Consider the following 43736-nt stretch of genomic DNA (forward strand, 5'->3'; position numbering starts at 1 on the left):
CGCCCGAATTCGCGGCCATCCATGGTCTCGGCGGCCATCCCTGGTCTCGACGAGCGTCGTCCGTCTGGTGCTGCAGCTCGAGACGGGGGATGCAGGCCAAGACGGGGGACGACGGCGAAGACGGTGGACGGAGGGTCGCACGCCGGGGGAGTCAGGACAGGCGGGTCAGGACAGGCGGGTCAGGGCAGGCGGGTCAGGGCAGGCGGGTCAGGACAGGCGGGTCAGGGCAGGCGGGTCAGGGCAGGCGGGTCAGGGCAGGCGGGTCAGGGCAGGCGGGTCAGGACAGGACAGGCGGGCTGGGGGCAGGACGTGCGAGCGCCCGACCCCGCGTGGGGCCGGGCGCTCCCGGCATACGGCCGAGGCCTGAGGTCAGTGCATGCCACCCGGCGCGGGCTCGACGAGCTCGACCAGCACGCCACCGGCGTCCTTGGGGTGGATGAAGTTGATGCGCGACCCCGCCGTCCCGCGCTTGGGCTCGGGGTAGAGCAGGCGCAGGCCGCGCTCCTTCAGCGTCGCGCACACGTCGTCGATGGACTCGACGCGGTAGGCCATCTGCTGCATGCCGACGCCGGACTTGTCGATGAACTTGGCGATCGTGCTCTGCTCGTTGAGGGGGGCGAGCAGCTGGATGTGGGAGGTCGAGTCGCCGACCGCCATCATCGCCTCGGCGACGCCCTGCTCCTCGTTGACCTCGCGGTGGGCCATCGTCATGCCGTACTTCGTCTCGTAGAACTCGATGGCCTCGTCGAGGTCGCGGACCGCGATGCCGACGTGGTCGATGTGCGTGAACAGTCCCTGCAGCGTGTTGTCAGCCATGCCTCCAGCCTAGGACCGGGGGTCTGCGGCCACTCACCCGGGGGCCGACCGGCGGCGCGGTATGACGAGGCTCACGTCCCCGCACGACGCGACGCCCGTCACCCTCCGCAGGGCGGGGCGCCGGCACCTGGATAAGGTGGGCGGGCACGAGCCTGACCCACCACCGCTGCTGGAGGCCTCTTCAATGTCCGCAACTGCCAGTCCGTCCGTCATCGTGGCCGGCGCCCGGACCCCGATGGGCCGGCTCATGGGCTCCCTCAAGGGGTTCTCCGGGGCCGACCTCGGCGCCGTCGCCATCAAGGGTGCGCTCGACAAGTCCGGCGTGGCTCCCGACCAGGTCGAGTACGTCATCATGGGCCAGGTCCTCGGTGCCGGCGTCGGTCAGATCCCCGCCCGCCAGGCCGCCGTCAAGGCCGGCATCCCGATGAGCGTCCCCGCCGTGACGGTCAACAAGGTGTGCCTGTCCGGGCTCGACGCGATCGCCCTGGCCGACCAGCTGATCCGCGCGGGGGAGTTCGACGTGATCGTGGCCGGCGGCCAGGAGTCGATGACCAACGCGCCTCACCTGCTCGCCAAGTCGCGCGACGGCTTCAAGTACGGCGACGCCACCCTGGCCGACTCGATGGTGGTCGACGGCCTGTGGGACGTCTTCACCGAGCAGCCGATGGGCCTGCTGACCGAGGCGGAGAACTCCGGCGACCTGGCGGTGTCCCGCGAGGAGCAGGACGCGTTCGCCGCGCGCTCGCACCAGCTGGCCGCGGCCGCGTGGGAGGCCGGTCGGTATGACGAAGAGGTCGTGCCCGTCACGATCCCGCAGCGCAAGGGCGACCCGATCGAGTTCCGCACCGACGAGGGCGTGCGCGGCGACACGACGACGGAGTCCCTCGGCAAGCTGCGTCCGGCCTTCACCAAGGACGGCACGATCACCGCCGGCACGGCCTCGCAGATCTCCGACGGCGCCGCCGCCGTGGTCGTCATGAGCAAGGCCAAGGCCGAGGAGCTCGGCCTCACCTGGATCGCCGAGATCGGCGCGCACGGCAACGTCGCCGGCCCCGACTCGTCCCTGCAGCAGCAGCCCGCCAACGCGATCGCCGCCGCCTGCCGCAAGGAGGGCATCGCCCCCACCGACCTCGACCTGATCGAGATCAACGAGGCCTTCGCGGCCGTGGGGATCGCCTCGACGCGCGAGCTCGGCGTGGACGCCGACAAGGTCAACGTCGACGGCGGCGCGATCGCGCTCGGCCACCCGCTCGGCATGTCCGGCGCCCGCATCGTGCTGCACCTCGCCCTGGAGCTGGGACGCCGCGGCGGCGGCACCGGCGTGGCCGCGCTGTGCGGTGGCGGCGGCCAGGGTGACGCGCTGATCATCAAGGTCGCCCAGTAGTCGCCCAGTAGCAGACCCGCCGGGGGCAGAGGCATCGACCGGCCTTCGCACCGCAGGCTGATGCCTTCGCCCCCGGTAGGTACGACCACGCCGCTCGCCAGCACGAGCGGCGCACCACGCAGGAGGAGCTGACAACCGTGTCCCGCCAGGTCGACATCCCGTCCCTCGTCGAGCAGGCCCGCGCCGGCCGCCCCCGCGCGGTCGCCCGCCTCATCTCGATGGTGGAGGACGCCCATCCGGCGCTGCGCGAGGTGATGGCGGCGCTCGCGCCCCACACCGGGCACGCCCACGTCATCGGGATCACCGGCTCCCCGGGCGTCGGCAAGTCGACCTCCACCAACGCGCTCGTCACCGCGCTGCGCCAGCGGGACCTGCGCGTCGGGGTCCTCGCCGTGGACCCGTCGTCGCCGTTCTCCGGCGGCGCGCTCCTCGGCGACCGCATCCGCATGGCCGACCACGTGCTCGACCCGCAGGTCTACATCCGCTCGATGGCCTCCCGCGGTCACCTCGGCGGCCTGTCCTGGACCACGCCGCAGGCGTTGCGGGTCCTCGACGCCGCGGGCTGCGACGTGATCCTCGTCGAGACCGTCGGCGTCGGGCAGAGCGAGGTCGAGGTCGTGGGGCTGGCCGACACGACGATCGTCCTGCTGGCGCCGGGGATGGGCGACGGCATCCAGGCCGCCAAGGCCGGGATCCTCGAGATCGGCGACGTCTTCGTGGTCAACAAGGCCGACCGCGACGGCGCCGACAACACCGTGCGCGACATCCGCCACATGATCTCGCTCGGCGACCGCACCGAGGCCGGGCTGTGGCGGCCACCGGTCATCAAGACCGTCGCCCACAAGCACGAGGGCGTCGATGAGGTCGTCGAGGCGCTCGACAAGCACGTCGCGTGGATGACCGACAAGGGCGTCCTGCGCCAGCGACGCCTCAAGCGGGCGACCGACGAGATCGAGTCGATCGTCATCAAGGGCCTGCGCGAGCGCATGGGTGACCTGCGTGGCGACCACGGCATGGAGGCCCTGGCCGCGGCCGTGGTCGACGGCCTGAGCGACCCCTACGCCGCGGCCGACCAAGTCATCGGCGACCTGACGTGACGTGACCTGGCCCGAGCCGATCGGCCACAGCCGACCGGGGTCGGACGGGTTCTCGTCCGAGGTCACCAGCAGTTTCGTTGTGCCGTATGCCGATCCACGGGCCCCCCGTCACGATGTCCGATTCGTCACGCGATGCCCACCCGCGGTTGCGTACAGTGGTGAGGTGCCCTTCACCCTCGCCCACCCCGCTCTGGTGCTGCCGCTGCGCCGCAGCGGCCTGCCGCTGACCGCGCTGGTGGCCGGATCGCTGTCTCCCGACGTGCCGCTCTACGTCCCCGGCGGGTTGCTGGGCAGCCGTGACGAGGGGCACTCGTGGACGCACACCTGGTTCGGTCTCGCGGTGTTCGACCTGCCCGTCGGCATCCTGATGGTCGTCGCCTGGACCTACCTGCTCGCCGAGCCGCTGCGTGACGCCGCCCCCGACGCCCTGCGGGACCGGCTGCGCCGCCGCCGCGCCCTCCCTCGCTCCGCGTGGTGGTCGGTCCCGCTCGCGGTGCTGCTCGCCAACCTGGGTCACCTGGGCTGGGACCAGTTCACGCACGAGCCGAGCTGGACGACGACGCGGGTGCCCTTCCTCAACCAGGTCGTCGCGGGCATCCCGGTGGCTCGTTGGCTCATGTATGCCTTCTCCGTCCTCGGCCTGGTCGCGATCGCGTGGGTGATGTGGCGCGAGCTGCGGGACCGGCGGGTGCATCGCACGCCCCGGCTGCGACCCGACCTGGCCCCGTGGATCGTGCGCGCCCCCGTCATCGTCGCGGCGGCGCTCGCGGTCCGCACGATGATCACGGTGGGCCCCTACATGGGGACCCACGCCTTGCTCTACTACATGCTCACGTCAGGCATCGCGGCGGGTGCCGCGGTCCTGCTGGTGCTCTGCGTCGTGTGGCAGCTCGTGGCGCCGGTGGACGGGCCGGACGGGTCGGGCCGGCCCGACGCCATCGTCCCAGCCGACGACCGCAGCATCGACCGCGCCCACGAACGCACCCCCGACCAGGCGCGCTGAGGCCTCGCCCTAGGATCGAGGCATGCTCTTCGCCTTCTCGATCGCTCCCGCCACCGCCGCCGACGAGACCGGCTCGGTCTCCGACGCGGTCGCCGACGTCATCGCGGTGGTCCGCGACTCTGGCCTGTCCCATCGCACGGACGCGATGTTCACCACGATCGAGGGCGAGTGGGACGAGTGCATGGCGGTGATCAAGCGCGCGTGCGACGCCTGCGCCGAGCGCAGCCCCCGCGTCAGCCTCGTCCTCAAGGCCGACCTGCGCCCGGGCCGGACGGGCGAGCTCGACGGCAAGCTGGAGCGCCTCGAGGCCAAGCTCGCCGACCGCCCCTCGTGATCGCCGAGCCCGAGCAGCTGGCTGACGCGTTCGTCGAGGCCTGGAACGACCACGACCCCGACGCCCTGGCAGACCTGTTCACCGCCGACGCGGACTTCGTCAACGTCGTGGGGCTGTGGTGGCGCGACCGGGCGGGGATCAGGGGAGCGCACGCCTACGGCTTCCAGCGGATCTTCGGGCAGAGCCGTATGACGCTCCGCCGTCGTCGCGTCCGCCGCCTCGGCGAGGTCGCCGTGGTCGTGGCGCAGTGGTCGCTGACCGGTCAGCTCTCGCCGGCGGGGGAGCCGGCCGGCGAGCGTCGCGGCGTGCTGACCCTCGTCGGACGCCGCGGCCAGGACGGGTGGCGCGCCGTCAGCGCCCACAACACCGACACGGTCCCCGGCGTGGAGACGCACGTCGCGGGGGACGGCGGGCTCGACCCGACCGACTACCGTGAGCCGCGCGAGGGAGGGCGACGATGACCGACATCCTCGTGGTGCTGGCGCTGCTCGTCGGCCTGACCGTGCTCGCGACGCTCGTCCTGTCCTGGCGGCGGCACCGCTCCCACCTGCCCGAGGGGCTCGTCGCGGTGGGGGTGCTCGCGGTGGTGGCGGGCATGCTCGGCTGGGGAGCCTGGATCACCAGCCACGACGTGGACTCCTCCGTCGTGGCCGTGCAGGGCGGCGACCGGTGCCGCGTGACCTGGGTGGACCCCACGGACGCCACGCTCCGGGAGACGGACGTCGACTGCTCGGCCGACGACGACACGCCGCTGGGCCCCTCGGACGACCTTCGGATCAAGGCGCACACCGGCCTGCTGACGGGCACGGCGGTGTCGCACGAGGGGCCGACGACCTACGGCCTGCGGTTCTGGGTGCCGGGCCTCGGCACGGCGCTCGCCCTCGTCGGCCTCGTCCTGGTGCAGCGCCGCGCGAGGGGCTGACCCCGCCGAACGCCGGGCGCCGCGGCATACGGCCCTCTATCCTGCCCAGGTGACCGCCCCCCTCAACCTGCCGTTCGACCCGATCGCCCGCGCCGAGAGCTCGTGGCGCGAACGCTGGGGCGAGGCCGCGCCGTCCCGGCAGATGGCGACGGCCACGAGCCTGCTGCGGGTTGCGCAGATGCTCACGACGGCCTTCGACCAGGCGTGCGCGCAGCACGGGCTGACCTTCGCGCGCTACGAGGCGCTGGTGCTGCTGACCTTCGGCCGCGACAGCGGGCTGCCGATGAGCGTCATCGGGGAACGGCTCATGGTCCACCCGACCAGCGCCACGAGCATCGTCCAGCGGCTCGAGGCACAGGGATTCGTGCAGCGGGTGCCCAACCCGGCGGACGGTCGCGGCACGCTCGCCCAGATCACCGACGAGGGCCGCGCGGTGATGGAGGCGGCGACGCAGGACCTGCACGAGCTGGACTTCGGGCTGGACGTGCTGACGACGCACGAGCACGAGCAGCTGTTCGCCCTGCTGCGGCGGGTGCGCGTGGCTGGTGGCGACTTCACCTCGTGAGACCTCGGGCTTCGAGAGGAGCCCGAGGCGCCTGACGCGATCCACGACGCCAGCATGGTGACATTTACTAGGACGTCCTAGTAAATTGGGGCCCATGACCATCCAGGAGACCCAGCGCAGCGCCTCCGCCGCACCCGCCGCCGACTCGCCCGAGCGTCGCCGCGACGGGCGTCGCCGGTGGCAGGAGCGGTACGACGAGGCCGTGGCCAAGGGCCGCATCCGCACCGCCGACTTCACCACCCTGTCCGGCGTCGAGGTCGACCCGGTCTACGGCCCCACCGACGAGCAGGCCGCCGCCGACGAGCGCATGGACCGCATCGGCTGGCCCGGCGAGTTCCCCTACACCCGAGGGCTGCACGCGACGGGCTACCGCGGGCGCAGCTGGACGATCCGCCAGTTCGCCGGGTTCGGCAACGCGGTGCAGACCAACGAGCGCTACAAGATGATCCTGGCGCGCGGCGGCGGTGGCCTCTCGGTCGCCTTCGACATGCCGACCCTCATGGGCCGCGACTCCGACGACCCGATGAGCCTCGGCGAGGTCGGCCACTGCGGCGTCGCCATCGACTCGGCGTCCGACATGGACGTCCTGTTCAGCGACATCCCCATGGGCGACACCACCACCTCGATGACGGTCTCCGGGCCCGCCGTCCCGGTCTTCTGCATGTACCTCGTGGCCGCCGAGCGCCAGGGCGTCGACATCTCGACCCTCAACGGCACGCTGCAGACGGACATCTTCAAGGAGTACATCGCGCAGAAGGAGTGGCTGTTCGCCCCCGAGCCGCACCTGCGCCTCATCGGCGACCTGATGGCCTACTGCGACGAGAACATCAAGGCCTACAAGCCGCTCTCGGTCTCCGGCTACCACATCCGCGAGGCCGGCTCCACGGCCGCGCAGGAGCTCGCGTTCACCCTCGCCGACGGCTTCGGCTACGTCGAGCTCGGCCTCTCGCGAGGCCTGGACATCAACTCGTTCGCCCCGGGCCTGTCCTTCTTCTTCGACTCCCACGTCGACTTCTTCGAGGAGATCGCCAAGTTCCGCGCGGCCCGCCGCATCTGGGCGCGCTGGATGCGCGACGTCTACGGCGCCACCTCCGACAAGGCGATGCAGCTGCGCTTCCACACGCAGACGGCCGGGGTGTCCCTCACCGCCCAGCAGCCCTACAACAACGTCGTGCGCACCGCCGTCGAGGCGCTCGCCGCGGTCCTGGGCGGCACCAACTCGCTGCACACCAACGCGCTCGACGAGACCCTCGCCCTCCCGACCGAGCAGTCCGCGGAGATCGCGCTGCGCACACAGCAGGTGCTCATGGAGGAGACCGGCATCACCAATGTCGCCGACCCGCTGGGCGGTTCGTGGTACGTCGAGGCCCTGACCGACACGATCGAGGCCGAGGCGGAGGCGATCTTCACCCGCATCCTGTCGATGGGCAAGGTCCCGGTCGAGTCCTCCGACAAGGCCAGGCTGGCCGAGGTCGTCCGCGACAACGTCGGCGTCGCCGAGGGCGGTCTGTGGCCGATGACGTCCGGCATCCTGCGCGGCATCGAGGAGGGCTGGTTCATGTCCGAGATCGGGGACGCGGCCTTCACGCACCAGCTGGCGCTCGAGTCGGGCCAGAAGCGCATCGTCGGCGTCAACTGCCTCACCGAGTCGGTCAGCTCCGAGCTCGACATCCTGCGCGTCTCGCACGAGGTGGAGCGCGAGCAGGTGGCCGCGCTCGGCCAGCGTCGCGCGGGGCGCAACGAGGAGATCGCGGCCGACGCCGTCCGGCGGATGGTCGAGGTGTCCCGCACCTCGGACAACATGATCCCGGCGATGCTCGACGCGGTCCGCGCCGAGGCGACGCTGGGCGAGATCTGCGACGCGCTGCGCGACGAGTGGGGCATCTACCGCGAGCCTGCTCGCTTCTGATCCCGCTCGTGCCGGATCGAGCGCGGCGTCCGGTTACCCGGCAGCGGACCGGGTGCGACACAATGCCCGTATGACGTCGCAGCCGTTCTCCAACGCCGCCGCTCGTGGTGCGGTCGACCTGTCCGGACTCAGCCAGCAGCCCGCCGGCGCCCCCGCCCAGGGTGGGGGCGCCCGCCAGGGCTCCCCGGTCGTGGTGGAGGCCACCGAGGCCACGATCCAGCAGATCATGCAGCAGTCGGTCAGCGTGCCGTCCGTGCTGCTCGTGTGGAGCGCCACCCGGGGCGGCCAGGAGGTCGTCGCCGACTTCGCCGCCGTCGCCGAGGCCAGCGGTGATCGGTTCGTGCTCGCGACGGTCGACGTCGACAGCAACCCCGGCCTCGCGCAGGCGCTGCAGGTGCAGCAGATCCCCATGGCGGTCGGCCTGCTCCAGGGCCAGCCCGTGCCGCTGTTCGTCGGCAGCCAGCCCAAGGCCGTCATCCAGCAGTACGTCGACGAGCTGCTCAAGGTCGCCGTCGCCAACGGCATCACCGGCCGGGTCGACGTGGGGGAGCAGGCCGACCCCGACGCCGAGGTCCCGATGTCGCCGGAGCACGAGGAGGCCTTCACCGCCCTCGAGCGCGGTGACTTCGAGGGCGCCCGGGCGGCATACGACAAGGCCCTGGCCAAGGACCCCCAGGACCGCGACGCCCAGGTGGGCAAGGCCCAGGTCGACCTGCTCGAGCGCACCACCGGTGTCGACCTGCAGGCCGCCCGCCAGGCCGCGGCCGACGACCCGTCCGACGTGGGCGCGCAGCTGCTCGTGGCCGACCTCGACGTCATGGGCGGGCACGTGGAGGACGCCTTCCTGCGGCTCGTCGACCTGGTGCGCACGCTGGCCGGCGACGACCGCGAGACGGTCCGCCTGCACCTGATCACCCTCTTCGACGTCGTGGGCAACGACGACCCGCGCGTCAAGAAGGGCCGCACGTCCCTCATGTCCGCCCTCTTCTGACCTACCTCAGGTAGGCACGTCCGCCGGGGTTGGCACCCCAGGTCGATGTGACTACCTCAGGTAGATCCGCCCACGACGTCCCCGACACACCCAGGAGCGCCGATGCCCGACCTGCAGCCGGTCTACGACGAGCTCGTCCGTCGACTGTCGGTGCACGGGGACGTGTTCCGCACGACCGACAACGTCACGGAGGCCAACTGCGACGGCGGTCGCAAGGAGGCGCAGGCGCCCGACCCCGGCAGCTACCTGCTGCTCGGCGCGCCGTTTCGCAACTACTCCGACGGGATCTCCTTCGCCGGGGTCCGGCTCGGCAAGCGCTATGTCAGCTATCACCTGATGTGCGCCTACCTGCGGCCCGAGACGGTCGCCGACATGTCGCCGGAGCTGCGCAAGAGGATGCAGGGCAAGTCCTGCTTCACCTTCACCAAGGTCGACGAGGCGTTGTTCGACGAGCTCGACGAGATCACCCGCCGGGGTCGGGACCACTTCGCCGCCGAGGGCCTGACCCTCCGCTGATGGGGCAGGACGCGACCGACGAGGAGCGCCGGCGCCTGCGGGCGGTGGCCCATCCGCTGCGCCTGCGGATGCTGTCGCTCCTGACCGGGGCCGAGCTCAGCGCCACCGAGGTGTCGCGCGAGCTCGACATCACCCAGGCCAACGCGAGCTATCACCTGCGGGCGCTCCTGGGGGCGGGGCTGATCGAGGTGGCGTCCGAGGAGCGGGTCCGCGGCGGTATGACGGTCCGCTACCGCCACCCCTGGGACCGTGAGGGGCGGACGGGCCCGGACGAGGACGGGTCCTTCCTCGCGGCGGTGGTGCAGGAGCTGGGCCGCCGCAGCCTGATGCGCGACGCGTCGGCCCCCGGCCACGTCACGGACGCCGAGGTCTGGCTGCCGCAGCAGGCGTGGGACGAGGTGCTCGAGGGGATGCGCGAGCTGTCGCGCACGGTGCACGCCCGGGCCGTGCCGCCCCGGACGGAGGGCGCGGTGTCCGTCGACGTCACGCTGGTGGCGTTCCGGATGGAGCAGGATCGCAGCGCAGGTCCCGGACGTCCTTGACCAGGAGCGTGGCGAGGCCGATCGCGGCGTAGGCGGCAGCCGACCACAGCAGCACCGCGTGCGGGTCGTGCCGGGTGCCGCGCCAGCCGAAGGTCAGCTGCCCGATGGGCATGGCGACGAATCCGCCCAGCATGTCGTAGGCAGAGACCCTGGAGAGCAGGTGCTCGGGGATCTGGTCGGTCAGGGCGAGGTTCCACCCCACACCGAAGGTCTCGATGCCGATGCCGATGCCGCCGAGCACGGCCGCCGCCAGCAGGGGCCACACCTCCGCCTGGAGCCCGAGCATCGTGAGCGGGAGGGCGAAGGCCGTGATGCCCGCCATGCCCACGAGCAGCGGACGGCGCAGGGGGACCCGTAGCCACAGGACGGTGATCAGGACCGTGCCGACGGCTTCCGCGCTCACGACCAGGCCCCAGCCGTGGGCGCCGAGGTGGGGGTCGGAGCTGGCGACGACGGGACCGAGCACGCTCCAGGCGCCCGTGTGGATGGCGTTGAGCACGCCGAAGACGACCACGACCACCCACAGCCAGCGGCGGGACCGCACGGCGCCCCACCCCTCCTTGAGCTCCTGCAGCATGGTCGTGGGTTCGCCGGTCGGTGGGCGGTGGGGGAGGCGCAGCCTGGCCAGGCAGGCGAGGGCCACGAGATAGGTGGCCGCGTCGATCGCCAGGGCCCAGCCCGCGCCGGCGGTGACGACGAGCAACGCCCCCAGCGTCGGACCGAGGACGAACAGCCCGTTACGGCTGAAGGCGACGAGCGAGTTGGCTTGCTGCAGAGCCGATCTCGGCACCACCTGCGGGATGATGCCCTGCATCGCGGGCATGGTGAACGCCGAGACGGCGCCGTTGAGCGACTCGAGCACCAGGATGTGCCAGACCTCGGCCTGTCCGGTGATCAGCAGGTATGCCGCAGCGCCCTGCGTGGCGGCGGTCAGGGCGTGGGAGACCTGCAGCACGAGTCGGCGGGAGAACCGGTCCCCGACCGCTCCGCCGAGCAGCAGGCACGGGCACAGCGCGACGGTCCGCGCCGCGAGGACCTGCGCCAGCGCCGTCGCGTCGCCGATCTCCAGCACCGCGAACGCCAGGGCCACACCCACCATGCTGGTCCCGAGCCACGAGACGGATCGGGCCGTGAAGTACCACGCGAAGGACGGCAGGCGCAGGACGTCGACGGCGGGCATGCGCCCAACCTAGGGGCGCGCCCGGCATACCGTCAAGCAGTTGTTTGGGGGTCAGCGGGTGGCGTGCCCGCCATCCCACTCCATCATGGTCTTGCCGCTCGAGTCCCGGGCGCCCAGCGAGCGATAGGTCGCCAGGGCAGCCTCGTTGTCGGTGTCCGTGACCGTCCACAGAGCGCTGCAGCCACGCTCGGTCGCGATCGCCTGCAGCTCGCGGAGCAGGGCGGAGGCGATGCCGCGGCGCTGCTGCGCGGGGTCCACGGCCAGCTCGTAGACGAACATCTCGGTGCCCTTGTCGGGGTGGCCCATCTCGACCCCGCTGACGAACCCGACCGGCCGATAGCCCTCGATCGCCAGCACGAGGTGGTGCCCGGGCATCTCGAGGAACCGTCGCGCGCCCTCCTCGGTGGGCGGGGTGCCGAACAGGTCGCCGGCGGCCAGCACCAGCAGCGCGTCGCGGTGGCCGAGACGCGTCAGTCGCAGCGAGCTCATCGGGCGGCGGCCTCGCGCTCGTCGCGGGGCAGGCAGGTGATCATCGCCTCGGCCACCTGGTCGACCGCAGTGGGGGAGCCGGCGACGTGCCAGGTGTGTCCCCCGACCGGCACCAGCCGCGTCACGCCGCCGGCGGCCTCCACGAGCGCCTGTCCGGGATACCAGTCCCAGGGGTGGCAGTCCGCTTGGTACCACACGCCCACGCGGCTGTCGGCGGTCCAGGCGAGGTCGACCGACGCCGAGCCGAGCATGCGGACCGTCGCGCACAGCCGGGTCGCCTCGGCCCACGGCGCGATCATCTCGGGCCGGCCGAACCTCGTCGGGTGCAGGTAGGTCGCCGCGCTGACCAGGTCGAGCGACAGGTCGCGGACCGGGCCGACGGGCACGCCGTTGCACGTCGTCGGGTGGTCGCGACCCCCCAGCCAGAGCTGGTCGCTCTCGGGGTGGTAGACGGCGCCGAGGATCGGTCCCTCGGCGTCGACGAGGGCGAGCGCGGAGCACCAGTGCGTCATGCCGTGCAGGAAGTTGTAGGTCCCGTCGACCGGGTCGATGAACCACGTGCGGCCGCTCGTGGCCGGGGCGCTCGTCCCCTCCTCGCCGACGAGGCCGTCGTCGGGTCGCTCGGCCCGCAGCCGCGAGCCCACGAGCTCCTCCGCCGCGTGGTCGGCGGCGGTGACCACGTCCGACACCGAGGTCTTGCGGGTCCCCTCGAGGCCCGCGCCGCGCATCTCGAGCGCCAGCGTGCCGGCGGAGCGGACCAGGTCGGCGGCGAGGGCGAGGTCGTCGGCAGAGGTCATGGGGGTCAGCCTAGTGGTGCCGCGGGGGGTGCACCCGCCCGCGCTCACGACCTCGCGCGCACCCCGCGGTATGACGAGAGCCCGGCCGCATCGCGGGGATCCGCGACGCGGCCGGGCTCCGGCATACGGTCAGGACCGCCGTCGGGCGTCGGTCACTGTCCCAGGGCGGCGGAGACGACCGCCCGCGCCTCCTCCTGGACCTGCGCGAGGTGCTCCGGGCCCTTGAAGGACTCGGCGTAGATCTTGTAGACGTCCTCGGTGCCGGACGGGCGGGCCGCGAACCACGCGGACTCCGTCGTCACCTTGAGGCCGCCGATCGCCGCGCCGTTGCCCGGCGCCTCCGTCAGCTTGGCCGTGATCGGCTCTCCCGCAAGGGACTCCGCGGCAACGTCCGACGGGGAGAGCGCCTTGAGCTTGGCCTTCTGCTCGCGGTTGGCCGGGGCGTCGACGCGGGCGTAGGCCGGGTCGCCGTGGCGGGCCACCAGCTCGGCGTAGTGCTGCGACGGGGACTTCCCGGTCTTGGCCTGGATCTCGCTGGCGAGCAGGGCCAGGATGATGCCGTCCTTGTCGGTCGACCACACGGACCCGTCGAAGCGCAGGAAGGACGCGCCCGCCGACTCCTCGCCGCCGAACGGACCGGAGCCGTCGAGCAGCCCGGGCACGAACCACTTGAAGCCCACCGGCACCTCGACGAGCCGCCGCCCGAGGTCGGCCGCGACGCGGTCGATCATCGACGACGAGACCAGCGTCTTGCCGATGAACCCGTCGGCGGGCCAGTCGGGTCGGCCGCCGCCGTAGAGGTACTGGATCGCCACGGCGAGGTAGTGGTTGGGGTTCATCAGGCCGCCGTCCGGCGTGACGATGCCGTGCCGGTCGGAGTCCGCGTCGTTGCCGGTCGCGATGTCATAGCTGTCCTTCTGCGCGATGAGCGAGGCCATCGCGGAGGGGGAGGAGCAGTCCATCCGGATCTTCTCGTCCCAGTCGAGGGTCATGAACCGCCAGGTCGGGTCGACGAGCGGGTTCACCACGGTCAGGTCGAGGCCGTAGTGCTCACCGATGGCGCCCCAGTAGTCCACCGCCGCGCCGCCGAGCGGGTCCGCGCCGATGCGGACGCCCGCCTCCTTGATCGCGGCCAGGTCGATGACGTTGGCGAGGTCCTCGACGTAGATGCGCTTGAACTCGTAGGGCTCGCACGCGGCCCGGGCCTCGGCGAACGGCACGCGCTTGACGCCCTCGAGCCCGGCCTTGATGTAGTCGTTGGCCCGCTCGGCGATCCAGCCCGTCGCGTCGGTGTCGGCGGGTCCGCCGTGCGGCGGGTTGTACTTGAAGCCACCGTCGCTCGGCGGGTTGTGCGAGGGGGTGACGACGATGCCGTCGGCGAGGCCGCTGTCGGCGGGCAGGTCGTCGACGCCCGAGATCTTGCCCTGGTTGGCCCGCAGGATGGCGTGCGAGACCGCCGGGGTCGGGGTGTAGCGGTCCTCCGCGTCCACCATCACGTGCACGTCGTTGGCCACGAGGACCTCCAGCGCCGACGCCCAGGCCGGCTCGGACAGGCCGTGCGTGTCGCGCCCGATGAACAGCGGGCCGTCGAAGCCCTGCTCGGTGCGGTAGTCCACGATCGCCTGCGTCGTCGCCAGGATGTGGTCCTCGTTGAACGCGGTCCGCAGGCTGCTCCCGCGGTGCCCGGACGTCCCGAACGCGACCTGCTGGTCGATGTCGTCAGGGTCCGGCTTGCCGGTGTAGTAGGCGGTCACGAGGTGGGCCACGTCCACCAGGTCACGGGGCTCGGCGGGCTGTCCTGCACGGTTGGCGGTCATGGTTCCTATCCTGGCAGGGATGCCGCACCCGGGCATCCGGGCGCGGTGAGAGCCGTATGCCGCCCACCGCCGTCACGCGGGGTGACGGCGGCGGACGGCATACGGTCAGGTGCTGGTCAGGTGTTGGTCAGGTGCTGCGCCCGTCACAGGACCGCGCAGGTGCTGACCTGCGGCAGGCCCCCGAACCTCGCCTCGAAGAACGGGAGGGCGAGCGCCGAGGTGCTGAGGATGCCCCCCACGTGGGCCGGGGCGAGCAGCGGGCGGAAGGACACGTTGGCGCCCTTGGCGCACCAGTCCTTGGCCAGCTGCTTGCCGACGGGGTAGGGGATGACGTCGTCGGACACGGAGTGCGTGATCATCACCGGGGCGTTGGGCTTGCGGTTGCCGATCCGGTTGTCCGCCAGGATGCTTCGCAGCGGCTCCTCACCGAAGGAGGACGTGAACGGCAGCCCGTCCTTGGTGAGCGTCGCGCTCTTGACGAACGCCAGGTCGAACAGGCCTGTCACGCAGTTCTGCTCGACCTTGGGCAGGAGGGCGACGCCCTTGTCGTTGAGGATCGACGCCGGGTCGACGTGGTAGGCCGCGAAGAGTCCGGCCGTCGCGTAGAGCTCGAACGCGGAGTAGAGCGTCCCGTCGATCTTGGCGGGGACCGCGCTGGACAGGTCGGCGGGGGGTGCTCCGGCGACGGTGCCCTTGACCTTGAGCTCCGGGCGCCACCGCCCTGCGAGTAGCCGGACAGGCCGATCGGCGTGGAGGTGTCCGTGCCGGGGAAGCCTGCCCGCTGCGCGGCGCGTGCAATGTCGAGCACCGCGTGGCCCTGGGCCTCGCGCACCATGTAGGTGTGCGTGCCCGGTCCCGAGCCCCTGGTAGTCGGTCAGGGCGACCGTGTAGCCGCGGAAGAGCAGGTCCTTGAAGAACAGCGTCTCGTACTCCGACATCGCCTTGAGCTGGCGGGACGGGGCGCACGAGTCGCCCATGCCCTGGGTGCCGGCGGCAAAGCTGATGATCGGGTGCTAGCCCGGGCCGATCCAGGGCGTCTTGGGCGAGACCATGACGCCGGTGACGGCGATCGAGTTGCCCTCGCGGTCCTTGGAGGAGTACATGACGCGGCGGGCGTCGAAGGTGAGGGAGGAGGAGTCCAGGGGGTCGAGGACGTTGTCGGCCTTCTGCGTGCGGATGATGGTGCCGGGCGTGCTGGGGATCTGGGCGGGCGGCTCGTAGAACGCGGGGCGAGCGGGCTCGGGGGAGTCGCTCAGGGTGCTGGCGCCGGCGGTGCCGGGGATCGCGTGCTCGTCCGCCGAGGCGATCGCCGGGGCGATGGCGACGAGGGTGGCGGCGAGGACGGCGGTCGCGGCGGTGCGACGGCGGGGCAGGGCAGAGGACAACGGTGTCTCCTGTCGGGAGGGGTGAGGTGTCGTGAGGCTACCCGCCGGTAGGCCTCTTTGCCTATACCTTGCTACTCACCAGTTCGCATGACCATGCGGCGAGTGCCCTGCCGCCCTTCTCGACCCTGAGCACGCGAGAGGGGCCCCGCCGTGCTGGTGGGGCCCCTCCGGTCGTATGCCGTGCCGGCGCCGGCTCAGACCTGCGTCTCGCCCGGGGTGGCGTCCAGCTCGGGCCGCGAGGCCGCGTCGGCACCGATCTCGGTCGACGTCGACGTCGAGGCCGAGGCTGACGTCGAGGTCAGCTCGGGGCGCTCCTGCCGCCGCACCGCCGTGGGCTCTGCCGGGACGGGGGTCTCCGCGCTGAACCACACCGTCGCGAGCGGCGGCACCGTGATCTCGGCGGAGTAGGGGAGCCCGTGCCAGGGGATCTCCTCGGCGACGACCTGGCCGAGGTTGCCGACCCCGGAGCCGGCCCACTCGGTCGCGTCGGTGTTGAGCACCTCGCGCCAGACGCCCGGGTGGGGCAGGCCGATGCGGTACTGGTGGTGCGGGCCGCCCGAGAAGTTGGACACGCAGGCCACCGCGGGACGGCCCTCGCCCTCGTCCTTGCCGTAGCGCAGGAACGAGAACACGTTGCCCTGAGCGTCGCTGGCGTCGATCCAGCGGAAACCCTCACCGGACGTGTCGAGCTGCCACAGGGCGGGCGACTCGCGGTAGGTGCCGTTCATCGACTTGACCATCTGGTGGACCGAGAGGTGCCACGGCTGGTCCAAGAGCCACCAGTCCAGGCTCTGCGCGTCGGCCCACTCGGCCTCCTGCGCGAACTCCTGGCCCATGAACAGCAGCTTCTTGCCGGGGTGGGCCCACATGAAGCCGAGGTAGGCGCGCAGGTTGGCGAGCTGCTGCCAACGGTCGCCGGGCATCTTGCGGAGCAGGGAGCCCTTGCCGTAGACGACCTCGTCGTGCGAGATCGGCAGCACGAAGTTCTCGCTGAACGCGTAGACCATGCCGAAGGTCATCTCGCCGTGGTGGTACTGCCGGTAGATGGCCTCGTGCTCGACGTAGTCGAGGGTGTCGTGCATCCAGCCCATGTTCCACTTGAAGCCGAAGCCCAGTCCGCCGATCTCGGTGGGTCGGGTGACGCCCGGCCAGGACGTGGACTCCTCGGCGATGACCATGGCGCCGGGGTGGTGCTTGTAGACCGTCGCGTTGGTCTCCTGCAGGAGCTGCACGGCGTCGAGGTTCTCCCGGCCGCCGTACTGGTTGGGCAGCCACTCGCCCTCGTTGCGGGAGTAGTCGAGGTAGAGCATCGACGCCACCGCGTCGACCCGCAGGCCGTCGATGTGGAACTCCTCGAGCCAGTAGAGCGCGTTGGCGACGAGGAAGTTGCGCACCTGCGGACGACCGAAGTCGAACACGTGGGTGCCCCAGTCGGGCTGGTCGCCGCGGCGGGGGTCCGGGTGCTCGTAGAGCGCCTCGCCGTCGAACTTCGCCAGGGCGAAGGCGTCCTTCGGGAAGTGCGCCGGGACCCAGTCGAGGATGACGCCGACACCGGCCTGGTGCAGCGCGTCCACGAGGTGGCGGAACTCGTCGGGCGAGCCGAAGCGCGAGGTCGGGGCGTAGTAGCCGGTGACCTGGTAGCCCCAGGACGGGCCGTAGGGGTGCTCGGCGACGGGGAGGAACTCCACGTGGGTGAAGCCGAGGTCGTTGACGTAGGCGACGAGCTGGTCCGCGAGCTCGGTGTAGGACAGCCCCAGCCGCCACGAGCCCAGGTGGACCTCGTAGATGCTCATGGGCTGCTCGTGGCGCTGCGTGGCGTCGCGCTCGGTGATCCAGGCCTCGTCGGACCAGCGGTAGGTCGACTCGTCGACGACCGACGCGGTGGCCGGCGGGATCTCGGTGCGCCGCGCCATCGGGTCGGCCTTGGCGCGCCACTGGCCGTCCTTGCCGAGGATCTCGTACTTGTAGCGGGTGCCGGGCTCCACGCCGGGGATGAACAGCTCCCACAGGCCCGAGCCACCGAGCGACCGCATCGGGTGGCCCTGGGAGTCCCACGTGTTGAAGTCGCCGGCGACGCGGACGGTGCGGGCGTTGGGCGCCCAGACGGCGAAGCTGGTGCCCCGCGTCGTGCCGAGCGGGCCGTCGTAGGACCGGACGTGCGAGCCCAGGACGTCCCACAGCTGCTCGTGGCGTCCCTCGGAGATGAGGTGGATGTCGACCTCGCCGAGGGTCGGCCAGAAGCGGTAGGGGTCGTCGACCGTGTGCTTGAACCCGTCGCCGTAGTCCACCGCCACGCGGTAGTCGGGCACCTGGTCGGCCTCGATGGTGGCGGTCCAGACACCCTCGTGCTCGTGCTGGAAGGGGACGACCCGGCCGTCGAGGACGAGGCCGACCGTCGCGGCCCGCGGCTTGAAGGTGCGCACGGTGACGACGCCCTCGCCCTGGTGCGGCCCGAGGACCGAGTGCGGGTCGTGGTGGTGACCGTGGACGAGCCGGTTGATCTCGTCCGTGTGCACGGGGACCGGACGGGGCCCGGTCTGCGTCACGGACCGCGCGGGTGCGGCGGCCTGGGTGGACGTGCTGGTCTCGGTGGACGTGCCGGTCTCGGTGGACGCGCTGGCCTCGGTGGACATGGCTGCCGCGGCGCGGGAGCGAACCTCCTGGGCGGCGGAGCCCGCGGCGTTGCGCGCGGCCTCGCCGACCTGCGAGGCCACGGCTGCGCCGACGGCGCCCACGACGCCGGAGACCGCACCGAGCAGTCGCGAGCGGTCACCGCGGTCGCTGTCCTTCGTCGGCCTCTCGTGGCGCGTGCTGCCGGAGCCGGTCGCGCTGGCGCTGTCGGCCGAGGGAGCGACCGTGCTGGGGGTGCTGGGCGCGCTGGCGCTGTCGGCCGACTCGTCGGTGCGGGGTGCGTCGTGGTCCTTCATCGTTGTTCCCTTCGCTGCAGCCACCAGGCGCTCGACGGCGCCGGTGGGGATGGGGAGCCACGAGGGACGGTTGCGTGCCTCGTAGACCACTTCGTACAGGGCCTTGTCGAGCTCCATGGCGCGCAGCACCTCGGGCTCGTGGCGGGGGTCGCGACCGGTGGCGTCGGCGTAGCCGTCGAGGAAGGCCTCGCGGGCGGCGTGCGCCCAGGCGGCGGCGGTCTCGGACCGGCTCGCGTCCTCCTGCGCGACCGAGCCGGCCGCGTAGTCGAAGGACCGGAGCATGCCGGCCACGTCGCGGACGGCCAGGTCGGGGACGTTGCGCTCGGCGAGCGGGCGCAGGGGCTCGCCCTCGAAGTCGAGCAGCACCCAGCCGCGCTCGGGCACGTCGAGGACCTGCCCCAGGTGGTAGTCGCCGTGGATGCGCTGCAGCAGCGGCCAGTCGGCGTCGCGGGCGGCGGCGAGGATCGCGTCGACCTCGGCCTCCTGCTCGCGCAGCGGCGGGTGGGCCTCGGCGGCCAGGATCCAGCGGCTGCGCATCGACAGCGCCAGGGTGCGGTGGTCCTCGTCGGTGGCCTCGGCGGTCTCCATCGCCTCGACGAGCGTGCGGTGCACCTCGCCGGTGGCGACGCCGAGGGCGCGGGCGCGCTCGGAGAAGTCGGTGCCGGTGCTCGCGGCCTCGAGCGCGACGCGCCAGGCGTCGCGGACGTCGGGCAGGAACTCCTGGGCGAACGCGAGGTGGCCGCGGACGTCGTGCCCGTTGTCGGTCCAGCGCCCGCGCAGCGAGCCGAGGGGCCTCGGGACCAGCGTCGAGCCGGCCTCGGCGAGGGCGGTCTGCACCGTGACGTCGGGGTTGTCGCCGGCCGACAGCACGCGGAACACCTTGACGATCAACGGTGCCGGGGCACCGTCCGCGTCGTCCGCGGTGACGATGATCGAGGTGTTGGACTGCTCGCCGGCCAGCACCTTGGCGCTGCGTATGGCGACGCGCCCGACCTCTGCGACGGGGCTGCCCTGCGCGCCGGTGTCGACCTTGCCGTGGTCCGGGGTGGCCTCGGTGTCGCCCTCGACGATGGTGCGGACGAGCTCGGCGACGTAGACGGGGTCGTGCGGTGCGTCGTAGACGTAGCGCGTGCCGAGCACCGAGTGCTCCATCGTGCCGACGAGCGCGTGCTCACCACCCTCGAGCGGGGTCGCGCGATAGGTGAGGGGCACCTGGTAGAGCACGGGAGGCTCGGCCGCGGTGTCGCGGACCAGCAGCGTCTCGATGCCGACCTCGCCCTCGGGGTCCTGGAAGCGGTAGCCGCCGACCCGCGCGAACTGGGGGCCGTCCTCGGAGCCCTTGCCGATGAACCACCGCTGCTCGCCGATCCACGCCTGCAGGGCCTCGAGCTTGGTCGGCTCCAGCGTGGCCCCGGCCTCGATCTTGCACGTGCCTGCCATCTCAGTCCTCGTTCCCGGTCTTGCGGACCAGCTTGAGCCAGAAGAAGTCTCGCGAACCCATGGTCACCGTGAAGCGTGCCTGCTCGTCCACGGAGACGAAGCCGCTGCCGCCGAACAGGTCCTGCACCTGGGCTCCGGCATACGGGCTGGGCAGCTGGATCCTGGTGCCCTGGGGGCGCGGCGACAGGTTGTTGACGCACAGGACGGTCTCGGCGGGGGTGTCCTCGTCCGCCTCGGCCTCGGTGACCTCGCGCAGGAAGGCGAGGATCGCGTCGTTGTCGCTCGGCATGACGGTGAAGGTGCCCATGCCCATCACCGGGTGGTGACGGCGCACCTGCAGCATGCCGCGCATCCAGTGCAGCAGCGACGAGCTGGACGCCATCGCCGCCTCGACGTTGACGTTGTTGTGGTGGTAGACGAGCGACTGGATGACCGGCAGGTAGAGCTTGCCGGGGTCGGCGCTGGAGAAACCCGCGTTGCGGTCCGGCGTCCACTGCATCGGCGTGCGCACCGCGTCGCGGTCGTTGAGCCAGATGTTGTCGCCCATGCCGAGCTCGTCGCCGTAGTACAGGCACGGCGAGCCGGGCAGGGACAGGACCAGCGCGTTGATCAGCTCGATCTCGGCGCGGGAGTTGTCCAGCAGGGGAGCGAGGCGGCGGCGGATGCCGACGTTGGCCTTCATGCGCGGGTCGGGGGCGTACCAGCCGTACATCGCGGCCCGCTCCTCGTTGTCCACCATCTCGAGCGTCAGCTCGTCGTGGTTGCGCAGGAAGGTGCCCCACTGCGTGCCCGTCGGGATCTCGGGGGTCTCCTCGAGCACCTTGACGATGGGCGTGGCCTTGCCCTCGCGCAGCGCGTAGTACAGGCGCGGCATCACGGGGAAGTGGAAGCACATCTGGCACTCCGGCGCCTCCTCGGAGCCGAAGTAGTCCACGACCTCGTGGGGCATCTGGTTGGCCTCGGCCAGCAGGATGCGGCCGGGGTACTCCTCGTCCACCATGCGCCGCAGCTGGGCCAGGAACTCGTGCGTCCTGGGGTGGTTCTCGCCGTTGTGCCCGTCCTCCTCGAAGAGGTAGGGGACGGCGTCGAGCCGGAACCCGTCGATGCCCATGTCCATCCAGTAGCGGACGATGTCGAACATCTCCTCCTGGACCTTGGGGTTCTCGAAGTTGAGGTCCGGCTGGTGGGAGAAGAAGCGGTGCCAGAAGAACTGCCGGCGCACGGGGTCGAAGGTCCAGTTGGAGACCTCGGTGTCCACGAAGATGATGCGCGCGTCGGAGTACTTGGTGTCGTCGTCGGACCAGACGTAGTAGTCGCCGTAGGGCCCCTCGGGCTCCGAGCGGCTCGCCTGGAACCACGGGTGCTGGTCGCTGGTGTGGTTCATCACGAAGTCGGTGATGATCCGGATGCCGCGGGCGTGGGCCTGCGACACCAGCTCCTTGAACTCCGGCAGCGTCCCGAACTCCGGCAGCACCGCGCGGTAGTCGGCGATGTCGTAGCCGCCGTCGCGCAGCGGTGACGCGTAGAACGGGGGCAGCCACAGGCAGTCGACGCCGAGCCACTGGAGGTAGTCGAGCTTGCCGAGCAGGCCGGTGAAGTCACCGGCGCCCGACCCGTTGCTGTCGGCGAAGGCGCGGACGAGCACCTCGTAGAAGACAGCCTTGCGGAACCAGCGCGGGTCGTGCTTGAGCCCGGGCTGGGCGAGGTTGAGGCCGTGCACCTGTCAGAACCTCCGGACGTGGATGATGTGGGCGGGTTCGGCGTCACGGCCGAGCCGGACGAAGTTGTCCGGTCCCCAGTGCCAGGACTGCTGGGTCATCTCGTCGTGCGCCACGAACCCGTCACCGTATCCCAGACCGAGGGCGGGCATGTCCAGGTGGATCCAGGACTCCCGCGTCGAGTGCGGGTCGAGGTTGGCGACGACGATGACGGTGTCGTCGTGACCGTCGGGCGTGCGTGCGGTCTTGGAGAACACGATGATGTTCTCGTCCTCGCAGTGGTGGAACGTGATGTTGCGCAGCAGCCTCAGCGAGGGGTGCCAGTGACGGATCTGGTTGAGCGTGCGCAGGTAGCCGTCGAGCGACTGACCGGCCTTGGGCCCACCGGGCGCGTAGTCCGCCCAGCCGCGGTCCTTGAGCTGGTACTTCTCGTTGTCGATCTGCTCCTCGGCGCCCGGGCGCGCGACGTGCTCCATCAGCTCGTAGCCCGCATAGATGCCGTAGGTCGGGACGAGGGTGGCAGCGAGCGCAGCCCGGACCTTCCAGGCCGCCGGCCCGCCGTACTGCATGTAGGGCGTGAGGATGTCGTGCGTCGTCGGCCAGAAGGACGGGCGCATGTAGGCCGCGGCGTCGCCGGCGAGCTCGGTGACGTACTCCTCGAGCTCCCACTTCTCGTTGCGCCACGCGTAGTACGTGTAGGACTGCTGGAAGCCGATCTTGCCCAGCGTGTGCATCATCGCGGGCTTGGTGAACGCCTCGGCCAGCCAGATGATCTCGGGGTGGGTCTTGGCCACGTCCGCGATCAGCCACTGCCAGAACTCGACCGGCTTGGTGTGCGGGTTGTCGACGCGGAAGAGCGTGACGCCATGGTCGATCCACACCTGGATGACGTCGCGGACGGCCTGGTAGATGCCCGCCGGGTCGTTGTCGAAGTTCAGCGGATAGATGTCCTGGTACTTCTTGGGCGGGTTCTCGGCATACGCGATGGTCCCGTCGGCCCGCGTCGTGAACCACTCCGGGTGCTCGGTGACCCAGGGGTGGTCGGGCGAGCACTGCAGGGCGATGTCGAGCGCGACCTCGAGCCCCAGCTCGCGCGACCGGGCGACGAACGCGTCGAAGTCCTCGAACGTGCCGAGGCTCGGCTCGATCGCGTCGTGGCCACCCGCCTCGGAGCCGATGGCGTAGGGCGAGCCCGGGTCCAGCGGTCCCGCGGTCAGGGTGTTGTTGGGGCCCTTGCGGTTGGTCCTGCCGATGGGGTGGATCGGGGTGAGGTAGACGACGTCGAAGCCCATGTCCCGGATGGCCGGCAGCCGCTCGGCGGCGGTGCGCAGCGTCCCGGTGTGCCAGGTCCCGTCGGCGTCCTGGTAGGCGCCCTCGGAGCGGGGGAAGATCTCGTACCACGCCCCCGCCAGCGCCAGCTGACGCTCGACGAGCCAGCTCTGCTCGGGGGAGGGGGACACGTGGTCGCGGAGCGGGCGGGCCGTGATCTCACGCGCGACGGCGTCGCCCGCTCCGGCATACAGCCGGTCAGGCAGGGGACGGGAGGTGTCGCGCAGGGCGACCACGGCCTCCCGCAGGACCTGCTGCTGCTCGGGGGAGCGCTCGACCTCGGCGAGGGCCCGCTCGAGCACGAGCGCACCCTCCTCGAGCATGAGCTCGACGTCGACGCCGGCCTCGACCTTGATGACGGCGTCGTGGTGCCAGGTGCCGTAGGGGTCGGACCAGCCCTCGACGCGGTAGGACCACAGGCCCTCCCGGTCGGCGGCGATCTGCGCCTCCCACAGGCTCAGGCCGACGTTGGTCGAGCGCATCGGGACGTAGGCCGTGCGCCCGTCCGGATCGGTGATGGCGACGGAGGCGTTCACGGCGTCATGACCCTCGCGGAACACCCGCGCGGTGACGGTGAACGGCTCGTGCACGACGGACTTGGCGGGCAGTCGCCCCTCGTCGACGCGAGGGGTCACGTCGAGCACGGGGATGCGGCCGATGGGGGTCTGGGGGGCGGATGACAGTCGTGGGGCGGTCACTCGCGTCACGGTACCCAAAGAGTGTGTCCGGATCGCACCTGAGAGGTCGTCGTCTCGCCCAGCGGAGCGATTCCTCGCCGGTTCTCGCAGGTTACGGCGTGGTGCGCCCAAGGCTGGGTCTCCAGGGGGGCCCGTCCACTACAGTTGGCGGCAGTCCCGGACCGCCCCAGGCCGCGCTGCAGCGGACCGTCGGATTCTTCGTGTCCGGGTGAACCACGACACCGGAGGCGACATGACGCAGGACGCGACCGCGCTGGACCCCAGCTCGAGCTGGCTGGCGGACGAGAGGCCCTTGCCCTACGACACCACGACGACCGGACCGTCGCTCGACCCGAGCAACCCGCTGGCCACCGCGCCGGTCGCCCGGCCCCCGCGCACGGTCGACGGGTTCGCCCGGGAGTACCTGCGCGAGCTGAACTTCGGCGAGGGCGTGGCCCTGTCCCGAGCGTCCCAGAACGACCAGTACCTCGCCCTGGCACGCACGATCCGGCACTACCTCATGGCGGACTGGCTCGAGACGGCCCGGCGGCGCCGGGAGAACCCGACCAAGATGGTCGGCTACCTGTCGGCGGAGTACCTCCTCGGCCGGCAGATGGGCAACGCCCTGCTCGCGACCGACCTCGGCGCGATCGCCGACCAGGCCCTCAAGAGCCTCGGCCTGGACCTGCGGACGCTGCGCGCCCAGGAGGTCGAGCCCGGCCTCGGCAACGGCGGCCTGGGGCGCCTCGCCGCCTGCTTCGTCGACTCCCTCGCCACGATGGACGTCCCGTGCATCGGCTACGGCATCCGCTACGAGTACGGCATCTTCCGGCAGACCTTCGAGGGCGGGCGCCAGGTCGAGGTCCCCGACTCCTGGCTCTCGCTCGGCGGGCCGTGGGAGTTCCCGCACCCGGACCGCGCGGTGACCGTGGGCTTCGGCGGCAGCACCGAGACCTACGTCGAGGACGCGGGGGACGGCTCCGGCCGCCAGGTCCAGCGCAGCCGCTGGGTGCCGGCCTGGAACGTCCTCGGCGTGCCCTACCACTACATGGTCCCGGGCTACCAGAACGGCGTGGTCAACACCCTGCGCCTGTGGAGCGCCCGCGCCACGCAGGCCTTCGACCTGCAGATCTTCAACTCCGGCGACTACGCGGCAGCCGTGCGCGCCCAGACCTTCGCCGAGAACATCTCCAAGGTGCTCTACCCCGAGGACTCCACCCCGCAGGGCCGCGAGCTGCGCCTGCAGCAGCAGTACTTCTTCGTCGCCTGCTCGCTCAAGGACTTCATCGACCGCACGCTGGAGAAGGACTTCGACCTCCACCGCCTGCACGAGCGGATCATCTTCCAGCTCAACGACACCCACCCGGTCATCGCGATCCCCGAGATGATGCGCCTGCTGATGGACGAGCACGGCATGGAGTGGGACGAGGCGTGGGCCGTCACGCAGAAGTGCTTCGCGTACACCTGCCACACGCTGCTGCCGGAGGCCCTCGAGGTCTGGCCCGTCGAGCTCGTCGGCCGTCTCCTGCCGCGCCACCTCGAGATCATCTACCGCATCAACGAGGAGTTCCTCGAGACGGTCCGCGAGGCCTTCCCGGGCGACGAGCTGCGGGTGCGTCGTATGTCGATCATCCAGGACCACCCCGAGCGCGCCGTCCGCATGGCCAACCTCGCCACGGTGGCCGGGGTCAAGGTCAACGGCGTGGCCGAGCTGCACTCGCAGCTGCTGCGCGACAAGGTCCTGCCGGACTTCTCCGAGATGTGGCCCGACAAGTTCACCAACGTCACCAACGGCGTGACCCCGCGCCGCTTCATCCGCCTCGCCAACCCCACGCTGTCGCAGCTGATCACCGACACCATCGGCGTCGGCTGGGAGACCAAGCTGGAGCGGCTGGAGAGCCTCGAGCCGTATGCCGAGGACGAGGAGTTCCGCGAGCGCTTCGCCGCGGCCAAGCAGGCCAACAAGAAGCGCCTGCGCGAGCTGCTGGCGGTGCGCGACGGCATCGAGCTGCCCGAGCACGGCATGGTCGACGTGATGGTCAAGCGTCTGCACGAGTACAAGCGCCAGACGCTCAAGCTCCTGCACATCGTCTCGCTCTACGAGCAGATCATCTCGGGCCAGGTCGACAAGGACTCGGTGGTGCCGCGCACGTTCGTGTTCGGCGCCAAGGCGGCTCCCGGCTACCACATGGCCAAGGAGATCATCTACCTCATCAACTCGGTCGCCGCGACGATCAACGCGGACGAGCGCGTCAAGGGCGTGCTGACGGTGGCCTTCCCGGCCAACTACAACGTCACGCTCGCCAACAAGCTCATCCCGGCCGCCGACCTGTCCGAGCAGATCTCGCTCGCCGGCAAGGAGGCGTCGGGCACGGGCAACATGAAGTTCGCCCTCAACGGCGCGCTCACCATCGGCACGGACGACGGCGCCAACGTCGAGATCCGCAAGCTCGTGGGTGACGACAACTTCTTCCTGTTCGGCATGGACGAGCCGCAGGTCGCGGCGCTGCAGGCCAAGGGCTACGTGCCCAGCGCGGTCTACGAGGCCAACCCGCAGCTGAAGCGGGCCATCGACCTGGTCGCGTCGGGGCACTTCACCGGCGGCGACCGTGGCCTGGCCGCAACCGTCGTCGACGACCTGCTCTACAACGACCGGTTCATGACGCTGGCGGACTTCCAGTCCTACATCGACGTGCAGGGCGAGGTCGACAAGGCCTACCGCGACCAGGAGCGCTGGACGCGCTCGGCGATCCTCAACGTCGCCCGCAGCGGCTTCTTCTCCTCCGACCGGTCGATGAAGGACTACCTGCGGCGCATCTGGATGCCCACGCACGACTGACCGCCCGCGCGACCCCACCCCCATCCCCGCAGATCGTGAGTGTCTGGTCCGCCCTTCTTGGACCGAACACTCACGATCTCGGTGTGGTGGGGGTGGGATCCAGGCAGCTGCCGTATGACGCGCCAACGGCCTCTCGCCGGCGCCACCATGCCCAGGCGGCACCACCGGGTGCACGACCGGCCTGCGTCTGGATCACCGTCCTGCGTCCGGGCCACTGTCCTACGTCTGGCCTGCCGGCCCCCGTCTTGGGCTGCAGCCCCAGACGGGGGACGGCCATCCAGACGGGGATCGGCCAGGCAGACGGGGGACGGCCACCCAGACGGGGGCGCGGCGACGTTGGGGTCAGCGGATGGCGCGGAAGATCTGCATCGACGGCCCCGACGTGACGCGTTCCTGGCCCGGGACGAGCCGCTCGCCCGCGGCGTCCGGCCGCTCCCACGCGCTGTCCCACATCAGGCGGTAGGCCTTGACCGCGTCGGCGTGGGGGAGCGTGACCGTGATGTCGTGCGCCGACCCGTGGAAGCACAGCAGGAAGGACTCGTCCTCGACGCAGTCCCCGTCGATGTAGGTGAGCAGCGTCGCGTTGCCCGGGTCGTCCCAGCGGGCGGCGGTCATCGGCTCCCCGTTGAGCGCGTACCACATGAGGTCCGCCGTGCCGTCCGGGTGGGGCGCCCGCCCGCCGAAGAAGTGCCGCTGCCGCAGCGCGGGGTGCTCGCGGCGCAGCCGGGCCAGCCAGCTCGTCGTCTCGACCAGGTCCTCCTGCCACGGCTGCAGCGACCAGTCGATCCACGAGGCGCCGTTGTCCTGGCAGTAGGCGTTGTTGTTGCCGCGCTGGGAGCGGCCGAGCTCGTCGCCCGCGCACAGCATGGGGATCCCGGCCGCGACGAACAACGTGCCGAGCAGGTTGCGCATCGAGCGGTGCCGCCGCGCCTGGGTCTCGGGGTCGGCGGGCCCCTCGGCGCCGTGGTTCCAGGACCGGTTGTTGTCGGTGCCGTCGCGGTTGTTCTCGCCGTTGGCGCCGTTGTGCTTGACGTCGTATGCCGTGAGGTCGGCCAGCGTGAAGCCGTCGTGCGCCGCGACGAAGTTGACCGAGGCGACGGGGCTGCGGTCGTGGTGGCGGAAGAGGTCCTCCGACCCCACGAGCCGGGTGGCGAGGTGCGAGACGCCGTGGCCGGACTGGCCGTGCGCGCTGCGCGCCTGGTCGACGAGCCAGAAGGTCCGCACGTCGTCGCGGAAGCGGTCGTTCCACTCGGCGAAGGGCGGGGGGAACTGGCCGGTCCGCCAGCCGTTGAAGCCGATGTCCCAGGGCTCGGCGATGAGCTTGGTGCGCGAGAGCACCGGGTCCGAGCGCAGCGCCATGAGGAACGGGTGGTCGGGGTCGTAGCCGTCGTCCTTGCCCCGCCCGAGCGCCACCGCGAGGTCGAACCGGAAGCCGTCGACGTGGCACTCGGTCACCCAGTAGCGCAGCGAGTCCAGGACCAGGCGCATGGGGACGATGTGGCGGGTGTCGAGCGTGTTGCCGCAGCCGGTGACGTCGACGTCCCGGCCGCGCCCGTCGAGGCGGTAGTAGGTCGCCGCGTCCAGCCCGCGCAGCGACAGGGTGGCCCCGTCGACGCTCTGCTCGCAGGTGTGGTTGTAGACCACGTCGAGGATGACCTCGATGCCCGCGCGGTGCAGGGCCTTGACCATCCCCTTGAACTCGGCGAGCACGCCCTGGGGGTTGGTCGCGGCGGCATACGGCGCGTGCGGGGCGAAGAAGCCGAGCGTGTTGTAGCCCCAGTAGTTGGCCAGGCCGCGCTGCACGAGCTGCGGCTCGGACTCGAAGGCGTGGACGGGCAGCAGCTCCAGGGCCGTGATCCCGATGCGCGTGAGGTGGGCGATGGTGGCGGGGTGCGCGATCCCGGCATACGTCCCGCGCAGGTGCTCGGGCACGCCGGGCAGGCGGGCCGTGAGGCTGCGGACGTGGGCCTCGTAGAGGACGGTCGAGGAGATGGGGTTGCGCGGGTGGGCGTCCCCCTCCCACTCGAACCGGCCGTCGACGACGACGCCGCGGGGGACGAAGGGCGCGCTGTCGCGGGGGTCGATCACGTCGATGTCGCCGTGCAGCGAGTCGTCGACCGAGTGGCCGTAGACCTCGGGCCGCCAGGTCACGGCGCCCTCCACGGCGCGGGCGTAGGGGTCGAGCAGCAGCTTGGCGGGGTTGTGCCGGTGGCCCTCCCACGGGCGCCACGGCCCGTGCACCCGGTAGCCGTAGCGCTGCCCCGCGCGCACCCCGGGAACGGTGTCGAACCACGTGCCGAAGGCCCTGTGCCGCAACGGGATCCGCCGCTCCGAGGCGCCCGTCCGGTCCTCGGGGTCGAAGAGGCACAGCTCGACGGCGTCGGCGTGCCCGGCGTGGACCGCGACGTCCGCCACGTCCACCCCCGAGACGGGATCCACCCGGAGCGTGACGCCGAGGGCAGGGGTGTGGTCGTTCGTGGTCGGGGCCATGGCGCCGAGTGTAGGGCGGGCCGCGCGCCGGACGGCGCGGACGCTCGGGGGGCGAGGATGGCTCGGGCCAGTCCGTGACGTTACGGTGGAGCCATGACGGATCCCACCTCCCTCCCCAACTTCCCGCCGCCTGCCGACGAGCACCCGCTGCGCGGCCAGGTCCTCTCCGCCCTCCACGACGACGGGCTCATGGCGGACCTCGACGCCGACGGCGACGTCGCCTACAAGGTGCAGGGCCAGCAGCTGTTCGTCCGGTGCATCGAGGGCGACGTCACCATCATGCGCGTCTTCGGCCAGTGGCAGATCGGCGAGGACGTCCCCGCCGACGAGCTGGCCCAGCTGCGTGCCTGCAACGAGCTGTCCTTGCGCATGAGCGTCGTCAAGGCCGGCCTCGCCGGCGGCACCCTCGTCGTGACCGCCGAGCACGTCATGCTCCCGGGCACCGACGTCAAGGTCCTGCTGCCCATGACGACCTCCGTCGTCCTCGCGGCCGTCCAGACCTGGCACCAGATCGCCACCGGTCAGGTCCAGCTCGACGAGGACGGCGACGGCCAGGGCGACCTCGGCCAGGGCGGGCTCCAACAGTCCTGAGCCCCTCCGGCCGTATGCCGTCGCGCCCCTGCCCTCCCTCGTGAGGGGAGGGGCGCGCCCGTTCCCCCGAACGTCCGCAGGTGAAGTTACCAGCGGGTAATGTAGAGGGAGGCCCGGGCGTGACGTCCGCCGGTGTGGTGACCACCACTGCGCCGACGCGTCCCGTCAGGGCACAATGCCAACCGTGCGGCGTCGCCGTCCTGGCGCACGCCGCGAGCACCGAGAGAAGAGGACCCGCACGCATGGACATCGTTGTCTGCGTCAAGCACGTGCCGGACGCCCAGGGCGACCGCGGCTTCGACGACACCGACTGGACCACCGACCGCCAGGCCGTCGACGGCCTCATGTCCGAGCTCGACGAGTACCCCGTCGAGGAGGCGCTGCGGATCATCGAGGCGGGCGAGGGCACCCTGACCGTCATCACGATGGGCCCGGACGCCGCCGCCGACGCCGTCAAGAAGGCCCTGCAGATGGGCGCGGACAAGGGCGTCCACGTCAACGACGAGGCGCTGCACGGCAGCGACTCGGTCGCCACCTCCCTCGTCCTCGCCGAGGCCATCAAGAAGGTCGGCCAGCCCGACCTCGTGATGTTCGGGATGGCGTCGACCGACGGCGCCATGAGCGTCGTCCCGGCCATGGTCGCCGAGCGTCTGGGGCTGCCCCAGGTGACGCTGGCGTCCGAGCTCACCGTCGAGGGCTCCTCGGTGACGATCCGCCGCGACGGCGACACCGCCACCGAGCGCATCGAGGCATCCCTGCCCGCCGTCGTCTCGGTCACCGACCAGACCGGCAACGAGCCGCGCTACCCCTCCTTCAAGGGGATCATGGCCGCCAAGAAGAAGCCCGTGGAGACCTGGTCGCTCGCCGACCTCGGCATCGAGCCCGCCCAGGTGGGCCTCGAGGCCGCGTCGACCAAGGTCGAGCAGGCCACGCCGCGCCCGCCGCGCGAGCAGGGCACGATCGTCAAGGACGAGGGCGAGGGCGGCACGCAGCTCGCCGAGTTCCTCGCGTCCAAGAAGTTCATCTGAGCCGGCCACGGCGACAAAGGAGTTCACTGACATGGCTGAAGTTCTCGTACTGGTCGACCACACCGACGGCAAGCTCAAGAAGACGTCCGCCGAGTTGCTGACGCTCGCGCGCCGCATCGGTGAGCCGAGCGCCGTATTCCTCGGCAAGGGCGTCGAGACCGCCCTGCCCGTCCTCGCCAAGTACGGCGCGGAGAAGGTCTACGTCAACGACGACGAGCAGATCGCGCAGTACCTCGTCGGCCCGACGGTCGACGCCCTGGCCGCGGTCGTCGCGCAGGCGTCGCCGGTGGCGGTGCTGATGACCACCGGCACCAACGCCAAGGAGGTCGCGGGCCGGCTCGCGGTCCGCTGCGACGGTGGCGTCCTCACCGACGCGATCGACGTGGAGTCCGGCGGCAACGGCGTCCTCACGACGCAGTCCGTCTTCGCCGGCAACTGGACCGTCCAGGCCACCGGCACCAAGGGCCCGACCTTCGTGACGGTCAAGCCCGGCTCGGTCGCCCCCGAGGCGTCCCAGGGTGCGGCCGCGCAGGAGTCCGTCACGGCGGAGATCTCCGACGCGTCCAAGGGCGCCCGCATCGTCGACAGCCAGCCCAAGCAGTCGACGGGCCGTCCGGACCTGTCCACCGCGCAGATCGTCGTCTCCGGCGGTCGCGGCACGGGCGGCGACTTCACCCAGGTCGAGGAGTTCGCCGACTCGATGAAGGCCGCCGTCGGCGCCTCGCGCGCGGCCGTCGACGCCGGGTGGTACCCGCACTCCTCGCAGGTCGGCCAGACCGGCAAGCAGGTGTCGCCGCAGCTCTACGTCGCGTGCGGCATCTCCGGCGCGATCCAGCACCGGGCGGGCATGCAGACGTCCAAGACGATCGTTGCCGTCAACAAGGACGAGGAGGCGCCGATCTTCGAGCTCGTCGACTTCGGCGTCGTGGGCGACCTGTTCAGCGTCCTGCCCCAGGCCACCGAGGCCGTCAAGAAGCGCTGACCTACCTCAGGTAGTCACATCCGCCGGGGTTAGCACGCCAGGCGAGTGTGACTACCCGAGGTAGGCACATCCGCCTGGGTTGGACGTGCCGACGCCAGGCGGGTATGACGGGCCGGGCATGACGAACCGGGTATGACGAGCTCAGGTCGATCCGTGGCCGCCGCCACGCGCACGCGTGAGGGCGGCCCCGATCTTCGTCATACGGCCTCTAGGGTGGGAACCGCCCGGCGGGGCCACGACGTCCACCAGAGGACGTCAGCAGCAGTGCAGCGGTGCGGAGGGGGATCCACATGACCACGCGACGGTCCCAGGTCGTGGTGCTCGGGATGACGGCCGTCCTGGCGGGTGCGATCACCGGCTGCTCGTCGGGCACCCGCCCCACGTCGGCCGGGGTCTGCGTCGACCCCGACAGCAACACCCGCGTCGAGGACCGCTACTGCGACCAGTGCCTCGACCCGCGCACGGGCAAGCCGCTGCGCAAGCCGAATGGCCAGCCCTACACCGAGGCGGAGTGTGAGGCGCAGCACCGTCGCGGGGGTGGCGGGGTCCTGCTGCTCGGCGGGATGCGCGGCCCGGGCTGGTACTACTACAACAACGGCGCGCGGGTCCCGCGGGTGGGTGGCGCCGTCAGCGGCGGCAGCTTCAGCGCACCGTCCAACCACTCCTACGTCCGCGGCGGTGTCGACCGCAACGGCACGACCCTCGACGCGTCGAAGGTCAAGGGCGGCAAGACCACGACCATCTCGCGGGGCGGCTTCGGTGGGTCCGGCAGCAAGGGCAGCAGCTGATGCGGCGCGTCCCCTCGGAGCCGCGGACCGGCTGGCGGGAGACGGTCGAGTCTCAGGGGCTGGTCTATCCCGTCACCGTCCAGCCCGACGGCACCGAGCGCCCCTACTGGAACGAGCACGCCTACTACGCCCTCACCGCCGCCGAGGTCGACCAGCTCGAGGCCGCCACCGAGCAGCTGCACGGCATGTGCCTCGAGGCCGCCCGCCACCTCGCCACCGGAGCGATGGGCGACCTCGGGCTCCCCGAGGGGTCGCTGCGGCTCGCGCAGGCCTCGCTCGACGCCGCCACCCCGTCCCTCTACGGCCGGTTCGACCTGCGCCACGACGGCGAGGGACCGCCCAAGCTGCTGGAGTACAACGCCGACACCCCCACCGGGCTGCTCGAGTCCGCGGTGATCCAGTGGTTCTGGCTCGAGGACACCCACCCCGACCGCGACCAGTGGAACTCCGTGCACGAGAGGCTGATCGCCGCGTGGCAGGACCTGGCGCCGCGCATCACCCAGCCGGTCTGGTTCGCCCACCACGAGGGCGAGACCACCGGCGAGGAGTGGATGACCGTGACCTACCTGCGCGACACGGCCGAGCAGGCCGGGCTCGCGACGCAGGGCATCACGATGGGGCAGATCGGCTACAACGAGGCGGCCGAGTACTTCGTCGGGCACGAGGCGCGGATGCTCCGCACCTGCTTCAAGCTCTACCCGTGGGAGGACATGCTCCGCGAGCCGTTCGGCCGCTGGGTCGAGCCGCGCCCCAACCCGATGTACGGCACCACGTGGATCGAGCCGCCGTGGAAGGTGCTGCTGTCCAACAAGGCGCTGCTGGCCGCCCTGTGGCACCTCTACCCGGGGCACGAGCTGCTGCTGCCGGCCTACCTCGACGAGCCGCGTGAGCTGACCGAGTGGGTCGCCAAACCGCTGCACGGGCGCGAGGGTGACAACATCCGCATCCACGCCGAGGGGATCGAGCACGAGCAGCCCGGCGGCTACGGCGCCGAGGGCTGGTGCTACCAGCAGTGGTGCCCGCTGCCCGAGCTCGACGGCAACAAGGTCGTGCTCGGCAGCTGGGTCGTCGACGGGCGCGCCGCGGGCGTCGGCATCCGCGAGAGCGACGGCTGGATCACCGACTACGACGCGCGCTTCGTGCCGCACCTGATCGACACCGCACCACCCAGCGAGGCCCAGCGCACGGCATGGGTCGACGACGACCGGAGGGGATCCCGACGATGACCGACATGCTCGAGTCTCTGCTGTATGCCGCTGTCTACTGCCTGGCCGGGATCGCCCTGCTGGCAGGGGGATTCGTCACGATGGACCTCCTCACGCCGGGGCGGCTCGGCGAGCGCATCTACACCGAGCGGTCGATCAACGCGGCCCTCATCGTGGGTGCGGAGTTCCTCGGGCTCGGGGCGATCGCCTTCACGACGATCTGGACCAACGGCAGCGCCGGCTTCGGCGCGGCGCTGGCCTGGACGCTGGCGTTCGGGATCCTCGGGATCGCCCTGCAGGCCGTGAGCTTCCTGGTGCTCGACGCCATCACGCCAGGCTCGCTGCGCGCGATTGCGGTCGAGCAGGGCCTGCACCCGGGCGCCATCGTCGCCGCGTCCGCGATGCTTGCGGTGAGCGCCATCGTGTGCGCGTCGATAGCCTGACGGCGTGACCGACGACACCACCCGCACCTGGCAACCCCTGCCCATCGACCGCCCCGTCCGCGTCGCCCTGCTCGGCCACGGCCTCGCGGGCAGCGTCTTCCACGGGCCCCTGCTGGCCGCCGACCCCCGGTATGCCGTCGCCGTCGTCATGACGTCCTCGCCCGAGCGCGCGGAGGCGGCCCGCAGCGCCCATCCCGGTGTCGAGGTCGTCCCGGACGCCGACGCCGTGTGGGAGCGGGCCGGCGACCTGGACCTCGCGGTCGTGGCCACACCCGGCGAGACCCACGCGCGGTTCGGCATACAGGCTCTCGAGCACGGTCTGGCCTGCGTCCTCGACAAGCCGGCCTGCACGACGGCCGCGGAGGGCGCCGAGCTCCTGGCCACCCAGGCGCGGACCGGGGTGCCGCTCACCGTCTTTCACAACCGCCGGTTCGACGGCGACTTCCTCACGGCTCGGCGGCTGCTGCGCGAGGGCCGGCTGGGTGAGATCGTGCGGATCGAGTCGTCGTTCGAGGTCTGGAAGCCCACGGTCACCAAGGCATGGAAGGCCGGCGCCAGCCCCGCCGAGGGCGGCGGCGTGCTCTACGACCTCGGACCGCACCTGATCGACCAGGCCGTGCAGCTCGCCGGTCCGGTCGAGGACTCGTATGCCGTCCTGCGCGCGCTTCGCGCGGGTGCGCTCTCGGACGACGACGCGGTCGTGGTGCTGCGGCACGAGTCCGGCGTCGTCAGCCACCTCACCGCCAGCACCCAGGCTCGCCGGCCCGGGCCGCGGATGCGGGTGCTCGGCACCGAGGGCGCCTGGACCTGCTACGGCCTCGACGGTCAGGAGAAGGCCCTCGGGGCGGGTGCCTTGCCGAGCGACGGGGACTTCGGGGAGGCCGGGTCCGACCGGGGGAGCGTGCTCACGACCGACGCCGGTGACGAGGCCGTGCCGCTGGAGCGGGGGGACTACCCGCGCTTCTACGCCGAGCTGGCCGACGCCCTGCAGGGGCGGGGCGAGGTGCCGGTCGACCCGGCCGACGCCGTGGGCGTGGTGGGCCTCATCGCCGACCTGCACCGTCGCCACCCGGTCCGACCGCGCCCGTAGACTCGAGGGCGTGCTGCAGGACTACGCCTATCTCGACCACGCCGCCACGACCACCGTCCACCCGGAGGTGATCGAGGCCGTCGCGGCCCGCCGCGCCGTCGTCGGCAACCCGTCCAGCCTGCACACCGCCGGCCGTGCGGCCCGCCGCGTCGTCGAGGAGTGCCGCGAGCAGATCGCCGAGGCGGTCGGGGCCCGCCCCTCGGAGGTGGTCTTCACCTCCGGCGGGACCGAGGCCGACAACCTGGCGGTCATCGGGGGCTATCGCGCGCGTCGGGCCGCCGACCCCGCCCGCCGACGCGTCCTGACCAGCACCGTCGAGCACCCCGCCGTCCTGGACGCCGTGGAGCACCTCGTCACGCACGAGGACGCCGAGGTGACCTGGCTCGAGGTCGACGAGACCGGTCGGGTGCGCCTCGACCAGGCCCGCGCCGCCATCGAGGACGACCCCGGCTCGGTCGCCCTCGTCTCGCTGATGTGGGCCAACAACGAGGTCGGCACGATCCAGCCGGTCGCCGAGGTGGCCGCGGTCGCCGCCGCGCACGGCATCCCCGTGCACACCGACGCCGTGCAGGCGGTGGGGCACGTGCCGGTGGGCTTCGCGGAGTCGGGCGCCACCCTGCTCTCGCTCACCGCGCACAAGCTCGGCGGGCCCGTCGGCACCGGGGCGCTGCTGGTGCGCCGCGACGCCGCCGTCTCGCCGCTCACCCACGGTGGGGGCCAGGAGCGCCAGATCCGGTCGGGCACCCTCGACACCGCCGGCATCGTCGGCCTGGCCACGGCGCTCGAGATCGCCTGCCGGTCGAGGGAGTCCGAGACGGAGCGGCTCGTGGCGCTGCGCGACCGGCTCCTGCACGGGGCGCTCGCCCTGGGGCTCGGCATCCGCGTCGGCGGGGACTGGGAGCCGGGCGACGCGACCCGCCGGCTGCCCGGCAACGCCCACCTGCTCGTGCCCGGCTGCGAGGGCGACTCGTTGCTCTATCTCATGGACGCGGCCGGCGTGCTCTGCTCCACGGGCTCGGCCTGCCACGCCGGCGTGCCGCAGCCCTCGCACGTGCTGCTCGCCATGGGGCTCAGCGAGACCGAGGCGCGGGGAGCCCTGCGCCTCACCCTCGGCCACACCTCGACCGAGGCCGACGTCGAGCGCGCCCTCGCCGCCCTGCCCGGCGCGGTGGAGCGGGCGCGGCGCGCCGGGTCGCTGTCGGGGGAGGCGCCGCGCGAGACCTCTGCGCCCGAGAGGGTCCAGCCCGCCCAGACCGGCCACACCTCGACCGGCCGGACCACCGAGACCGCCCAGGCCCCGCGGGTCGACCTGTCCGACGCGGAGGTCGCGAGCTGATGCGCATCGTCGCCGCCATGAGCGGGGGCGTCGACTCGGCCGTCGCCGCGTCGCGCATGCTCGAGGCCGGGCACGACGTCGTGGGCGTCCACCTCGCGCTGTCCACGTCCGCCGCCACGCTGCGCGAGTCTGCCCGCGGCTGCTGCACGCTCGAGGACGCGGGCGACGCCCGCCGGGTGGCCGACCGGCTCGGGATCCCGTTCTACGTCTGGGACATGGCCGCGCGGTTCAAGGCCGACGTCGTCGACGACTTCGTCCAGGAGTATGCCGCCGGCCGGACCCCCAACCCGTGCCTGCGCTGCAACGAGCGCATCAAGTTCGCGGCGCTGCTCGACAAGGCGCTGGCGCTGGGCTTCGACGGCGTGGCGACCGGGCACTACGCCCAGGTCGTGGAGACCACCGGTGCCGACGGGACGAGGCGGCGCGAGCTGCACCGCGCCGTGGACCAGGCCAAGGACCAGAGCTATGTCCTCGGGGTGCTCGACGCCGACCAGCTCGCGCGGTCGTTCTTCCCCCTCGGCGACTCCATCAAGCCGCAGATCCGCGAGGAGGCGGCGGCCCGCGGCTTCGCCGTGGCCAAGAAGCCCGACTCGCACGACATCTGCTTCATCGCCGACGGCGACACGCGCGGCTGGCTGGCGCAGCGGCTGGGGGAGCAGCCCGGCGAGATCGTCGACGAGACCGGCTCGGTCGTCGGCAGCCACCAGGGCGCCTACGCCTACACGGTCGGGCAGCGCCGCGGCCTGCGCCTCGGCCGGCCCGCCGCGGACGGGGCGCCGCGCTACGTCGTCGACGTGGACGTGCCCCGCAACCAGGTCGTGATCGGCCCCGCCGACCTGCTCGGCATCGACGCGATCCGCGGCGACCACGCCCGCTGGTGCGGCGCGCCGCCCGCCGGCGAGGTCGAAGTGGGGGCCCAGCTGCGGGCGCACGGCGAGGAGCTCCCGGCCCGGGCCTGGGTCGACGGGGACGCCGTGCAGGTCCGGCTGCTCGAGCGCACGCGTGGCGTCGCGCCCGGCCAGTCGGTCGTGCTCTACGACGGCACCCGCGTCGTCGGGTCCGCCACCATCGCCGAGACCTGGCGCGATGGCGGTGCTCGGCATGAGGGTCGCCGGGACCGGGTATGCGGCATACCTCACCAGCGGACGGCACCCAAGGTCGTCCGCACGACCGGCAAGGAGATGACCATGACGGACATCGACCCCCAGGGCACCGAGCTGCGCAACCACGAGCTGGCCGACGAGGACTCGCGCCAGCACACCGAGACGGCGGTCGAGGGCGACTCCGAGGGCCAGCAGGACGCCGAGCGTGTCCACTCCGAGGACCCCGCCGAGGGCTGAACCGCTTTTCGAGAGGCGACAGACGGGGGTGATCCGCGACGGATGACCCCCGTCTGTCGCCTTCCGACGTGTACGAGCCGGATGCCGGAGCGCGCTACCGTCGAGGTGTGACGAGAGCGACAGGCATGGGTTCGTGGCCGGGCACCGACGTGCGCGAGACGCAGCGCGGGGTGCGGTCGCTGCTCGCTGAGGAGGGGCTGCCCTACCTGCCCGAGCTGCCCGACCGCGGGCCCGGGGCCGACATGATCGGGCGCGCCGCGGCGCTGCTCGTGGACCTGCACGTCGACCTGCAGCCGATGGGCTGGCGGTTCGTCGACCGGCCCGGACGCGACGCCGACCGCGCACGCTCGTGGTGGGGGCAGGACCTCGACGAGCTGGCCGAGACCTTCGACGGCTACGAGGGCGAGCTCAAGGTGCAGGTCGCCGGGCCGTGGACCCTCGCGTCGTCGGTCTGGCTGCACCGGGGCGAGCGCAGCGTCGTCGACCCGGGGGCCGTCCGCGACCTGGCGGGCTCGCTCGCCGAGGGCATCAAGGGTCACGTCGCCGAGGTGGAGCGCCTCGTCCCGGGGGCGCGCGTCGTGCTGCAGCTCGACGAGCCGTCCCTCCCCGGAGTGCTCGCCGGTCGCCTGCCCACCGCCAGCGGCTTCGGTCGGATCCCCGCCGTCGACTCGTATGTCGCCGCCAACCTCGTGGGGGAGGTGCTGCAGGCGGCGGGGGACCGGCATACGGTCGTCCACTGCTGCGCCAAGGGCACGCCGCTCGCCCTGCTGCGCACCACGGGCGCCTCGGCGCTCGCCGTCGACGCCACCGTCCTGGGTCCCAAGGGCTGGGAGTCGCTCGCCACCACCCTCGAGGCGGGCACCGACGTGTGGCTCGGCAGCTATGCCTCGGCGTCGCCGCTGCCCACCGTCGCCGCCGTCCACGACGGACTCGTGCGCCGCTGGCACGAGCTCGGGCTCGCGGCCAGCGACCTCGCGGAGGTGACGATCTCGCCGGCGTGCGGCCTGGTCGGGCTGTCGCCCGCCGACGCCGTCGCCGCGCAGCGCCTGGCGGTGCAGGTGGCCGAGGCGGTCACCGAGACGGCCCTGGGGTGAGCGCCACCCGCGTCCCCTGGCAGGTCAAGTGGATCGGGCTCGTCCTGATCTGGGGCTCGAGCTTCCTGCTCATGAAGGTCGGGCTCGACGCCCTCGCACCCCTGCAGATCTCGACGCTGCGCGTGGTGTCCGGCGCGGTGGTCGTCGTGACCCTGCTGCACCTCGGCCGGGGTCGCCTGCCCAGCGAGCGGCGCGCGTGGCTCCACCTGCAGGTCGTCGGATTCTTCTTGTGCACGGCGCCGTTCACGTTGTTCGCGCTCGGCGAGACGCGGGTCAGCTCGGCGCTCGCCGGCATCGGCAACGCCGTCACGCCCATCGCCACCGTCGTGCTGACCATGCTGTTCGTGCGGGACGAGCACTACTCGCTGCCTCGCCTGGCGGGCGTGGTGCTGGGGTTCGTCGGCGTCGTCGTGATCATGCAGCCGTGGGCGGTGCACGAGCGGCCGGACCTGCTGGGCTTCGCGATGACGCTGGCCGCGGGCACGTGCTACGGCATCGGCTGGACCTGGCACCGGCTGCACCTCAAGCGCTACGACCCGGGCGGGCTGAGCGTGCCGGCCGGCCAGCTCGTCAGCGCCTCGGGCCAGCTCGTGCTGCTGCTCACGGCGTGGTGGGCGCTCGGCGGGTCCGGCCTCTCGGCGCCGTGGTCCACGCACCTGGCCCGCCCCGGCGGCTCGGTGCTGTGGCCGCTGCTGGCCGTGCTCGTGCTCGGGACGGTCGGCACGGGGTGGGCGTTCACCGCGCAGTTCGACGTGGTGCGGGCCGCCGGGGCGACGGTGGGGACCTCGGTCACCTATCTCATCCCGGTCGTGTCGGTGCTCCTCGGCGTGCTCGTGCTGGACGAGCACGTGACGGCCTGGACGCTGGTGGGTTTCGCGTTCGTCCTGGCGGGGGCCGTGCTCATCGGCCTCGGCAACCGCTGGGCGACGTCGCACGCCGCCCGGCGCGCTGCGCGAATCCACTGACCCCGTTCGGCAACCACGTGGCGTCGTCCCCAAGGCGTCATCACTCGCCGGAGGTCACTTGGCAGGGAGGGAGCGCGCGAAGTCCAGCCCCACCTCGAGCCAGGTGCGCAGCCCCTCGTCCGTCGCCAGCGTGCGCTCGTCGACGACCAGCCAGTTCTGCATCTCGCGGCCCTTCATCACCATCCGGCTCGCCCCGTCCTCGGCCACCAGGCGGTCCGCCTCCTCCGGGTCGCAGCGCAGCATCAGCCCGCCGGCGCTGACGGCGGCCACGGCCATGTTGCCCGACGCGAGGAAGGCCAGCCCGCCGAACATCTTCTTCTCCGTCACGTCCAGGTCGTCCTGCACGTACGCCCGGATGCGGGCGGCCAGGTTCTCGTCATACGCCATGCCCACGATGATGACCCACGTGGTCGCTCAGGGGGTCTGTCCGACCCGTCTGGCACGATGCACGTATGGCGAGGAGCACGTCCCCGGCTCGCGGGGTCACCGACGACGAGGCCGACATCCCGACGACCGAGACCGAGGTGGCCGACGCCTCGGTCGAGGCCCGCCACGAGTGGACCGACGTGGCGCAGCGGGTGGTCGAGGCGCAGGAGGCCTACTACGGCCGGGACGCGCCGACGCTGTCGGACGCGGACTACGACCAGCTGATGCGCCGCCTGCAGGAGCTCGAGGAGGAGTTCCCCGACCTGCGCACGCCCGACAGCCCGACCCAGCGCGTCGGGACCTTCCACCAGGCCACCGACTTCGCTCCGGTGGAGCACCGCGAGCGGATGCTCAGCCTGGACAACGTGTTCTCCGCCGACGAGCTGGCCGAGTGGCTGGCCCGGGTGGAGCGAGACCTCGAGGGGGCGCCGCACTACCTGTGCGAGCTCAAGATCGACGGGCTCGCCATCAACCTGCTCTACGAGGGCGGCCGGCTGGCGACGGCCGCCACGCGCGGCGACGGGCGCGTGGGGGAGGACGTGACCCCCAACGTCCGCACGATCGAGGGCATCCCGCACCGGATCACCGGCGACGACGTGCCGGACCTGCTCGAGGTGCGCGGCGAGATCTTCTTCCCCATCGAGGCCTTCGGCGACCTCAACGCGAGCCTGGTCGAGCAGGGCAAGGCGCCCTTCGCCAACCCGCGCAACGCGGCAGCAGGGTCGTTGCGGCAGAAGGACTCTCGCATCACGGCGACCCGCCCCCTGCACATGCTGGTCCACGGCATCGGCGCCCGCACGGGCTTCGCCATCACGCGCCAGAGCCAGGCCTACGAGCTGCTGACGGCCTGGGGCTTCCCGACGTCCTCGCACTACCGCGTCTTCGAGAGCCCGCAGGAGGTGCTGGACTTCGTCGCCTACTACGGCGAGCACCGCCACGACGTCGAGCACGAGATCGACGGCATCGTCATCAAGGTCGACGAGATCTCCCTCCAGGGCCGGTTGGGGACGACCTCGCGGGCGCCCCGCTGGGCGATCGCCTACAAGTACCCGCCCGAGGAGGTCAACACCACGCTGCTCGACATCCGCGTCAACGTCGGCCGCACCGGGCGGGTGACCCCCTACGGCGTGATGGAGCCGGTCAAGGTCGCCGGCTCGACCGTCGAGATGGCCACGCTGCACAACGCCTTCGAGGTGGTGCGCAAGGGCGTGCTCATCGGCGACACCGTGGTGCTGCGCAAGGCCGGTGACGTGATCCCCGAGATCCTCGGCCCGGTCGTCGACCTGCGCGACGGCACCGAGCGGGAGTTCGTGATGCCGACGCACTGCCCGGCGTGCGGCACCGAGCTCGCCTACGAGAAGGAGGGCGACAAGGACATCCGCTGCCCCAACGCCCGCTCCTGCCCAAGCCAGCTGCGCGAGCGGGTCTTCGGCCTGGCATCGCGCGGCGGGTTCGACATCGAGGCGCTCGGCTGGGAGGGCGCGATCGCGCTCCTGGACTCCGGCGTGATCGCCGACGAGTCCACGTTGTTCGACCTGAGCGCGGAGGACGTGGCCCGGGTGACGCTCTACACGCGGGCCGCCACCAAGAAGGAGCTGGCCGACCCGGACTCCGTGCCCGAGCCGGGGATCGTGGACGGGCACGTCCTGTCCGCCAACGGCCGCAAGCTCGTCGACAACCTCGACAAGGCGAAGGAGCAGCCCCTGTGGCGCGTCCTCGTGGCGCTGTCGATCCGTCACGTCGGGCCGACCGCGGCGCGGGCGCTCGCCACGCACTTCGCCTCGATGGACGCCATCCGCGCCGCGTCGGTCGAGGAGCTGGCGGACGTCGAGGGGGTCGGCGGCGTCATCGCCGAGTCGGTCGTGCAGTGGTTCGACGTCGACTGGCACCGCGAGATCGTCGAGCGCTGGGCCGCCTCCGGGGTGCGTATGGCGGACGAGCGGGACGCCTCGATCGAGCGCACGCTCGAGGGTCTCACCGTGGTCGTCACGGGCTCGCTCGAGAGCTTCACGCGCGACTCGGCCAAGGAGGCGATCATCGCCCGCGGCGGCAAGGCGGCCGGCTCGGTCTCCAAGAAGACCGACTTCGTCGTCATCGGCGACAACGCCGGCACCAAGGCTGCCAAGGCCGAGGAGCTCGGTCGCCCGGTCCTGGACGAGGCCGGCTTCGTTCGTCTGCTCGAGGGCGGCCCGGACGCCGTCTTGGATTGAGCTGCTGGTTGCGGGTACTCCTGGCGACTGGTCCTGACGGTCGGTGAGGGTCTCGGCGGATGGGTGTTTCCGCTGGTCAGGGGTGGTTTCCGGTCATACTTTTCGCTATCATGTTCGTATGACGACAGCGCCGCTCCCCGAGGCTCACCAGCCCGACGCGGGTCCGGCACGCCGCCACCTGGCCCCCCTGTCCGACGCCGCGACCGGGACGCTGTCGGCGGTTGGGGTGGACGCGGTCGTGGACCGGTTGGTGGTGCTGGACGAGACCCTCACCGACGCGGATCGGACCGTGTTGCTGGCGTCCCTGCAGCGTTTGGAGCGGGCGGCGCAGGCCGCGCAGCTGCGGGTGATGCTGGCCCTGGACGAGGACCGCCACGACCAGCGCGAGGCATCGGGGCGCGCGTCGGACCGGCGTTCCTGCGCGCCGGGGGTCGCGGCGGAGGTCGGGGCGGCGTTGGGGTGCTCGGCGTCGGCGGCGGGGTTCCGGTTGGGGTTGGCGCGGGTCGCGGACCGGGAGCTGCCCCGCCTGGCGGGTCTGCACCGGCGGGGGCTGGTGTCGGTCGATCACGTGCGGGCGGTCGCGGCGGCCACGATCGGGGTGGGCCGGGATGACCGGCTCACCGTGGACGAGGAGGTCGCCCCGCACGCGGCGGGGTGGACCGTGCGGGAGCTGGAGGCCCGGGCCCGGGCGATCGCCTACGAGCTGGACCCGGGCGCGGCGACCGCGGCCCACGACCGTGCCGTGGCGGACCGGCACGTGTCGGGTCGCCCGGTCCCGGGCGCGATGATGCGCTTGTCGGCGTTGCTGCCGTTGGTGGAGGGCGTGGCGTGCCTGGCGTCGTTGGGTCGGGGTGCGCAGGCCGCGAAGGCGGCCGGGGACGCGCGCAGCGTGTCGCAGCTGCGCGCGGACCTGCTGGTGCAGCGGATCACCGGGGAGGCGCCCGGGTGCATGCCGGTCGAGGTCGGGGTCGTGATGAGTGATCTGACCGCGTTCGGGACCGGGGACACCGCGGCGTGGCTGCCCGGCTACGGCCCGGTCCCCGCCCCCGTGGCCCGCCGGCTGCTGCGCGG

At 71.9% G+C, this 43736-nt stretch carries 36 protein-coding genes and 1 pseudogene; 25 read left to right on the forward strand and 12 right to left on the reverse strand.

Going from position 1 to position 43736, the window contains the following annotated elements; translation table 11 throughout:
* Positions 1-369: 369 nt before the first annotated feature.
* Complete coding sequence (mce, locus tag K313_RS0114650) at positions 370-816, reverse strand: methylmalonyl-CoA epimerase (RefSeq protein WP_019285631.1); 447 nt, start codon at positions 814-816, stop codon at positions 370-372.
* Positions 817-1000: 184 nt separating this feature from the next.
* On the opposite strand from mce, the gene K313_RS0114655 reads away from it, so the two are divergent.
* From K313_RS0114655 to K313_RS0114705, 11 genes are all read left to right on the forward strand, one after another.
* Positions 1001-2200 (forward strand): acetyl-CoA C-acetyltransferase, encoded by a 1200-nt coding sequence (locus tag K313_RS0114655; protein ID WP_029212237.1) that lies wholly within the window; start codon positions 1001-1003, stop codon positions 2198-2200.
* Between the two features lie 137 nt (positions 2201-2337).
* On the forward strand, positions 2338-3297 hold the full coding sequence (meaB, locus tag K313_RS0114660) for a methylmalonyl Co-A mutase-associated GTPase MeaB (protein WP_029212238.1): 960 nt from the start codon (positions 2338-2340) through the stop codon (positions 3295-3297).
* Positions 3298-3460: 163 nt separating this feature from the next.
* A complete protein-coding gene (locus tag K313_RS22540; RefSeq protein ID WP_029212239.1) occupies positions 3461-4300 on the forward strand; it encodes a DUF4184 family protein in 840 nt (279 codons plus the stop codon).
* Between the two features lie 22 nt (positions 4301-4322).
* Positions 4323-4634, forward strand: coding sequence for a thiamine-binding protein (locus K313_RS0114670; protein ID WP_029212240.1), 312 nt, complete (start codon positions 4323-4325; stop codon positions 4632-4634).
* Entirely contained in the window at positions 4631-5095 is a 465-nt protein-coding gene (locus tag K313_RS0114675; RefSeq protein WP_029212241.1) for a YybH family protein, read from the forward strand. Before K313_RS0114670 ends, K313_RS0114675 begins: the two co-directional genes overlap by 4 nt.
* Positions 5092-5556 (forward strand): hypothetical protein, encoded by a 465-nt coding sequence (locus tag K313_RS0114680; RefSeq protein ID WP_029212242.1) that lies wholly within the window; start codon positions 5092-5094, stop codon positions 5554-5556. Before K313_RS0114675 ends, K313_RS0114680 begins: the two co-directional genes overlap by 4 nt.
* A 49-nt stretch (positions 5557-5605) precedes the next feature.
* Positions 5606-6121: a MarR family winged helix-turn-helix transcriptional regulator gene (locus K313_RS0114685; protein ID WP_029212243.1), complete on the forward strand. Its 516-nt coding sequence runs from the start codon at positions 5606-5608 to the stop codon at positions 6119-6121.
* 94 nt (positions 6122-6215) lie between these two features.
* A complete protein-coding gene (locus K313_RS0114690) occupies positions 6216-8030 on the forward strand; it encodes a coenzyme B12-dependent isobutyryl-CoA mutase large subunit (RefSeq protein WP_029212244.1) in 1815 nt (604 codons plus the stop codon).
* Positions 8031-8100: 70 nt separating this feature from the next.
* A complete protein-coding gene (locus tag K313_RS0114695; RefSeq protein WP_019285623.1) occupies positions 8101-9021 on the forward strand; it encodes a co-chaperone YbbN in 921 nt (306 codons plus the stop codon).
* Positions 9022-9123: 102 nt separating this feature from the next.
* Positions 9124-9537 carry a hypothetical protein gene (locus K313_RS22545; RefSeq protein WP_019285622.1) on the forward strand — a complete coding sequence of 138 codons (414 nt, stop codon included), beginning with the start codon at positions 9124-9126 and terminating at the stop codon, positions 9535-9537.
* Positions 9537-10079, forward strand: a complete 543-nt coding sequence (locus K313_RS0114705; protein WP_029212245.1) for an ArsR/SmtB family transcription factor — start codon at positions 9537-9539, stop codon at positions 10077-10079. The genes K313_RS22545 and K313_RS0114705 overlap by 1 nt, the downstream gene beginning before the upstream one ends.
* Here K313_RS0114705 and K313_RS0114710 read toward each other — a convergent pair.
* From K313_RS0114710 to K313_RS0114745, 9 genes are all read right to left on the reverse strand, one after another.
* Positions 10021-11259 (reverse strand): MFS transporter, encoded by a 1239-nt coding sequence (locus tag K313_RS0114710; RefSeq protein WP_029212246.1) that lies wholly within the window; start codon positions 11257-11259, stop codon positions 10021-10023. The two genes, K313_RS0114705 and K313_RS0114710, sit on opposite strands and share 59 nt — an antisense overlap.
* 51 nt (positions 11260-11310) lie before the next feature.
* Positions 11311-11748 carry a GNAT family N-acetyltransferase gene (locus tag K313_RS0114715; protein WP_156911413.1) on the reverse strand — a complete coding sequence of 146 codons (438 nt, stop codon included), beginning with the start codon at positions 11746-11748 and terminating at the stop codon, positions 11311-11313.
* Positions 11745-12545 carry an inositol monophosphatase family protein gene (locus K313_RS0114720; protein ID WP_029212248.1) on the reverse strand — a complete coding sequence of 267 codons (801 nt, stop codon included), beginning with the start codon at positions 12543-12545 and terminating at the stop codon, positions 11745-11747. Before K313_RS0114720 ends, K313_RS0114715 begins: the two co-directional genes overlap by 4 nt.
* Positions 12546-12697: 152 nt before the next feature.
* The gene (pgm, locus tag K313_RS0114725; RefSeq protein ID WP_029212249.1) at positions 12698-14362 is read right to left on the reverse strand and encodes a phosphoglucomutase (alpha-D-glucose-1,6-bisphosphate-dependent); all 1665 of its coding nucleotides are present in this window, start codon (positions 14360-14362) and stop codon (positions 12698-12700) included.
* Between the two features lie 143 nt (positions 14363-14505).
* Positions 14506-15339, reverse strand: a complete 834-nt coding sequence (locus K313_RS24580; RefSeq protein ID WP_051274159.1) for a lipase family protein — start codon at positions 15337-15339, stop codon at positions 14506-14508.
* A 36-nt stretch (positions 15340-15375) separates the two neighbouring features.
* Complete coding sequence (locus K313_RS24585) at positions 15376-15747, reverse strand: hypothetical protein (protein WP_051274160.1); 372 nt, start codon at positions 15745-15747, stop codon at positions 15376-15378.
* A gap of 194 nt (positions 15748-15941) precedes the next feature.
* Complete coding sequence (glgB, locus tag K313_RS0114735) at positions 15942-20114, reverse strand: 1,4-alpha-glucan branching protein GlgB (RefSeq protein ID WP_029212250.1); 4173 nt, start codon at positions 20112-20114, stop codon at positions 15942-15944.
* Between the two features lies 1 nt (position 20115).
* Positions 20116-21834 (reverse strand): maltose alpha-D-glucosyltransferase, encoded by a 1719-nt coding sequence (treS, locus tag K313_RS0114740; RefSeq protein ID WP_029212251.1) that lies wholly within the window; start codon positions 21832-21834, stop codon positions 20116-20118.
* A gap of 3 nt (positions 21835-21837) precedes the next feature.
* Entirely contained in the window at positions 21838-23859 is a 2022-nt protein-coding gene (locus K313_RS0114745; protein ID WP_029212252.1) for an alpha-1,4-glucan--maltose-1-phosphate maltosyltransferase, read from the reverse strand.
* A gap of 232 nt (positions 23860-24091) precedes the next feature.
* Between K313_RS0114745 and K313_RS0114750 the strand changes: the two genes are divergently transcribed.
* Positions 24092-26677: a glycogen/starch/alpha-glucan phosphorylase gene (locus K313_RS0114750; protein ID WP_029212253.1), complete on the forward strand. Its 2586-nt coding sequence runs from the start codon at positions 24092-24094 to the stop codon at positions 26675-26677.
* A gap of 342 nt (positions 26678-27019) precedes the next feature.
* On the opposite strand, the gene glgX is transcribed toward K313_RS0114750, so the two are convergent.
* Complete coding sequence (glgX, locus tag K313_RS0114755; protein ID WP_029212254.1) at positions 27020-29167, reverse strand: glycogen debranching protein GlgX; 2148 nt, start codon at positions 29165-29167, stop codon at positions 27020-27022.
* A gap of 93 nt (positions 29168-29260) precedes the next feature.
* Between glgX and K313_RS0114760 the strand changes: the two genes are divergently transcribed.
* The 11 genes and pseudogenes from K313_RS0114760 to K313_RS0114810 all read left to right on the forward strand — a co-directional run bounded on the left by K313_RS0114760 (position 29261) and on the right by K313_RS0114810 (position 40029).
* Positions 29261-29758, forward strand: a complete 498-nt coding sequence (locus tag K313_RS0114760; protein WP_029212255.1) for a T3SS (YopN, CesT) and YbjN peptide-binding chaperone 1 — start codon at positions 29261-29263, stop codon at positions 29756-29758.
* A 242-nt stretch (positions 29759-30000) separates the two neighbouring features.
* The gene (locus K313_RS0114765) at positions 30001-30786 is read left to right on the forward strand and encodes an electron transfer flavoprotein subunit beta/FixA family protein (protein WP_019285604.1); all 786 of its coding nucleotides are present in this window, start codon (positions 30001-30003) and stop codon (positions 30784-30786) included.
* Positions 30787-30817: 31 nt separating this feature from the next.
* Entirely contained in the window at positions 30818-31768 is a 951-nt protein-coding gene (locus K313_RS0114770; protein ID WP_029212256.1) for an electron transfer flavoprotein subunit alpha/FixB family protein, read from the forward strand.
* A gap of 290 nt (positions 31769-32058) precedes the next feature.
* Entirely contained in the window at positions 32059-32556 is a 498-nt protein-coding gene (locus K313_RS0114775) for a hypothetical protein (protein ID WP_029212257.1), read from the forward strand.
* On the forward strand, positions 32556-33782 hold the full coding sequence (locus K313_RS0114780; RefSeq protein WP_029212258.1) for a glutathionylspermidine synthase family protein: 1227 nt from the start codon (positions 32556-32558) through the stop codon (positions 33780-33782). Before K313_RS0114775 ends, K313_RS0114780 begins: the two co-directional genes overlap by 1 nt.
* Positions 33779-34204 (forward strand): DUF350 domain-containing protein, encoded by a 426-nt coding sequence (locus tag K313_RS0114785; protein ID WP_019285600.1) that lies wholly within the window; start codon positions 33779-33781, stop codon positions 34202-34204. Before K313_RS0114780 ends, K313_RS0114785 begins: the two co-directional genes overlap by 4 nt.
* Positions 34205-34208: 4 nt before the next feature.
* The gene (locus K313_RS0114790) at positions 34209-35294 is read left to right on the forward strand and encodes a Gfo/Idh/MocA family protein (RefSeq protein ID WP_029212259.1); all 1086 of its coding nucleotides are present in this window, start codon (positions 34209-34211) and stop codon (positions 35292-35294) included.
* Between the two features lie 10 nt (positions 35295-35304).
* Entirely contained in the window at positions 35305-36630 is a 1326-nt protein-coding gene (locus K313_RS0114795) for a cysteine desulfurase family protein (protein WP_029212260.1), read from the forward strand.
* A pseudogene (mnmA, locus tag K313_RS0114800) lies at positions 36630-37715 on the forward strand (tRNA 2-thiouridine(34) synthase MnmA); the annotation flags it as partial. The gene K313_RS0114795 and the pseudogene mnmA, both read left to right, overlap by 1 nt.
* Before the next feature lie 362 nt (positions 37716-38077).
* The gene (locus K313_RS0114805) at positions 38078-39064 is read left to right on the forward strand and encodes a uroporphyrinogen decarboxylase/cobalamine-independent methonine synthase family protein (RefSeq protein ID WP_029212262.1); all 987 of its coding nucleotides are present in this window, start codon (positions 38078-38080) and stop codon (positions 39062-39064) included.
* On the forward strand, positions 39061-40029 hold the full coding sequence (locus K313_RS0114810) for a DMT family transporter (RefSeq protein ID WP_029212263.1): 969 nt from the start codon (positions 39061-39063) through the stop codon (positions 40027-40029). The genes K313_RS0114805 and K313_RS0114810 overlap by 4 nt, the downstream gene beginning before the upstream one ends.
* A 54-nt stretch (positions 40030-40083) precedes the next feature.
* Here the strand turns inward: K313_RS0114810 and K313_RS0114815 are convergent, their stop codons facing one another.
* The gene (locus tag K313_RS0114815) at positions 40084-40416 is read right to left on the reverse strand and encodes a TfoX/Sxy family protein (protein ID WP_029212264.1); all 333 of its coding nucleotides are present in this window, start codon (positions 40414-40416) and stop codon (positions 40084-40086) included.
* Positions 40417-40481: 65 nt separating this feature from the next.
* Between K313_RS0114815 and ligA the strand changes: the two genes are divergently transcribed.
* Positions 40482-42665 (forward strand): NAD-dependent DNA ligase LigA, encoded by a 2184-nt coding sequence (gene ligA, locus K313_RS0114820; RefSeq protein ID WP_029212265.1) that lies wholly within the window; start codon positions 40482-40484, stop codon positions 42663-42665.
* 118 nt (positions 42666-42783) lie between these two features.
* The coding region (locus tag K313_RS22555) for a DUF222 domain-containing protein (protein WP_029212266.1) at positions 42784-43736 on the forward strand (953 nt) is incomplete at its 3' end.

The sequence above is a fragment of the Arsenicicoccus bolidensis DSM 15745 genome, from assembly GCF_000426385.1.
Lineage (GTDB): Bacteria > Actinomycetota > Actinomycetes > Actinomycetales > Dermatophilaceae > Arsenicicoccus > Arsenicicoccus bolidensis.

Bases quoted from the DNA above. Each gene is read 5' to 3' on its own strand.
- mce (WP_019285631.1), bottom strand. From the start codon at position 816: ATGGCTGACAACACGCTGCAGGGACTGTTCACGCACATCGACCACGTC.
- K313_RS0114655 (WP_029212237.1), top strand. From the start codon at position 1,001: ATGTCCGCAACTGCCAGTCCGTCCGTCATCGTGGCCGGCGCCCGGACC.
- K313_RS0114670 (WP_029212240.1), top strand. From the start codon at position 4,323: ATGCTCTTCGCCTTCTCGATCGCTCCCGCCACCGCCGCCGACGAGACC.
- K313_RS0114680 (WP_029212242.1), top strand. From the start codon at position 5,092: ATGACCGACATCCTCGTGGTGCTGGCGCTGCTCGTCGGCCTGACCGTG.
- K313_RS0114690 (WP_029212244.1), top strand. From the start codon at position 6,216: ATGACCATCCAGGAGACCCAGCGCAGCGCCTCCGCCGCACCCGCCGCC.
- K313_RS0114695 (WP_019285623.1), top strand. From the start codon at position 8,101: ATGACGTCGCAGCCGTTCTCCAACGCCGCCGCTCGTGGTGCGGTCGAC.
- K313_RS22545 (WP_019285622.1), top strand. From the start codon at position 9,124: ATGCCCGACCTGCAGCCGGTCTACGACGAGCTCGTCCGTCGACTGTCG.
- K313_RS0114705 (WP_029212245.1), top strand. From the start codon at position 9,537: ATGGGGCAGGACGCGACCGACGAGGAGCGCCGGCGCCTGCGGGCGGTG.
- K313_RS0114710 (WP_029212246.1), bottom strand. From the start codon at position 11,259: ATGCCCGCCGTCGACGTCCTGCGCCTGCCGTCCTTCGCGTGGTACTTC.
- K313_RS0114715 (WP_156911413.1), bottom strand. From the start codon at position 11,748: ATGAGCTCGCTGCGACTGACGCGTCTCGGCCACCGCGACGCGCTGCTG.
- K313_RS0114720 (WP_029212248.1), bottom strand. From the start codon at position 12,545: ATGACCTCTGCCGACGACCTCGCCCTCGCCGCCGACCTGGTCCGCTCC.
- pgm (WP_029212249.1), bottom strand. From the start codon at position 14,362: ATGACCGCCAACCGTGCAGGACAGCCCGCCGAGCCCCGTGACCTGGTG.
- K313_RS24580 (WP_051274159.1), bottom strand. From the start codon at position 15,339: ATGGGCGACTCGTGCGCCCCGTCCCGCCAGCTCAAGGCGATGTCGGAG.
- glgB (WP_029212250.1), bottom strand. From the start codon at position 20,114: ATGGCAGGCACGTGCAAGATCGAGGCCGGGGCCACGCTGGAGCCGACC.
- K313_RS0114750 (WP_029212253.1), top strand. From the start codon at position 24,092: ATGACGCAGGACGCGACCGCGCTGGACCCCAGCTCGAGCTGGCTGGCG.
- glgX (WP_029212254.1), bottom strand. From the start codon at position 29,167: ATGGCCCCGACCACGAACGACCACACCCCTGCCCTCGGCGTCACGCTC.
- K313_RS0114760 (WP_029212255.1), top strand. From the start codon at position 29,261: ATGACGGATCCCACCTCCCTCCCCAACTTCCCGCCGCCTGCCGACGAG.
- K313_RS0114765 (WP_019285604.1), top strand. From the start codon at position 30,001: ATGGACATCGTTGTCTGCGTCAAGCACGTGCCGGACGCCCAGGGCGAC.
- K313_RS0114770 (WP_029212256.1), top strand. From the start codon at position 30,818: ATGGCTGAAGTTCTCGTACTGGTCGACCACACCGACGGCAAGCTCAAG.
- K313_RS0114775 (WP_029212257.1), top strand. From the start codon at position 32,059: ATGACCACGCGACGGTCCCAGGTCGTGGTGCTCGGGATGACGGCCGTC.
- K313_RS0114780 (WP_029212258.1), top strand. From the start codon at position 32,556: ATGCGGCGCGTCCCCTCGGAGCCGCGGACCGGCTGGCGGGAGACGGTC.
- K313_RS0114785 (WP_019285600.1), top strand. From the start codon at position 33,779: ATGACCGACATGCTCGAGTCTCTGCTGTATGCCGCTGTCTACTGCCTG.
- K313_RS0114815 (WP_029212264.1), bottom strand. From the start codon at position 40,416: ATGGCGTATGACGAGAACCTGGCCGCCCGCATCCGGGCGTACGTGCAG.
- ligA (WP_029212265.1), top strand. From the start codon at position 40,482: ATGGCGAGGAGCACGTCCCCGGCTCGCGGGGTCACCGACGACGAGGCC.